Source organism: Alteromonas salexigens (assembly GCF_025628895.1).
GTDB classification, from domain to species: Bacteria; Pseudomonadota; Gammaproteobacteria; order Enterobacterales; family Alteromonadaceae; genus Alteromonas; species Alteromonas salexigens.
In genome coordinates this window covers 57672-115342 of the sequence record NZ_JAOTJC010000005.1, presented here as the reverse complement: position 1 = coordinate 115342, position 57671 = coordinate 57672, and the positions used below count along the sequence as shown (strand labels likewise).

At 51.8% G+C, this 57671-nt stretch carries 53 protein-coding genes (2 of these 53 cut by a window edge); 22 read left to right on the top strand and 31 right to left on the bottom strand.

Annotated elements, in window-relative coordinates:
- Together yihG and OCL06_RS03935 are read left to right on the top strand one after the other, a co-directional pair.
- Positions 1 to 390 carry the 3' end of a 1-acylglycerol-3-phosphate O-acyltransferase, YihG family gene (gene yihG, locus OCL06_RS03940; RefSeq protein WP_262992470.1) on the top strand. 504 nt of this gene lie to the left of the window's left edge, so only the last 390 of its 894 coding nucleotides appear in the window; its start codon lies off the left edge, out of view; its stop codon occupies positions 388 to 390.
- A 4-nt stretch (positions 391 to 394) separates the two neighbouring features.
- Positions 395 to 1711, top strand: coding sequence for a mechanosensitive ion channel family protein (locus OCL06_RS03935; RefSeq protein ID WP_262992447.1), 1317 nt, complete (start codon positions 395 to 397; stop codon positions 1709 to 1711).
- A 55-nt stretch (positions 1712 to 1766) separates the two neighbouring features.
- Here the strand turns inward: OCL06_RS03935 and OCL06_RS03930 are convergent, their stop codons facing one another.
- Positions 1767 to 1958, bottom strand: a complete 192-nt coding sequence (locus tag OCL06_RS03930; RefSeq protein WP_262992446.1) for a hypothetical protein — start codon at positions 1956 to 1958, stop codon at positions 1767 to 1769.
- 268 nt (positions 1959 to 2226) lie between these two features.
- Between OCL06_RS03930 and OCL06_RS03925 the strand changes: the two genes are divergently transcribed.
- Both OCL06_RS03925 and OCL06_RS03920 read left to right on the top strand, forming a co-directional pair.
- Positions 2227 to 3030 carry a DUF2884 family protein gene (locus tag OCL06_RS03925; RefSeq protein ID WP_262992445.1) on the top strand — a complete coding sequence of 268 codons (804 nt, stop codon included), beginning with the start codon at positions 2227 to 2229 and terminating at the stop codon, positions 3028 to 3030.
- A gap of 57 nt (positions 3031 to 3087) precedes the next feature.
- The gene (locus tag OCL06_RS03920) at positions 3088 to 3894 is read left to right on the top strand and encodes an NAD-dependent epimerase/dehydratase family protein (RefSeq protein ID WP_262992444.1); all 807 of its coding nucleotides are present in this window, start codon (positions 3088 to 3090) and stop codon (positions 3892 to 3894) included.
- Positions 3895 to 3994: 100 nt separating this feature from the next.
- Here OCL06_RS03920 and OCL06_RS03915 read toward each other — a convergent pair whose 3' ends face one another.
- The 3 genes from OCL06_RS03915 to OCL06_RS03905 all read right to left on the bottom strand — a co-directional run bounded on the left by OCL06_RS03915 (position 3995) and on the right by OCL06_RS03905 (position 6737).
- Positions 3995 to 5428 carry a sodium-dependent transporter gene (locus OCL06_RS03915; RefSeq protein WP_262992443.1) on the bottom strand — a complete coding sequence of 478 codons (1434 nt, stop codon included), beginning with the start codon at positions 5426 to 5428 and terminating at the stop codon, positions 3995 to 3997.
- Between the two features lie 192 nt (positions 5429 to 5620).
- On the bottom strand, positions 5621 to 6349 hold the full coding sequence (locus tag OCL06_RS03910) for an SDR family NAD(P)-dependent oxidoreductase (protein ID WP_262992442.1): 729 nt from the start codon (positions 6347 to 6349) through the stop codon (positions 5621 to 5623).
- Entirely contained in the window at positions 6342 to 6737 is a 396-nt protein-coding gene (locus OCL06_RS03905; RefSeq protein ID WP_262992441.1) for a thiol-disulfide oxidoreductase DCC family protein, read from the bottom strand. Before OCL06_RS03905 ends, OCL06_RS03910 begins: the two co-directional genes overlap by 8 nt.
- A 161-nt stretch (positions 6738 to 6898) precedes the next feature.
- On the opposite strand from OCL06_RS03905, the gene msrA reads away from it, so the two are divergent.
- The gene (gene msrA / locus OCL06_RS03900) at positions 6899 to 7435 is read left to right on the top strand and encodes a peptide-methionine (S)-S-oxide reductase MsrA (protein WP_262992440.1); all 537 of its coding nucleotides are present in this window, start codon (positions 6899 to 6901) and stop codon (positions 7433 to 7435) included.
- Here the strand turns inward: msrA and OCL06_RS03895 are convergent.
- Positions 7432 to 8571 (bottom strand): esterase-like activity of phytase family protein, encoded by a 1140-nt coding sequence (locus OCL06_RS03895; RefSeq protein WP_262992439.1) that lies wholly within the window; start codon positions 8569 to 8571, stop codon positions 7432 to 7434. The two genes, msrA and OCL06_RS03895, sit on opposite strands and share 4 nt — an antisense overlap.
- Positions 8572 to 8809: 238 nt before the next feature.
- On the opposite strand from OCL06_RS03895, the gene OCL06_RS03890 reads away from it, so the two are divergent.
- The 5 genes from OCL06_RS03890 to OCL06_RS03870 all read left to right on the top strand — a co-directional run bounded on the left by OCL06_RS03890 (position 8810) and on the right by OCL06_RS03870 (position 13108).
- Positions 8810 to 10693, top strand: a complete 1884-nt coding sequence (locus OCL06_RS03890) for a metallophosphoesterase family protein (RefSeq protein ID WP_262992469.1) — start codon at positions 8810 to 8812, stop codon at positions 10691 to 10693.
- On the top strand, positions 10686 to 11225 hold the full coding sequence (gene fldB, locus OCL06_RS03885; RefSeq protein ID WP_262992438.1) for a flavodoxin FldB: 540 nt from the start codon (positions 10686 to 10688) through the stop codon (positions 11223 to 11225). Before OCL06_RS03890 ends, fldB begins: the two co-directional genes overlap by 8 nt.
- A complete protein-coding gene (locus OCL06_RS03880) occupies positions 11218 to 12006 on the top strand; it encodes a CLCA_X family protein (protein ID WP_262992437.1) in 789 nt (262 codons plus the stop codon). Before fldB ends, OCL06_RS03880 begins: the two co-directional genes overlap by 8 nt.
- Before the next feature lie 140 nt (positions 12007 to 12146).
- Entirely contained in the window at positions 12147 to 12554 is a 408-nt protein-coding gene (locus OCL06_RS03875; RefSeq protein WP_262992436.1) for an ExbD/TolR family protein, read from the top strand.
- A 263-nt stretch (positions 12555 to 12817) separates the two neighbouring features.
- Positions 12818 to 13108: a hypothetical protein gene (locus tag OCL06_RS03870; protein WP_262992435.1), complete on the top strand. Its 291-nt coding sequence runs from the start codon at positions 12818 to 12820 to the stop codon at positions 13106 to 13108.
- A 20-nt stretch (positions 13109 to 13128) separates the two neighbouring features.
- Here OCL06_RS03870 and OCL06_RS03865 read toward each other — a convergent pair whose 3' ends face one another.
- Genes OCL06_RS03865 through OCL06_RS03850 form a run of 4 tightly spaced genes read right to left on the bottom strand, consistent with a single transcriptional unit; the run spans position 13129 to position 15422 of the window.
- The gene (locus OCL06_RS03865) at positions 13129 to 13665 is read right to left on the bottom strand and encodes a YgjV family protein (RefSeq protein WP_262992468.1); all 537 of its coding nucleotides are present in this window, start codon (positions 13663 to 13665) and stop codon (positions 13129 to 13131) included.
- A 15-nt stretch (positions 13666 to 13680) separates the two neighbouring features.
- Positions 13681 to 14037, bottom strand: a complete 357-nt coding sequence (locus OCL06_RS03860) for a hypothetical protein (RefSeq protein ID WP_262992434.1) — start codon at positions 14035 to 14037, stop codon at positions 13681 to 13683.
- 19 nt (positions 14038 to 14056) lie between these two features.
- Positions 14057 to 14728 (bottom strand): tRNA1(Val) (adenine(37)-N6)-methyltransferase, encoded by a 672-nt coding sequence (locus OCL06_RS03855; protein WP_262992433.1) that lies wholly within the window; start codon positions 14726 to 14728, stop codon positions 14057 to 14059.
- Between the two features lie 31 nt (positions 14729 to 14759).
- A complete protein-coding gene (locus OCL06_RS03850; RefSeq protein ID WP_262992432.1) occupies positions 14760 to 15422 on the bottom strand; it encodes an NAD(P)H-binding protein in 663 nt (220 codons plus the stop codon).
- 61 nt (positions 15423 to 15483) lie between these two features.
- Between OCL06_RS03850 and OCL06_RS03845 the strand changes: the two genes are divergently transcribed.
- Both OCL06_RS03845 and OCL06_RS03840 read left to right on the top strand, forming a co-directional pair.
- Positions 15484 to 17694, top strand: coding sequence for a S9 family peptidase (locus OCL06_RS03845; RefSeq protein WP_262992431.1), 2211 nt, complete (start codon positions 15484 to 15486; stop codon positions 17692 to 17694).
- 334 nt (positions 17695 to 18028) lie between these two features.
- Positions 18029 to 19870 carry a S8 family serine peptidase gene (locus tag OCL06_RS03840; RefSeq protein WP_262992430.1) on the top strand — a complete coding sequence of 614 codons (1842 nt, stop codon included), beginning with the start codon at positions 18029 to 18031 and terminating at the stop codon, positions 19868 to 19870.
- 85 nt (positions 19871 to 19955) lie between these two features.
- Here the strand turns inward: OCL06_RS03840 and OCL06_RS03835 are convergent, their stop codons facing one another.
- A complete protein-coding gene (locus tag OCL06_RS03835) occupies positions 19956 to 20330 on the bottom strand; it encodes a PH domain-containing protein (protein ID WP_262992429.1) in 375 nt (124 codons plus the stop codon).
- 346 nt (positions 20331 to 20676) lie between these two features.
- Between OCL06_RS03835 and OCL06_RS03830 the strand changes: the two genes are divergently transcribed.
- Genes OCL06_RS03830 through OCL06_RS03820 form a run of 3 tightly spaced genes read left to right on the top strand, consistent with a single transcriptional unit; the run spans position 20677 to position 24626 of the window.
- Positions 20677 to 21690: a serine/threonine dehydratase gene (locus OCL06_RS03830; RefSeq protein WP_262992428.1), complete on the top strand. Its 1014-nt coding sequence runs from the start codon at positions 20677 to 20679 to the stop codon at positions 21688 to 21690.
- Positions 21687 to 23339, top strand: coding sequence for an amidohydrolase (locus tag OCL06_RS03825; RefSeq protein WP_262992427.1), 1653 nt, complete (start codon positions 21687 to 21689; stop codon positions 23337 to 23339). Before OCL06_RS03830 ends, OCL06_RS03825 begins: the two co-directional genes overlap by 4 nt.
- An 18-nt stretch (positions 23340 to 23357) precedes the next feature.
- On the top strand, positions 23358 to 24626 hold the full coding sequence (locus OCL06_RS03820) for an APC family permease (protein WP_262992426.1): 1269 nt from the start codon (positions 23358 to 23360) through the stop codon (positions 24624 to 24626).
- 58 nt (positions 24627 to 24684) lie between these two features.
- Here OCL06_RS03820 and OCL06_RS03815 read toward each other — a convergent pair whose 3' ends face one another.
- From OCL06_RS03815 to bamJ, 16 genes are all read right to left on the bottom strand, one after another.
- Positions 24685 to 25542 (bottom strand): MBL fold metallo-hydrolase, encoded by an 858-nt coding sequence (locus OCL06_RS03815; RefSeq protein WP_373318437.1) that lies wholly within the window; start codon positions 25540 to 25542, stop codon positions 24685 to 24687.
- 74 nt (positions 25543 to 25616) lie between these two features.
- Complete coding sequence (locus OCL06_RS03810; protein WP_262992425.1) at positions 25617 to 25850, bottom strand: DUF1653 domain-containing protein; 234 nt, start codon at positions 25848 to 25850, stop codon at positions 25617 to 25619.
- 2 nt (positions 25851 to 25852) lie between these two features.
- Positions 25853 to 26923, bottom strand: a complete 1071-nt coding sequence (dinB, locus tag OCL06_RS03805) for a DNA polymerase IV (RefSeq protein ID WP_262992424.1) — start codon at positions 26921 to 26923, stop codon at positions 25853 to 25855.
- Positions 26924 to 27187: 264 nt separating this feature from the next.
- Positions 27188 to 27421 carry a (Na+)-NQR maturation NqrM gene (gene nqrM, locus OCL06_RS03800; protein ID WP_262992423.1) on the bottom strand — a complete coding sequence of 78 codons (234 nt, stop codon included), beginning with the start codon at positions 27419 to 27421 and terminating at the stop codon, positions 27188 to 27190.
- A gap of 25 nt (positions 27422 to 27446) precedes the next feature.
- A complete protein-coding gene (locus tag OCL06_RS03795; RefSeq protein ID WP_262992422.1) occupies positions 27447 to 28379 on the bottom strand; it encodes an FAD:protein FMN transferase in 933 nt (310 codons plus the stop codon).
- 265 nt (positions 28380 to 28644) lie between these two features.
- Positions 28645 to 29877 carry an NADH:ubiquinone reductase (Na(+)-transporting) subunit F gene (nqrF, locus tag OCL06_RS03790; protein WP_262992421.1) on the bottom strand — a complete coding sequence of 411 codons (1233 nt, stop codon included), beginning with the start codon at positions 29875 to 29877 and terminating at the stop codon, positions 28645 to 28647.
- Between the two features lie 20 nt (positions 29878 to 29897).
- Entirely contained in the window at positions 29898 to 30506 is a 609-nt protein-coding gene (nqrE, locus tag OCL06_RS03785; RefSeq protein WP_262992420.1) for an NADH:ubiquinone reductase (Na(+)-transporting) subunit E, read from the bottom strand.
- A gap of 3 nt (positions 30507 to 30509) precedes the next feature.
- Positions 30510 to 31142: an NADH:ubiquinone reductase (Na(+)-transporting) subunit D gene (locus tag OCL06_RS03780; RefSeq protein ID WP_262992419.1), complete on the bottom strand. Its 633-nt coding sequence runs from the start codon at positions 31140 to 31142 to the stop codon at positions 30510 to 30512.
- 10 nt (positions 31143 to 31152) lie between these two features.
- Positions 31153 to 31917 carry a Na(+)-translocating NADH-quinone reductase subunit C gene (locus OCL06_RS03775; protein WP_262992418.1) on the bottom strand — a complete coding sequence of 255 codons (765 nt, stop codon included), beginning with the start codon at positions 31915 to 31917 and terminating at the stop codon, positions 31153 to 31155.
- Entirely contained in the window at positions 31907 to 33109 is a 1203-nt protein-coding gene (locus OCL06_RS03770; RefSeq protein ID WP_262992417.1) for an NADH:ubiquinone reductase (Na(+)-transporting) subunit B, read from the bottom strand. Before OCL06_RS03770 ends, OCL06_RS03775 begins: the two co-directional genes overlap by 11 nt.
- A gap of 3 nt (positions 33110 to 33112) precedes the next feature.
- Positions 33113 to 34453: a Na(+)-translocating NADH-quinone reductase subunit A gene (locus OCL06_RS03765; protein ID WP_262992416.1), complete on the bottom strand. Its 1341-nt coding sequence runs from the start codon at positions 34451 to 34453 to the stop codon at positions 33113 to 33115.
- A 442-nt stretch (positions 34454 to 34895) separates the two neighbouring features.
- On the bottom strand, positions 34896 to 36074 hold the full coding sequence (fabV, locus tag OCL06_RS03760) for an enoyl-ACP reductase FabV (protein ID WP_262992415.1): 1179 nt from the start codon (positions 36072 to 36074) through the stop codon (positions 34896 to 34898).
- 95 nt (positions 36075 to 36169) lie between these two features.
- Complete coding sequence (locus OCL06_RS03755) at positions 36170 to 37267, bottom strand: TRAP transporter substrate-binding protein (RefSeq protein ID WP_262992414.1); 1098 nt, start codon at positions 37265 to 37267, stop codon at positions 36170 to 36172.
- A 12-nt stretch (positions 37268 to 37279) separates the two neighbouring features.
- Positions 37280 to 38647, bottom strand: coding sequence for a TRAP transporter large permease (locus tag OCL06_RS03750; RefSeq protein WP_262992413.1), 1368 nt, complete (start codon positions 38645 to 38647; stop codon positions 37280 to 37282).
- A 3-nt stretch (positions 38648 to 38650) separates the two neighbouring features.
- Entirely contained in the window at positions 38651 to 39175 is a 525-nt protein-coding gene (locus tag OCL06_RS03745; RefSeq protein ID WP_262992412.1) for a TRAP transporter small permease subunit, read from the bottom strand.
- A 218-nt stretch (positions 39176 to 39393) separates the two neighbouring features.
- Positions 39394 to 40014 (bottom strand): BamJ family beta-barrel-assembly machinery protein, encoded by a 621-nt coding sequence (gene bamJ / locus OCL06_RS03740; protein ID WP_308445990.1) that lies wholly within the window; start codon positions 40012 to 40014, stop codon positions 39394 to 39396.
- A 232-nt stretch (positions 40015 to 40246) separates the two neighbouring features.
- Here bamJ and ppc point away from each other — a divergent pair, with 232 nt between their 5' ends.
- Positions 40247 to 42871, top strand: a complete 2625-nt coding sequence (ppc, locus tag OCL06_RS03735; RefSeq protein ID WP_262992411.1) for a phosphoenolpyruvate carboxylase — start codon at positions 40247 to 40249, stop codon at positions 42869 to 42871.
- 60 nt (positions 42872 to 42931) lie between these two features.
- Here the strand turns inward: ppc and OCL06_RS03730 are convergent, their stop codons facing one another.
- Positions 42932 to 43945, bottom strand: coding sequence for an alpha/beta hydrolase family protein (locus OCL06_RS03730; RefSeq protein WP_262992410.1), 1014 nt, complete (start codon positions 43943 to 43945; stop codon positions 42932 to 42934).
- Between the two features lie 137 nt (positions 43946 to 44082).
- Positions 44083 to 45021, bottom strand: a complete 939-nt coding sequence (gene mdh / locus OCL06_RS03725; RefSeq protein ID WP_262992409.1) for a malate dehydrogenase — start codon at positions 45019 to 45021, stop codon at positions 44083 to 44085.
- A gap of 221 nt (positions 45022 to 45242) precedes the next feature.
- On the opposite strand from mdh, the gene argR reads away from it, so the two are divergent.
- Positions 45243 to 45707, top strand: a complete 465-nt coding sequence (gene argR / locus OCL06_RS03720) for a transcriptional regulator ArgR (RefSeq protein ID WP_262992408.1) — start codon at positions 45243 to 45245, stop codon at positions 45705 to 45707.
- A 51-nt stretch (positions 45708 to 45758) separates the two neighbouring features.
- Here argR and OCL06_RS03715 read toward each other — a convergent pair whose 3' ends face one another.
- From OCL06_RS03715 to OCL06_RS03705, 3 genes are all read right to left on the bottom strand, one after another.
- Complete coding sequence (locus OCL06_RS03715) at positions 45759 to 46445, bottom strand: type 1 glutamine amidotransferase domain-containing protein (protein WP_262992407.1); 687 nt, start codon at positions 46443 to 46445, stop codon at positions 45759 to 45761.
- Positions 46446 to 46628: 183 nt separating this feature from the next.
- Entirely contained in the window at positions 46629 to 49637 is a 3009-nt protein-coding gene (locus OCL06_RS03710; RefSeq protein WP_262992406.1) for a TonB-dependent receptor, read from the bottom strand.
- Between the two features lie 302 nt (positions 49638 to 49939).
- A complete protein-coding gene (locus OCL06_RS03705; RefSeq protein ID WP_262992405.1) occupies positions 49940 to 53062 on the bottom strand; it encodes a TonB-dependent receptor in 3123 nt (1040 codons plus the stop codon).
- A gap of 503 nt (positions 53063 to 53565) precedes the next feature.
- On the opposite strand from OCL06_RS03705, the gene OCL06_RS03700 reads away from it, so the two are divergent.
- The 5 genes from OCL06_RS03700 to OCL06_RS03680 form a co-directional block, all read left to right on the top strand.
- Positions 53566 to 54354 (top strand): PhnD/SsuA/transferrin family substrate-binding protein, encoded by a 789-nt coding sequence (locus tag OCL06_RS03700; RefSeq protein ID WP_262992404.1) that lies wholly within the window; start codon positions 53566 to 53568, stop codon positions 54352 to 54354.
- The gene (locus OCL06_RS03695) at positions 54341 to 55297 is read left to right on the top strand and encodes a hypothetical protein (RefSeq protein WP_262992403.1); all 957 of its coding nucleotides are present in this window, start codon (positions 54341 to 54343) and stop codon (positions 55295 to 55297) included. Before OCL06_RS03700 ends, OCL06_RS03695 begins: the two co-directional genes overlap by 14 nt.
- A 123-nt stretch (positions 55298 to 55420) precedes the next feature.
- Positions 55421 to 56044 (top strand): uridine kinase, encoded by a 624-nt coding sequence (gene udk, locus OCL06_RS03690; protein WP_262992402.1) that lies wholly within the window; start codon positions 55421 to 55423, stop codon positions 56042 to 56044.
- Positions 56045 to 56057: 13 nt separating this feature from the next.
- Entirely contained in the window at positions 56058 to 57269 is a 1212-nt protein-coding gene (locus OCL06_RS03685; protein WP_262992401.1) for a NupC/NupG family nucleoside CNT transporter, read from the top strand.
- 140 nt (positions 57270 to 57409) lie between these two features.
- Positions 57410 to 57671 carry the 5' end (the start) of an isopenicillin N synthase family dioxygenase gene (locus OCL06_RS03680; RefSeq protein WP_262992400.1) on the top strand. It continues 578 nt past the right edge of the window, so only the first 262 of its 840 coding nucleotides appear in the window; the start codon lies at positions 57410 to 57412; its stop codon lies beyond the right edge, outside the window.

Sequence of the window (57671 nt, the reverse complement as noted above, 5' to 3'; positions counted from 1 at the left end):
AAGTTCAGAACCACACCCACCACTGTCATTAACTTTGTGGAAGGCACTCGCTTTACCACTAAGAAACACGCCAGTAAGGTAAGCCCTTACCGGTACTTGCTGCCACCGAGAGCGGGCGGCGTCGCCTTTACGTTAAGCACCATGGGAGAGTTGTTTACCAACGTACTGGATGTGTCGCTGTTGTATCCCGGCAGTAACCGCCACCCCATGATGGCCATGCTCAGCGGTCGAATGACCCGTATAGTAATAGATGTTACGGTAATGGACGTGCCCGACCCTGCACCCCAGGTGGCTGCAGATGTACAAGACTTCCGGGTACGTTTCCAGGGCTGGTTAAATCGCCTGTGGACCGAGAAAGATAACCGAATATCACAAATACTGGGGCAATAATACTGTGCAAATCGCCACATCCATTCGAGATACCTTTATTCATACTGTAAAGGATGTATTTCCCGGCCTGACTACCGAAGATCCACTTTACAACGCGCTGGCACTGGGTTTCATTGTTATTGCGGCGCTCATATTCTGGTTATTAGCCAGAGTATTTCTGCGTGCGCAAATTGCGTTATGGATAAAGCGCACCAAAACGAAATGGGATAATGCCCTGCTGGATCATGGCTTTTTTAAGCGGCTGATGCATTTGGTGCCCGCCATATGGATTTTCATGGTGACCCCGGTACTGATCAACGACGACACCGTGTTACATGGGCTGCTACTGAAAGGCTCGCAACTCTATATGTTGTTCTCGGCGCTACTGGCCCTCTACGCCTTACTTAACACGCTGGAAGATATTTACAACGAGTCGCATTTATCCCGCAAAGCGTCGATAACCGGGTTTGTTCAGGTGGCGAAACTGGGCTTCTCAATACTGGTACTGTTGTTGAGTATTTCCCTGATTATCGAGCGCAGCCCCCTGATCATTGTGTCAGGTCTGACGGCACTGGCCGCCGTACTGCTGCTGATTTTTCGCGACACCATTATGGGGTTTGTCGCAGGGATCCAAATTGCTGCCAACCGCATGTTTACTACCGGTGACTGGATCCAGATGCCGAAATACGAAGTGGACGGCGAAATTATGGAAATAGGCCTGACCAACGTCAAAGTGCAGAACTGGGATAAAACCATTTCCACGCTACCGTCTTACAGCCTGACTAATGAAGCGGTGAAAAACTGGCGTGGCATGCAGGAGTCGGGCGGACGCCGGATCAAGCGGGCTATTTACATCGACATCAACTCTATCCATTTATGCAGTCAGGACATGCTGGACAGGTTTTCAAAAATCCGCTACATCTCCGATTACATAGATAAGAAGCTCAATGAGTTGCGTGCCTACCATCGCGATTATTCCATTGACGAAACCGACCTGCTGAACAACCGCAAGCTGACCAACATAGGTACATTTCGGGCCTATCTGGAGGCGTATCTGAGCAAGCATCCCAGAGTAAACCAGTCACTTACTTTGATGGTGCGTCAGTTACCCCCTAATGAGCTGGGGCTGCCCCTGGAAGTGTATTGTTTTTGTGTGGATAAGGAATGGACGGCCTACGAGCGGGTACAGGCAGATATCTTTGACCATATTCTGGCAATGTTGCCGCAGTTTGACCTGAAAGTGTATCAACGGGACAGTCACCTGGGTTCGGCAGGCTACTTACCCGCTTCCGGTCATTCAGCCCCTGCGGTGTACAGTGATCACGCCACCCCGGATGAGTAACTTACGGACATAAAAAAACGGCGCTAAGCGCCGTTTTTTTATGTGTTACGGAATATCAGCTTAAGCCGTAGCCCAGTAGCATACACAGCACCAGACCGGACACGCCGAAGAAACCGTACTCAATTTTTTCCTGCATGGCTTTCTGCCCTGTCGATGATGACAGGAACCCCATAATTATGCAGCTCACTCCCAGTGTAAACGCCAGCAGCATCACACCAAACATAATTGCGTTAATCCAATCAGACATTTTTTAACCCTTACTTTTCGCTGGCCGTATTATGCACGAAAGCCAACAATTTGAATATCCTCACCCTTAAAATTGTTATTGAGAAAAGTGGCGAATTTGACCAAAAAATTATCAACTCACTCAATGCTCACGCTAAATGTGATTCACTCACAGGCCCAAAAAAGCCTAAAGTAATGATTTAAAAGAAAGTTTACTACTTGGCCTGGCTGTTGCTCTTAGTTGATTATCCGCATTCAGGATGACCCGTATTGAGAGTATAGGACGAATCATGAAAACACGTATCCCTTTGTTTGTTGTTGCCGCCAGCACCTTGTTCACCGCATCAGCCAGTGCCCACGGTGATGACCATGACCCTTGCGATATTGAACTGCAAGGTAATATCCGCTACGCCAGCGGTATGTTGAATATCGATATGGACAACGGCAGTCAGCTCACCATTACCCCAGACTATATGCTGGCTGTAAATGGCGAGTGGGTAAAACTGTCAGAGCAAGAGCAACACTGGGTAGAGACCTACCACCAGCAGCTTGAAACTGCCATCCCGATGACACTTAATATTGCTTCGCAGGGGCTGGATATAGCCAGCGTGGCGGTCAATGAAGCGTTTGGCGAATTGCTGGGTCCGGACGATGAACTGGTCGCCGACTTCAATGAGTTGTTCACCTCACTGGAAACCGATATGCAGGCCGCGTTTTACGATGCGCAGGGAAATATTCAGATTGACTCCTCCCGTTTCGATGAGCCCGGCTGGTTTGACGACGCCTGGGAAGCCCGTTTTGAAGAGCAGTTTGAGTCGCTGGTATCCGAATCGGTGGGACGGATCCTCATCGCCGTAGGCACGGAAATGATGATGGAGGGCGACATGGCGGCCTTCGAAACCAAAATGGAGAGCTTTGGTAAAGACCTCGAACAACGTGTTGAAATGCAGGCTGAAGCGCTTACCCGTGACGCCGATGCCTTGTGTGAGGTACTGGCCAGAGCTGACGACGCTGAGGCGCAAATGCAACAGCATATTCGTGGTTTAGACGGTTTAAACTTACTGGATATGCCCAACCGTAAGCTGAAAATGTAGCGGCTGGCGTAAATAACTCGTGCTAGCATAGCGAAATTGTCGTTAACAGGAATCGCTATGCAGCACCCGCTTGTTCTATGTGGCCACGGTTGGTTGGGCAACTACCTGGCCGAAACCCGCGAACCCGCGACGGTCATATCTACCACACGTACACCGGAAAAATGCCAACAACTCGCACAACAGGGTTACCAGGCTATCCCCTTTACTCTTGGTGATGACCCGGCCGTGCTTACCCGGCATTGCTCTCAAGCCACAGTGCTGCTTAACATTCCCCCCGGACGCCGCAATCCATCGCTGGATACCTACCTGGACAATATGCTGGCGCTGATAGACGCCCTGATTGACGTTAAGGTAGGGCACATTATTTTTATCAGCACCACCTCAGTATACGGCGAAGAAACCACTCATATTGTTACCGAAAACACGCCGGTTGACCCTCAGACAGTGTCGGCGAAGACCCATATTGCCATTGAAAAGCGTCTGCGTCGTTATCCCAATTATCGCTACAGTATAGTGCGGCTGGCCGGTCTGGTCGGCCCGGATCGTCACCCGGTTAATGTCTTGTCTGGCAAGCATTTCAGTGCCGGTAACAAGGTGGTTAATCTGGTTCATGTTGCTGATGTGGTTACGGCCCTCACACAGTTAATCCGCCGGGGCGGCGAGGGGAAAACCTATCACCTGTGCAGTCTTGCCCACCCTAAGCGCGGAGACTATTACCCACGCACGGCCCACGCCAGAGGTCTTGCGTTGCCGCGGTTTGACGATACCACAGCACTTCCTGTGGGTAAGCGCATTGATGCGCGCTGGAGCTGGGAAATGCTGGATACACGCCCTCGGTTCGCGACCCCGGACGACATGATGTAGTCCCGCGTGAATAACCACTGTAGACACACAAAAAAGGGCAGCCAAACGGCTGCCCTTTTTGCAGGCAGTAAACGCTGTTTACTGCCACACACGGTCTGGGTTAGCTGAAGAAAATATCAATCAGACTAAAGCCAAAGTACTTCAGCGCCACTGTATTAATAAAGATCACCAGCAGAATCACCGGAATAAAGGTACCTACTGAAATGTCCACATAGCGCTCAAAGAAGCTGCCTTTATAGTTTGGCGCCCCTTCATCCAGCGCCGCATTGAAATTGGCCTTCTTCCAGCGGTAAATCACAAAGATACAAATCAGGAAGCCATTCAGCGGCAAGATAGTGTCGTAAAACACATCATACACAATGTCGAAGAAGGACTTGGGCGTATCGGCATAGTTGGTAAAGGTAGTCAGAAACTCGACGTAACCAAACGACAGTGCGCACAGGCAAGCCAGTATGATCATGCCAACGCCCAGAATAAGCAGCGCAGGCTTACGGTTCATGTCCTTTTCATCCATCAGCGCAGCCACTGGCACTTCGAAGATAGACACCAGAGAGGTGATGGCCGCAAAGAAAACCAGCAGGAAGAACAGGCTTGCCACCAGCGACGCGCCCAGATACCCAATCGATGATTGCAGTGCCAGGAAGATTTGCGGCAGATAGGTGAAAATCATGCCGATGGACGACTCACTGAGCTCCGCCGGGTTAGTCTCCGGATTAAACGAGAAAATCGCCGGCAGGATCATCAGACCGGCAGTGAATGCCACCGCCGTATCGGTCAGTGCAACCAGCTTTGCCGAGCCGGGCACGTCAGCGCGTTTATCAATATAGCTGCCATAGGTGATCATGATCCCCATCCCTAACGACAGCGAGAAGAAGGCCTGGGATAAGGCCCCGTTTACTACCGACGCGGTGATTTTGGAAAAGTCCGGGATTAGATAAAACTCTACACCCGCCATGGCGTTATCCTGCATTAGCACGAATACCACCAGTCCGAGTAACATCACGAACAGCGCAGGCATCAACAGTTTAGCGGCTTTCTCAATGCCTTCTTTTACCCCGCCTTGCAAGATCAGATAGACCACCGCGACCACCACGACCATATAAGCGAAAATGCGTGGCGAGTTAATGAAGGTGGCAAAGGTGTCCGGATTCGCCAATAACTCAAGGTCGCCGGTCACGGCGGCAAACAAGTAGCCGAAAATCCACACCGTAATAACCATGTAGAACACCGCAATCATGAACGGCGTGATAACTGAGAGCCAACCCGCCAGTTTCCAGTGCGTCTGATTGCCACTCAAATCACGGTATGCGCCCAGTGGATCTTTACGGGCATGTCGACCCACTGACATTTCAGCCAGCATAACCGGCAGACAGATGGCGAAGACGAAAATGGCGTACATGAGCAGAAAGGCGCCACCGCCATTTTTCGCTGCTCCTACCGGAAACCCGACCAGGTTACCGATCCCTACAGCAGACCCGGCTGCTGCCAAAATAAAACCGATGCGCGATCCGAACTGTTCTCTGGCGCCGCTCATACCCAGCTTCCTCTTGTTGTTTTCTTGTTATCGTTGTTACGGGGGATGCGTTTTTTTAATTGTTAATGCACTTGTGAAGGCGTTATAGCAGGGCTCTGAGAGCCCACTATGCATCCAGCCCGGTTCGGCATGGTAACAGCAGATTTTTTAAAAGTCTTGATGTTAAACGCGATTCACACCCGCTCTGGCGTATTACCAGCTGATGTTTTTATCGTCCCAGTCACGATAATACGGACTGCCTTGCGGGTCGAGTGTTTCAAGAATGTTAATCAGCCGGGTGACTGTAAACTCTGGTGTAAACAGCTTCTCCGGTTTGACGTTCCCCTGAAAAGGTTCAGACAATACCGTGTCTACTGTGCCGGGGTGATAGCAAAGCAGGCTGGTGTTTTTGGCTCTGCGTTTGTATTCGACGCTGGCGGTTTTTATAAGCATGTTAAGGGCGGCTTTGGAGGCGCGATATCCGTACCAGCCCCCCAGCCGATTATCACTGATACTACCGACCCGGGCACTCAGGCACGCCAGTGTGGCGTGATCGGGGTGCATAACCGACACCAGGTGCTTTATCCACAGCGCCGGGATAATGGTATTGATACTGAAATAAGCGTTAAGCTGGGCCTCATTTAATGCTTCCAACTGTTTTTCCGGGCTTACCTTTACGCCATTTTGCTCGCCGTGTAAAAAACCGATGGTACATACGGCGCTACGTACCTGCATAGCCTTTTCGCGAATATGGGCAACCACCTGCGCAATGTCCCCATCGCTGCTGTCGCAGGCCATCACGTTCACCGATTCAGGCCAGCTCTCATCCCGGGCGCCCGTGCGTGAGACTGCCAGCACCTGTTTGCCCTGCCCGGCCCATGCCGATACCAGTGTACGGCCGATGCCGCCTGCTGCGCCAATGACCAGGTATATATCACTCATTTGGTTTCTCCACCCTACAGGCTGTACCACAGCCGCGACGTTTACCGGTTAACAAGTAGGAAATCCGATAGCGATGGCGGGCGAAAAAGTTATAGGCCAAATCGGCCAGAGGCCGTATCACTGGCCAGCGTAGTGGCGCATACAACCAGCCTTTGCCCACCGCGTGCCACGCCTGGTAAGTGGCATCCAATCCGGTGACCAGTGAGCCATCCGGCATCTGCACGTGAATACGGGCGTTCAGGGCCTGCCAATCAAGGGCGGGGAACCGGTCACTGAAAGCCGGCGACTGAATATCTTCAAACCGGATTACACCCTGGGTATCGTACTTTTGCAGATGGCGCATTTCACTCTGGCATAACGGACAGTAGCCATCGTAGAAAATGATCATAATTACCTCTGTTTTCAGTGCGAGGCAGACCTTGCGCCTTATTCACACTTTTTTGCTTTTTGTTATGCCGTTTTACGATAAGAAAACTGTTATGGATGACTTGTGTTTGCCCTGGGGCGGACCCACACTCTGAGCCATAAGCAATCACAAGGATATTCACTATGGCTAACCATGAAACCGCGACACTGGCAGGCGGCTGCTTTTGGTGCATTGAATCGGCGTTTAATAGCGTTGAAGGCGTAGAAAGTGCCATTTCCGGTTACGCCGGTGGCGACGACCCTACCCCTTCCTATGAGTCGGTATGCCGGGGAGAGACCGGGCATGCAGAAGTGGTGCAGGTGACCTACAATCCGGAACTGCTCTCCTACCGTGAAGTACTGGAAATCTTTTTTGCACTGCACGACCCGACACAGCTGAACCGTCAGGGTAACGACGTCGGCACCCAGTACCGCAGCGTGGTGTTTTACCACAACGACAGTCAGCGCAAGGAGGCTGAGGCCATCATTCAGGAAATGACTGACGATGAAGTATGGCCAGACCCCATTGTGACGGAGGTTGAGCCGATATCAAACTATGTACCGGCGGAAGACTATCACCAGAACTATTTCAAAAATAACCCTGAAAATCAGTACTGTGCAATGGTGGTGGCCCCCAAGCTCGCAAAGTTTAAGAAAACGTTTGCGTCAAAACTGCGTTAATTAAACCACGACGCCTGCAATGGCACTGAAAACAACAGCGGTGCCATTGCCTTATACCTTTCTTCGTTCGCCCCGCACTGCACGTTTTTGAGATAATTTTTCTTCCACGGGTCATTTATCAGCCACAGTGTTTGGTCAATCACGGCCAGCCCTTCAATTGAGGCATTGTCCATGATTTCCTGAGGCGGACATCCGGCGGTGCCCTCGTCAACGGCTGCAGTAAATTGTAAAGAAATGCGCTGATACGACTGCTCGGGGTCAGTGCTGATCACCCACAATTCGTCATCGTTGCGGGCAGCGGCAAGGATATACCCCTGACCTGTGGCCGCATGATGATAATACTCAAGCCCGTTAATGGGGTGGTTGCCACTGTCAAAGTGAGGCAGGGCTAAACCCGCATCCTCAACCCTGGCAAACTCCTGTGACTCCCAGAACTTTTCGTCCAGGCTGAGTGAGAATAGTCGCGGCTGCCCGGCGGCGTCTTTTTCCAGTCCCAGATATAAGGTACCGTCTGGTGCCAGCGCCATTCCTTCAATGCCATCGTTGGGAAAGTCACCCACCGCCAGCGTACTGTCGAACGCCAGCGGACGTACATGGGTCATAGTAGCTGAACCATCATCATGCCGTTTCAGACGCACCAGTAAGGTCGGATAGTCAGTGGAGCCGGTCTCCTCATAACGCTTCTGACAGCGCACAGACAGCGCACCGGTGCGGGTAGCATCTTCTGTTACGGTATAAAACACCGTGCTGTCGGTGGGGTCGACCACCAGCGCTTCCAGATCCGGTTCGGTTTTCAGGTAATCGGCAAAGCAGCTGCGGCGTACCCGACTCGCCATGCCCATAGCGTCAGGCGTGGGCATCAAAGTGGCCGTGGCCGGATCCAGCATGTGGATACGACGTTGCTGATTTGGCAACGCGCTGCCATCAGAAATGCTGGCCAGCAGCCCGTTAACATGGGTCAGGCCAGATGTTTGCGGATCTGCCATTACGCCACCGCCGGCTTCCTTAACCCATACGCCAGTCACCGTAAGCGCAGTACTTTGGGCCTCATCACTTTGAACTTCAGGGGCCGGCGCATCGGAGCAGCCCAGCAACATAAGTAATGACAAGCCCACCGGCAGACTGGTTTTCAACATGGCGAATTTCCCGTTGGTTGTGCTCATAGCTGCGTTAGCAACCGTTCGCTGAAACATATACAGCGTAGATTCTGCGTTTGTTTATAAAAACTTGCAACGTTTGCAGGCCGCCACGGCAAGTGCTGGCGCATCTGGTTGCATTTGCTGACAAATTTCTCATTATCGAAGCACCAAAAACGCGTTATGGTTAGCATATGTTTGTTACTTCATGCGAGACAGCGTGACCGATACGCCAGAAATGCCGGCGGTACTGGCTGGCCCCATAGTCAGGCACACTACCGCAACACACTGCCACCTGTGGTTAGTAACCTCACAACCAGACTCGCTGGATATCGTGTTATCCCAGCATGATAAGCCGCTTGCCGCCACCACCCGGTGTAAGTACGTGCCGGTGGGCAAGCATGCCTATGTAGGCCTGGTTACCGTGGAGTTTAGCGCCCCAATAGCTAAAGCCACGCCGGTCTGTTATCAGCTGCAATTTGCCAGTACTCACTTTCAGGCGCGCTGGGAAAGCGCGCTGCCCGCCCTGTACTATCCCGGTCAGCAGTCATTGAGCTTTTGCTGGCAGCCTGAACTGCGGCAGGTCCTCCATGGTTCGTGCCGTAAGCCACATCACGACAGTGCCGACGCCCTGACGCGGGTAGACAGCTTGCTGGAGGAAGCGATAACTCACCAGACGCCCCGGCCTGATCTGTTACTTATGACCGGCGATCAGATTTACGCTGATGATGTCGCCGGGCCCATGTTACAGGCTGTTCAGCAGGTAGTAACTGCGCTTGGGCTGTTCGGTGAGTCTCTCAGCGGCGCAGTCATTGAGCACAGTGATGCCCTGCCTGGTCATCCTCACAACCTGTATGAGCGCGAGCAGCTGCTACCGAAAATTGCCACCAATACCGCGCTGTCAAAATTGTTTTTTGGCGCCAAGAAAAAGCCGGTCTTTACCTCGGTCAATGCACAGAACCATTTAATCAGCTTTGCCGAAGTGATGGCTATGTACCTACTGGTCTGGTCCGATACGCCCTGGCGATTTGTCCACATCAGTGAAGATCCCGTAGATGATCGCTATAAGCCGCAATTCCGGCAGGAGCAGCAGACTATTACGGGCTTTTGCGACACGTTGCCGGCCGTGCGGCGGTTACTGGCGCACCTGCCCACTTACATGATATTCGACGATCACGATGTGACCGATGACTGGAACCTGACCCGAGGCTGGGAGCAGGAGGTGTACGGGCATCCACTGTCCAAACGTATGGTGGGCAATGCCCTGATGGGCTACTTGCTGTGTCAGGGCTGGGGCAACTGCCCGACGAATTTCGACCCGCTGCAGGAACACATTGATGCCACCTTCACGCCCGGCGGGCTGGCCCAACACGATGAATTTATTGCCACGCTGTTCGACTTTGAGGAGTGGCACTACCAACTGGAGACCACCCCGCCCATCAATGTGCTGGATACCCGTACCCGGCGGTGGCGTTCGGAGTCGAGTCTAAATAAGCCCTCTGGCTTGATGGACTGGGAGGCCATGTGTGAATTTCAGCAGTCCCTGATAGGTAAAGAGGCAGTGATCGTCGTATCGGCAGCGCCTGTCTATGGCGTTAAATTCATCGAAGCGGTGCAGAAAGTATTCACACTGATGGGCAAAGCACTCACGGTAGACGCGGAAAACTGGATGGCCCACAAAGGCACCGCTAATGTCATGCTGAATATTTTCCGGCATTTTCGTACCCCGCCGGAATTCATTATCTTGTCCGGTGATGTCCATTACTCGTTTGTTTATGACGTCCGGCTGCGGTTTCGACGCAACTCTCCGCATATTACCCAGTTTACCTGTAGCGGAATTAAGAATACCTTTCCCAACACGCTCATTACCTGGCTGGACCGATTTAACCGGGCCCTCTACCGCCCCTCATCGCCGCTGAATGTGTTCACCCGTCGCCGGAATATGTCGGTGCGCGCCCGGGATCCGGGTGATCACAGCGGCGAATTACTGAATGGATCAGCCATTGGACTGCTGGAGTTACACCCGAACGACCCGACAGTGCACTGCAAAGCTTTGTGTAGCAACGGAGAAACGGTAGAATTCGTCCGGCACCAGAGTAGTAAAGAGGCGAAAGATGAGTGATACGGCACTGAAGATCGGGCTATTTTATGGCTCCACCACCTGTTACACCGAAATGGCGGCTGAAAAAATTCAGGCGCAACTGAATGCGTTGTTTGACGACCAGGTTGTCTGTTTGCACAACATTCAGGAAGAACCCCTCACCCACACCGCCAACTACGACATTCTCATTTTGGGCATTTCTACCTGGGATTTCGGCGAACTGCAGGAAGACTGGGAGTCTCACTGGGACGAGGTCTACCAGTTAGATCTCAGTGATAAAATTGTGGCGTTATTCGGGCTCGGCGACCAGATAGGCTACACCGACTGGTTCCAGGACGCCCTGGGCATGCTGCATGATGCCATTCAGCCGTCTGGCTGTAAGATTATCGGTTACTGGCCTAATCAGGGCTATGATTTTGCCCAGTCAAAAGCGCTGACCGAGGACAAGACGCAATTTGTGGGTTTATCACTGGACGATGAAAACCAGTATGATCTCACTGATGATCGCATTCACACCTGGTGCCACCAGCTCCTTGAAGAGCTAAGTGACTAACCCTGGCCGACTCCACAAAACCTATTTTCGGAACGGCGCCAGCCACAGAGATGGTGCCGATGTGTCGTTTAATGACATCCGTAAGCTGTTTAATTTTGCCAGTATTACGGTAGGTCGCTGGGTTACCCCCGAAGAGCAACAACTGGCCGCCAACCTGTTCTTCGATGCGCTGTACGATCTTATCGATATTCTGCAAGTCAACGAACAGGTTATTTCGCTGAACGGCTCGCTCTCACTGGCTTTCGGTCATGGCGGGCAAAAACACGCCAGCGCTCACTACAACCCCGCTAAACGCCAGCTGGCGCTGGCTAAAAATGCCGGCGGCGGCGCCCTCGCCCATGAGTGGTTTCACGGGTTTGACCACTACATTGCCGGCAAGGTGTTTACCGTGAAGCCCACCGGCAACTTTGCCTCACAAGCCTGGCTGGACAATGCCACTGTCCAGCCTCATCCGCTCAACGATCTGTTGTGTGAGTGCTTTTCCACCTTGTTCTTAGACACCACTAATGGCCCCAGCCCATACCTGATCCGATCGATCGAGGCTGATCGCGCGCTCAAAATGTATTATTATGCCATGCCTCAGGAGATGGCAGCGCGGGCTTTTGAGGCCTGTGTTCAGGATCACGCGATAAAAAATGCGTTCCTGGTGCAGGGTACGAAAAAGTCCACCGAAGCTAGACTTGGGATCTACCCGCATGGTAGTTTGCGCAATCAACTTAACCAACAGTTGATGCTATACTTTTACCAGTTGGGTATTGCGCTGGCTAAAAAATCACCGTAACCCGTCGTGGTTTTCGGCTTTTTTGAACAATATTCCGGCAACAAGTGTTAAGATGTAGGCTGTGTTGTACAAAACGCTATTCATTTTTGTTACAAACAGTATACTAATGTGCTCGAATGTAAGAGAAGAAAGAATACGAGATGAAAAGAAAAAAGCATACCTCGGCCGATGACGAGGCTCAGATTGACATGACGCCCATGTTGGACATTGTGTTCATCATGTTGATTTTCTTCATTGTTACTACGTCGTTCGTGAAAGAGAAAGGTTTGGATGTAAACCGTCCTGAAGATAACCAGTCGAACACCGACAAGCCTTCAAGCTCATTGTCTATTCGCATTGACGAGAATGGCACCATTACAATGGGCGGTCGTGAAGTGGATATTCGTCGCGTAGTTGCGAACACGCAGACTTACCTGGCGGAAAATAACACTGACACTGCAGCTATCCAGGCTCACGAAGACACCGAACATGGCACCGTGGTTGAAGTTATGAACCAGGTGAAAGTTGCTGGCATTGAAAAAGTATCAGTGCTGGTGAAAGGTTCCTAAACCTTACTCAATACCAAAAAACCGCCTTCTGGGCGGTTTTTTTATGCTTACAAAAGCATATACATAGGTGTGGCTCTGGCTCTCGTTTGCACGATCGCAACGATCTAGCATAAGGTTGTCTGGATAACCATGTTGAAACGGTTCCAGCCAATAATCTGGAGCAAACCTCACCATGTTGAATAACAATAATAATAAAGGCGAACGCATTCGCGTGCGTCGTCGTAGCCGTAAAGCGCAGGCCCGGACAGGATAACCCAGGTTCTGTGTTTGTACCGGTGACGCCACGGCCTCAGTCCAGCCAGCCTGACAGAACGGCGACAGCGCGACAGAATGTGACGCCGCCCCCCTTGGTCGCCATGGTGGATTTCAAGGACGTGGCGCCGAACAGCGAGCCACTTATAGGCGCCACCGACAGCGATGTTACACCCGAGCCTGCCGCCCAGAGTATCGAAGTATCTGAACCTGCCAGACTGGCACGGTTCGGCTGTGCCGGCATTTATTTATTTGTTCTCAGGCGGGCGCTCACCGCCCGTGGACGGAAAGCGTCAGCGTAAACTTTCAGTGAAGGGCGCGTTCAGACGGTGTGGTTATCAGACGTTTGTTCAGGTTTCGCCAGTCGACGTTTTTCTTGGATCAGCTTAGTAATGATGCTGAACAGATTGCTGATGTTAAAGATTGTACCGAAGATACTGCCTACCAGCAGGGCGTAGGCAAGTCCCAGCGACTCGGCCACCAGAAACCACTGACGAATTTTCATCGCATCACGCAGCACAATAGAGCCGATGGTAAAAATCAGCGATGAGCTGTAAGCAATGATAATGATCCAGCTATGCTCCAGTACAAACCACTCGAACGCAAAAAAGGCCAGATTCGCGGCTACGAATAACGCCAGAATACTGTGGGCGCGGGATTTCAGCGCCACGATGTTACGGATACTGGCGAGCATACAGCCCACCCCGGCAGCCATCGCGTCCAGCATAAAAAAGTGAATGCTTACTGACAATAACGCTCCTGCGGATATTATCAAATAGCGATCGACATGGTTCTGCCGGTAGCCAATAAAATTCAATATAACCGCAAGTGCACCAAAGCCCTCTGCCAAATATTGCATCATGGTGTATTCCTGTTACTGCGATTGCCGACGCAGGTATTGCGTACCCAGGGGTAAGAACAACGGAGCCAGCACGGTGTCTGCCGGAAACGCATATAATCCAAACCGGTTGCCTTTGCAGTGGCTTAGCACCACCGCGTGCGCGGGTAATACGTCAATACCCTGGCGACAGGGATCAAAAAGCGGCACATGATACTTTCCCAGATGCAGTATAGCCACTTTTTTTGACCGATAGGTCAGGAAATCTGCGGCAACCGGTGCTGACAACCGGGCATACACCTGATAGAAAGGCACCCGCCATTGTCGCTCCCGCCACAGGAATGGCTGAATCACCAGTCGCTGTGTATAAGGCTTTAAGCAGTCGGGCAGCATACTTTTCATTCCTGGTGGCTCAGAATTTAAGATAATATGGCCGGCATAAGTTCCGGTAGTCATCCGAATAGTCGCCTGTCTCTGTGTGAATAACCAGGGTTTCTTTCTGTACTGCGCCCTCCTGCCGCGTGAAACACATCGCAGCCACGTGCGCAGCCTTATGGGCATAGCTTTGCACCCACAGCAGGTCTGTACAATATAGTCCGCACGCTCTGCCCTGCTCTACAATATCGTGAACCTGATCAGCAGGGTACAGGCAGTAAAACGCTCCCTCAGCAGTCAGGTACGCAGCCACCCATGCAAACAACCTGGCCGGACTGAGACTGTCCTGCATTCTGGCCTGCTGGCGGGCCTCCGACTGCGTAGCGTAAGCCTGAGTGGACTGAGCTGGAGCGGCGAAATAAGGGGGGTTACAGGCAATCAGATCATATTGGCGACCAGGACACTGAGTGAGTACTGAGCCCTGACACACAGCGATATTATCGGCCCAGGGTGAGGCCAGAACATTTTCCCGCGCCTGCCTTGCTGCATCAGCATCAATTTCAATCGCGTCAATGACTGCCTCTTCACTGGCCCGCTGGGCCAGCATCAAGGCCAGGATCCCAGTGCCGGTGCCGATATCCAGTATACGATAACGCCCTGCCACCCTAACCCAACTGCCCAGAATGAGGCTGTCGGTATTAACCTTCATGGCGCATTTATCCTGCTTAACAGTAAATTGTTTACACTGAAACACCCAAATTCTCTCCATTCCCGGTAAAGCGCTGTAACGTTATCATTTTATCGGCCACTTCACTGGCACTCACCGGCCGGTATTTCTTCAGACGCCCCTGTAACAATGGCCCGAACAAGGGCGCCAGGCTCTGACCCAGTGATTCCAGCCCGCGGCTTTCCTCTCGTTTGCCAAGCAATAATGAAGGCCGTACAGCAGAGGCATGGGGAAGCTGCGGCATACGCATAATGGCATTTTCCAGTTCGCCTTTAACCCGCAGATAGAAATTGCTACTGCTGGCATCCGCCCCCACTGAGGATATCCAGACGAAACTATCGCAACGTTGTGCGCGGGTGAGCTGGGCTGCCACGTGCACATATTCAAAATCAACCCGTCGGAAGGCCGCTTTACTGCCAGCTTGCTTTAGCGTAGTGCCAAGACAGCAGTAAACATGGTTCACCGAGAAATAGCCCTGATATTCCTGTAACTGGTCAAAGTCGATAACCACAGGGTTGAGCTTGCCCTGCGGATCGTGAAACAGCGATGCAGGCAGAGGTCGGCGCACAAGGCAGGTCACTTCGGTGTAGCGAGGGTCGTGTAGCAGCCGGTCAACGACCTCTCGTCCCACCAGACCTGTCGCTCCCAGCACAATTGCAGAATTGTTGTCACTCACCTTGTATCATCCTGTGTATTCACTACAATCGATTCCCCGACTGCAAAGTAAGAAGATAATAATGAAGAAAGCCCTCATGTTTGGAGCCCTTATGCTAAGTACAGCAATACAGGCTCAAACGCTCACAATAGAGCGTATTTTCGAGTCTCCCTCATTAGATGGCAATGCCCCACGTAACCTGAAGGTATCGCCCAATGGCGAGCGTGTCACCTTCCTGAAAGGCAAGGCCAGCGACTACGAGCGTCTGGATTTGTGGGAATACCACATCGCCAGCGGTGAAACCCGTATGCTGTTCGATTCCGATGATCTGCACAGTGGTGAAGAAACCCTGTCGGACGAAGAAAAAGCACGCCGGGAACGTATGCGTTTATCGGGCACCGGCATTGTAAGCTACCAATGGTCTGAAGATGGTGAGTCCTTACTATTCCCACTTGGCGGCGACGTGTATTATTTCCGGCTTGGTGACAAAGAGGCCAAACAACTACTGGATACAGAAGCGTTTGAAACCGATATAAAACTGTCGCCAAAAGGCAATTATATTTCTTTCGTGCGTGACCAGAATGTCTACATAAAACATATTGCCAGTGGCAAAGAAACCGCAATTACTAAAGACGGCGGCGGAAACATCAAATACGGCATGGCAGAATTTGTTGCCCAGGAAGAAATGGGCCGCATGACCGGCTACTGGTGGGCACCGGATGAAAGCCACATTGCCTTCACCCGGGTCGACGAATCACCGGTAGAAGTAATCACCCGCTCAGAAATTTATGCCGACAAAATCGACATGATTGAGCAGAAGTATCCCAAAGCAGGCACCGATAACGTCACCGTGAAGCTCGCCATTCAGAATATTGCCAGTGGCGAACGGACCTGGGTGGATATGGGTGAAAACCAGGACATCTATTTCGCCCGTGGCGACTGGATGCCGGATAGCAGCACCTTCACTTATCAGTGGCAAACCCGCGACCAACAGACACTGGAACTGCGGGCTTACCACCTGGCCAGCCAGAAGCAGTCGGTACTGCTGACAGAGTCCAGCCCAACCTGGGTGAATCTGCATGACGATCTGACGTTTTTAAGCGATCGCGATCAGTTTATCTGGGCGTCAGAGCGCGATGGTTTTAAACACCTCTACCTGTACAACAACGACGGCACATTAGTTACGCAGATTACCTCTGGTGACTGGGTGGTCGACTCACTGAAGGCTGTCGACACTGAACAGAACAAGGTGTACTTCACAGGCCGCAAAGACACCCCCCTTGAAAGCCATTTATACAGCGCGCCGCTGAAAGGCGGCACTGTTACCCGTATCACCGAACGTGATGGTTTCCACCAAATCACTTTCAGTGGCGACGCGTCGATTTATATCGACCGTTTCTCTACCGTCAACTCCCCCTACCAGGTCAGCCTGCATAAAGCGAATGGCAAGCAAATTACCTGGCTGGAGCGTAACGAAGTAGACAATGACCACCCACTTCATCCGTATATGGATAGCTGGACTAAGCCTGAGTTTGGCACCCTGACCACCGACGATGGCGCCGAGCTGCAATACCGGCTGTACAAGCCCGAGAATCTGGAAAAACAGCACCCGGTTATTGTGTATCTTTACGGTGGTCCACACGCGCAGGTGGTGAACAACAGCTGGGGCGGCAATCGTGGCCTGCTCATGCAATACTGGATAGATCAGGGCTATGTGGTATTTTCACTGGATAACCGAGGCTCTAACTACCGCGGTAAAGCGTTCGAAGATCCCATCTATAAGCAAATGGGCAGTATCGAAGTGGAAGATCAGGTTGCCGGTGTTAAGTTTCTGCGCACCCTGCCTTACGTCGACCCGGAGCGCATTGGCGTGCACGGGCACAGTTACGGTGGCTATATGACTCTGATGACCATGTTCAAAGCCGGCGACTATTTCAAGGCAGGTGTCTCCGGTGCCCCGGTGACCGACTGGCGCTTATACGATACTCATTATACCGAACGTTACATGGGTAATCCCAAAACTGACGATGCCGCCTACACCAAAGCCTCGGTCTTCCCCTATGCGAAAGACCTGAAAGGTTCTTTGCTGATTTACCATGGAATGGCCGATGACAACGTTCTGTTTACGCACAGCACCATGTTGTATAAACATCTGCAGGACTTGGCGATTCCGTTTGAAACCATGGACTACCCAGGCAAGAAGCACAGCATTCGTGGTAAGCAAACAGGCATCCATCTGTACAAAACCATCACTAACTTCTTCAACCGAAACCTGCATCCCAACGCAGAGTAGTTGAAGTCATCAAAGCCACCTGCCGAGGTGGCTTTTTTTTTCCCTTCTACTTATTCCACAAAATTTCACTGCGCGGCAGCGCAACCCCTTAATTTCTGTAGCCTAGACGCTAATCACTCATCGTACCATTTATGATTTTAATAACTCTCAAGTAACGACACTTATACATTTATAACTAAACATTATATTAATAAATTGTTAATAGTCTTTTCATGCTGTAAGTTGAAGCTCGGGGTTTGCCCCATTAGCGCCTGAATAACATGCAAAAAAAGATCGGCAGAAGCCGGCATTTAGGCAAATAGGCAAAATGATAACAAGTGAAGAAGACGTATTTATGTTCAAAACAACTATAAAACCTACTCTGGCTGCCACTCTACTGGCTCTGGGTTCTGCTTCAGTCGCCGCACAAACCGGTGACAGATATATCATTCAGGTCGATAACAACAGCAAAGGCATCGTCAAGGCTCTGGCTAAACAGTCAGGTGCAGATATTCATATTGACGCGAATGGATTCATTGCCGCAACATTCTCAGGAAAGTCGTTATCTGACGTAAAAGGATTGATGAACAATCCTCATGTAAAACTGGTTGAGCAAGACCACGAACGCCGTCCCATGGCACTTTATAATGATGACGCCGGCGATCCGGATGCCATGCAAATCACGCCCTATGCGGTTTACCAGGCCCAGGCCAACCAGGTCACTTTCGACGCCAATGCCGGTATGAAGGTATGTGTGATCGACTCTGGTCTTGATAGCTCTAACCCGGATTTCGTGTGGAGCCGCATTACCGGCGACAACGATCCCGGCACCGGCAACTGGTTTGATAACGGTGGCCCGCATGGTACCCATGTGGCCGGCACTATTGGCGCTGCGGATAACAGCTATGGCGTGATCGGCATGGCGCCTGGCGTGGATATGCACATCATCAAAGTATTTAACGCTGAGGGCTGGGGTTATTCTTCTGACCTCGCTTATGCTGCACAAAAATGTGCTGATGCGGGTGCAAACATCATTAACATGAGTCTGGGCGGCGGCGGTGCCAACAGCACCGAAGAGAATGCCTTTATTGACTTCGTAAACAACGGTGGCTTCGTAGTGGCTGCTGCCGGTAACGACGGCAACAACGTCCGTTCTTATCCTGCCGGCTACCCAGCTGTTATGATGATTGGTGCCAACGACGCCGATGACAATATTGCTAGCTTCTCACAATATCCGTCATGCACTTCAGGACGGGGCAAAAATGCCACCTCTGATGAAACCATTTGTGTAGAAGTCACTGCCGGTGGTGTTGATACCCTGTCCACCTACCCAGCGGGCGGCGCCACTATGGCGTCAATGACCGCGGACGGTGCGGGTGTCGCTGCGTCGGCCATGGAAAATGCCGGCACAGCCAGCGCCACTACGTACTTTATGGGCATCGGCGATAGCGTTGATACCAATGCCTCGGGCAAAGTTTGTTTAATTGACCGTGGCAGCATTTCATTCTACGACAAGGTAAATAACTGTGAGCAGTCCGGTGGTGTTGGCGCGGTCGTGATCAACAACGAACCCGGTATGCTGTATGGTACCTTAGGTGAAACGAATGACACCACCATCCCTGCTGTAGGTGCTGCGCAGGAAGACCGTGCACAACTGCTGGCGGCGACTACGGTGGATATCAGTATTGGTGCCAGCGATTACGGCTATATGAGCGGTACGTCTATGGCGACACCTGCGGTAGCAGGCGTGGCTGCGCTGGTGTGGTCAAATCACCCCACCTGTACGGGTGAGGAAATCCGCTCTGCACTGAAAGCCACCGCTCGTGATGCGGGAGCCGCGGGTAAAGACGTGTACTTCGGCCATGGTATTGTACAGGCGGCTGACGCCAATGATTACCTGACCGCAAACGGCTGCGCCGGCGGTGGTAGCGGCGGTGGCGGCACAGGTGGCGGTAGCGACCTGTCGCTGACAGCGAACGGCTATAAAGTCAAAGGCATGCAGACCGTCGATCTGAGCTGGTCAAATGCCACGGGTAACGACGTTGACATCTATCGTGACGGCAGCGTAATTACTACTACGGCCAACGATGGCGCCTACACCGATTCACTGAATAAAAAAGGTGGCGGTGTCTACGACTACCAGGTGTGTGAAGCAGGCACGACTACCTGTTCTGCTACTGTGACCGTAGTGTTCTAAATACCACGGGCCAGAAACAAAAACGCATAAGCGGGCGGTTGCCCGCTTTTTTATATCTGAAGATAGCTTTGCGTATCTTTTACGGTTAACCGAATAACTGATCGGCCAGCGTTTTCTGCACCTGCTGCGCCGAAGATTTACTCAGCTCCACTTCCACCGGCGCCCCCTGCCCAGATACCCAGATTTTTAGCTCAGAGTCGGCATCAAAACGCCCTGCCGTTTCCACCATAAATTGGGTGATGGCGCGGTAAGGAATGGAATGATAATTGACTTTGCGGCCAGTCAGCCCCTGCTTGTCAATTAGAATCAAACGGGCGGTGGTAAATACGGTTAAATCCCGCACCAGCCGATAAGCCGCTACCACCTGTTCGCCGTTCCCCAGCACCGGCGCCAGTTCCTCCTGTACCGCCGCCACATCGGTTTCGCTGGCGTTACCCAACAATGTATCAAAAAGTCCCATGGTATTATTCCCTATCTGGTTATTAAGTACCCGTCACTCGCTGCAATTCTCGAAGCAGTTTCATGGCTGACCCACTGGCTATTATTAAGCAAGCTTCGTCATGAAGCTGCATAATGTTGCTTTACGGTGTTACCAGTAAAGCAAATTTAGCCACTAAATGGCAGATGAAAAAATAGCCAAGCCACATTTTATGCATAATTCACATGTCCTGTTGCAGACCCGACGCAAACGGGTCATCGGCGAAATTGGTAATTTTACCGTGTTCTTCCTACAGTGGCAGTCGCGCGCTCGCCCGCCAGGTGGTAGGGTAGCAAGAGATAACTTATTCAAACAAAAAGGAAAGGCAGTGACAGCGTTAACGACCTTTGCCGATGTGGAAGCGGCCGCTCAGCGCATTGCCGGTATGGTTCAGCACACCCCGCTGCTGGAATCCCGCCTATTAAATGACTGGCTGGGACAACGGGTGTTATTCAAGGCGGAGTGCCTGCAAACCACCGGGGCTTTCAAATTGCGCGGCGCCAGTAATTTTCTGGCGCACCTGGCAGAGCAGGATGCACTCCCCGAACGGGTAGTGGCCAACAGCTCAGGCAATCATGCGCAGGCTGTCGCCAAAGCGGCCAGTCTGTATGGCCTGCCGGCGACCATTTATTCCGCGGACAATATTTCTGCTGTGAAAGCTGCGGCCACCCGCAGTTACGGCGCAGAGCTGCGAGTATATCCTACCCGCCCGGAGGCCGATGCCGCCGTCGCCAAAGCCGCGGAAACCCCGGGCACGGTATGGATCCCTCCCTACAACCACCCGGATATTATTGCTGGCCAGGGCACAGCCACACTGGAAGCACTGCATGACGCAGGTAAGGTCGATGCCGTCTTTGCGCCCTGTGGCGGGGGCGGTCTGCTAAGTGGCGCCTTGCTGGCCACCCGTGCACTCATGCCCGATGCCCGGGTCATCGGGGCAGAACCTATGGCGGCCAATGATGCCGCGCGGTCGCTGCAGTCCGGCCAGATTGAAACGCTGGAGGGCTCACCGGACACTTTGGCCGATGGTGCCGCTACACCCAGTGTCGGTACCCATACGTTTCCGCTTCTGCAACAGCTGGATGACTTCTATGAAGTCGACGAAGTACAGATTGCCTACTGGACACAGTGGCTGCATCACCTGCTAAAGCTACATATTGAGCCCACCTGTGCCATGACAATGGCGGCCGTTGCCGCCTGGGCAGTGAATACGCCGCCGGGGCACACGGCCGTAGTGATGCTGTCAGGTGGTAATATCAGTCAGACCAGCATGCAAAAGATCTGGGCGACCGATTACCTGCAACAACCCCCTATAATTTCGCAACAGGAACCACAAGAATGACCATTCGATTTCGCACCCTGCTTACCGCTTTGCTACTCAGCCCGGTCAGTCTGCTGGCAGATACCCTGCTGGTCAAAGACGTCAACGGCTATACCCTCAATGCAGAGGGTGACCTGATCACCTTCAGCAATATGCTGGTAGAAGACGGCAAAGTGGCCGGATTAAATGTCAGTGGCTCACAGCAGACCGATCGGGTATTGGATGGCGGCGGTAAAACCCTGCTCCCGGGTCTGATTGATGCCCATGGTCACCTCCTCGGCCTAGGCGCTAATTTGTTAGAAGTGGATTTGCGCGACAGTACCTCTGCCGCCGAAGCAGCCGAAACGGTGGCCGCTTACGCCTTCGCTAACCCCGAGCAGCGCTGGATAACCGGTCGCGGCTGGAATCAGGAGCTGTGGTCTGATCGAGCGTTCCCTACCGCGTCCGTGCTGGATGAGAAAATTAGTGACCGACCCGTCTGGTTGACTCGTGTTGATGGCCACGCCGGCTGGGCCAATAGCCAGACCCTGGCACTGGCAGGTATCAATAAGGACACGCCGGATCCCGCGGGCGGAAAAATTGTTCGCGATATGGACGGCAAAGCAACCGGCGTATTAATCGATAACGCCATGGCTCTGGTTGAAAGCCGTATGCCGGCAGCCAGTGCAAAGCAGTATGCTGCGCAGCTTGACGCCGCGGGCCAGCACCTCTTGTCACAGGGTGTCACGGCCATGCACGACGCCGGAATCAGTCATGCGGTATACGACTTCTACCTGCAACAGGCGGTAGAAGAGGCCCTGCCAGTGCGGATTTACGCCATGATTGCCGCCACGGATCCGGACTTAAATCAACTGCTGGCCAATGGCCCGGTGATCGGTAAACAGGACTTCCTGCACATTCGCTCGGTAAAAGCGTACGGTGATGGCGCCTTAGGCAGCCGCGGCGCGGCACTGCTGGCACCTTACTCTGATGCGCCCCATCAGGAAGGTCTGATGGTTACCCAGCCTGAGGAATTTGCGTCGCTATTTAATACGGTGCTGGATGCCGGCTTTCAGCTGAACTTCCATGCCATTGGCGATCGTGCTAACCACCTTGCGTTAAACCAGTTTGAAAAATCGTTCAAACAAACCGACGGCAAGGCTCTGCGCAACCGCATTGAACACGCTCAGGTTATTGACGTAGCTGATTTGCCCCGCTTTGCAGAGCTTGGTGTTTTACCTTCCATGCAACCTACCCACGCCACCAGTGACATGAATATGGCAGAAGATCGTATTGGCGAAGATCGTATGGCCGGTGCCTATGCCTGGAAAACCCTGCTGGAGTCAGGGATCCCCCTTCCTCTGGGGTCTGACTTCCCGGTCGAACTAGCCAATCCCTTCTACGGCCTGCATGCCGCTGTGACCCGTCAGGACCGCAACAATCAGCCAGTAAAAGGTTGGTATGCCCATGAAGCCATGACGCTCAAGCAGGCTTTTAAAGGCTTTACCCTTGATGCTGCCTATGCAGGTCATATGGAAAAGCGCATTGGCACCCTGGAAGAAGGAAAATGGGCAGACTTTATTCTGGTTGATCAGGACATCTTTGCGATCCCGGCGACCGAGTTGTGGAAAACAACAGTACTGCAGACCTACCTTGCCGGTGACAAAGTTTTTGAGGCCAGCGGCCAATAACACAACGAGGCGTTCCGGGTGGATCTAAAACGTAATATCGGTTTTATGGGTGCCAGCTTTCTGGTGCTCAATGGTCTGATTGGCGCAGGGATCTTTGCCTTGCCAGCCAAAATGGCCGCCACGTTGGGGGCCGCCAGCCCGTGGATCTTTTTACTGTTTGGCGCCCTCATGTTGTCCATTGTATGGTGCTTTGGGCAGCTGGCTACCCACCTGCACAGAACCGGGGGCCCGACAGTATACAGTGAGGCAGCCTTTGGACGCTTCGCGGCTTTTCAGACCGGCTGGTTGTATTATCTGGCGCGGTCTACAGCCATTGCGGCCAACATGCATGTGCTACTGTTGTATGCTGGCTATGTGTGGCCGCAACTGCAACTGCCCATGGGCGAAGTCACTGCCATTTTAGTGCTTAGCCTGTTGTTGTTCGTGGTGAATGTAACCGGCGTGCGCCGCGCTATTCGTACACTCGATGCCATTACAGTACTAAAACTACTGCCGTTTTTATTATTGATTGGGGTGGGATGGTACCAAATGCCCTCACGGCCTCTTGCCATTGAGTTACCGGAACTGGGCACCCTGGGCACCGGTGCGTTATTAACCTTATATGCTTTCATCGGCTTTGAAACCGTGGTGGTCACCTCCGGGGAAACCCAACGCCCTGCACGCACTATTCCTCGCGCACTCATGCTGACAGTCATTGCCATTGCGGTCTTCTACTGTCTGGTGCAATACGTGTACTGGCAGGTCATGGGCCCGCTCCCCCCTGATGATGCACCACTGATTGCACTGGCAAACGCGCTGTTCGGCCCGGTCGGGGCCATGATCATGACACTCACCGCCGTCGTGTCTGTGGCGGGTAACTTACTGGCCAACAGTATCAGCACCTCGCGGCTCACCTTTGCAATGGCTCAGGAAGGCACGCTGCCGGCAATCCTGGCCCGCATTCATCCCAGGTTCGCCACCCCGGATGTGTCCATTGGTTTATTGTGTGTATTTGCGGCGGTCATGGCGGTAAGTGGTAGCTTTGTGTGGCTGGCTATAGCCAGCGTACTGGCGCGGCTGCTGGTGTACGCGATTTGCATTCTGGCATTGCTGAAGTTACAGCGTCAGTGGCCGGGTTCCCGTTCTGTCACCAGCCGCGTGACCCGTTACCTTATACCAGTGCTGGCCCTTGTCACCTGCGGGTGGTCGGTAGCCCAGTCTGATCAACAGGCCTGGTGGTTCCTGGTGGGGGAGTGTGTCGTTGGCGCAGTGTTATATGGGGTTTTCACCCGCAAGCGTCACCAATAAAAAAGCGCGCGGCAACTTTGCTGCGCGCTTGCTGGTTGATAATCAAATAAGTTAACGCTTACTGATACAACGTGCGGATCCACTTTTCCTCAGTGATAAATTTCCAGCTCCAGCTCTGCCACTTGTCACCTAACCCGGCAGCCACCACTTCCTCTACCGTTTTGCCCTCACGTTTGTGGGTCAGCACAATCTCCCGGGTGGCTTCAATCATATCCAGAAACTGTTGATAATCAGCCTTATCCGCCAGCGGTCCGTGACCGGGTATGACCACGGTGTCATCATCAATCTTCGCCAACAAGGTTTTTACCGACTCAATATAGCCTGTCACGCTACCGCCGCCTTTAAGGTCTATATAGGGAAAACGCTCATTAAAAAACAGGTCGCCGGTGTGTAACACATCCGGCTCTTCAAACCAGACCGCGCTGTCGCCGTCGGTATGACCGTCAGGTAAATGCATCACATGCACGGTTTCACCGTTGAAATGTAACGTGAGCCCCTGTGCATAGGTTACCACCGGCAGCGCTGCTGCCGAGACCTTGTCATCGTTTGCCAGCCTGACACGCACATTTTTATGGGCGAATATGGTTGAGTCTTTGTGTTCATGAAAAAACGCATTGGCGCCGGTGTGATCGCCGTGATAATGCGTATTGACAATATAGCGCGGAGAGTCACTGCCCAGCTCGCCCAACGCAGCAGCGATTTTTTCTGCCAGCGGCGCATATTGATCGTCAATGATCAGGATACCGTCTTCCCCGGCGGACACCCCAATGTTTCCGCCGGCGCCTTGCAACATATGAACTGCACCTTTTAGCGCCGTTGCCTTTATTTTTACATCTGCGAAGCGGTCATTCGCCTGGCTGCTGACAGCCATTAGCATCGCTGCACTGGCTGCCAGTGCGGTAAACTTTTTAATCATGGTAGTGTCCGTTACTCGTTAGGGCCTGAGGGTTTTATGTTCCCGGGCTGAGTATAGATCATCCTGCACTACTCTCACGCTTCTTCACTCTCTCCTACGTAAGCAAAGCGCGGCTGGGTGCGGCCATCCACTTCAACGGACTCCGTAAACATGGCGAGCGGCCTGACCCACAGGCCGCGCTCGCCGTAGCAGGGACGGTATACCACTAACGGCTCTTCGGTTTCTGAATGCAGGGCCACGCCCTGCACGTCATAAAAAGGTCCCTTATAATGCTGATAGCGGCCTGGTTTGATAGTGCTTTGCGACATGATTACTCCTCAAAAGGTAATGGTAACTGCTGAATGTCCATAGGATCGGCGAGCCCAAGGTGAAGCCCCACCAGGCGGATCCCCCGCCCTGTAGCCCGGGCGTAGGCCTCTTGCATCAGGGTATGAAAATAGTCCTGATTTAATTCCCCCTGACGGTGCTCTACCGTTGTCAGCTGAAAATCGCTGAATTTCAGCTTCACGCCCTGGGTGCGAATTCTCACTTCCCGCCCGGTGCGCTTGCGGTGATTCTCAATGCGCTCCTGTAGCTTTTCCCACAACGTCGGAAGAAAAGCCAGGCATTCTTCCAGGGTGTGAATGTCTTCATTCAAGGTTCGCTCTACCCCTATCGATTTGCGCTCCCGCGACACCGTCAGCGCTCTGTCGTCAATGCCGTGAGCCCGGTTCCATAATACGCTGCCAAACTTGCCCAACTCCCGCTGTAAGCGCTCAAACGGATATTGGCGTACATCACTACAGGTTTTCAGCCCCATTCGATGCAGCTTCTGCAAGGTGACTTTCCCTACCCCGGGTATTTTCTCTAATGGCAGGGTGCGGACAAAGCGGTCAAGCTTATCAGGGGTTACCACGCAGATGCCATCAGGTTTGTTTTCATCGCTGGCAACCTTGGCCACGAACTTACACGGCGCCACGCCAGCTGAGGCGGTGAGATCCAGCTCTTCACTGATGCGACGGCGAATATCTTCGGCTATGAGCGTGGCACTGCCGCCGAACAAGCGTGTATTGGTAACATCAAGGTAGGCTTCATCCAGTGATAACGGCTCGATGAGATCGGTGTAGTCGGCAAAGATAGCGCGAATTTTCTGAGACTCCCGCGCATACACATCCATGCGCCCTTTAACCAGCACCAAATCAGGGCATAGCCGCATGGCATAGGCAGTGGCCATGGCGCTACGTATGCCGTATTTACGGGCGGGATAGTTACAGGTAGAGATGACCCCGCGCTGCGCGGAACTGCCGCCAATGGCAATAGGCACCGACTTTAACGACGGATTATCGCGCATCTCCACAGCTGCGTAGAAGCAGTCCATGTCAATATGGATAATTTTTCGCACGGGGAAGCTCACCTGTATACATAGCCAGTATTCTAGCGCAAACGCTGGACGTCCTGCCAGCGCCAATTTACGTCAGCGTATGACTGCCTACGCGTGGGATATACGGAAAGACCAGCCAGATACACACCCACTGGCTGGAGACTTAATAGTCGTGCTAAAAATGGAGGCCGGGTATGGCCGGAAGTGCTTTAGGCCTGGGGTTGAAAGAGGCCGGTGAATAGGGCTTATACAGGCAAAAAAAAGGCGGGAAACCCCGCCTGATTTTTATAAAATCTGATTTTCTTTCCACTCTTTGAGCTTTCGCTGGCGCGCTTCTTCTTTTTCCATACGCGATTTTTTCCTGTCACACGGCTCCGGACAATCACAGGCTTTTTCGATACCTAATGCTCCCAGGCCGCCACAGCTTCCGGAAATAGATTTTCGTTGCACCAGATATCCTACTGCCATAGCCAGGACCATAGCCAGGAAGAATACAAATGCAAGAATAAACGTGGACATGCTTTAACCCCTAAACGTGTTCGTACTAATTGTGTACATCGACAATTCTATCAAATTCTGGCGATGCAAACTCCTTAAATCCGTCTTCGGTTTTCTTTATCAAAAAGACCGCCAGCGACTCCTGCTCCGCTATGCGTTTTGCGCCTTCCCACCCCATCACATTAAAGGCAGTAGCCAGCCCATCAGCAGTCATCGATGATGGATGGACAACAGTCACAGATACCAAATTGTGGGTTACCGGTTTGCCGGTCTGAGGATCGATAAGGTGCGAATAGCGGACGCCATCTTCCTCGTAGTAATTACGGTAGTCACCCGAGGTCGCAATAGCGTTGTTACCGATTGAGACCACTTTTTGCACTGCGCGTTCATTTACAACCGGTTTTTCTATGGCAATTAACCACTCATCGCCATTACCGCGATGTCCGCGCACCCGCATTTCACCGCCAATTTCTATCAGATAATTGGTGTGCCCGTGACGCTCTATCAGTTCAGCAAGCTGATCCACTCCGTAGCCTTTCGCAATAGTCGACAAGTCCACGTAAACCATGGGATGGGCTTTATTGAGCCCGTCTGGCGTCACCGTCAGCTTATCCAGACCCACATATTCACGTACTGACGCGATTTCCTCGTCACTGGGCACTGAGCTTGGACGCTTGTTGGGGCCGAACCCCCACAAATTAACCAGTGGCCCTACTGTAATATCCAGCCGGCCCTCGCTTAACTCCCCTAACCGTAACGCTTCATTGACCACGACCAGGGTTTCGTCCGACACCGGAAAATCGTTGGTATAGCGATACTGATTGAACCGTGATAATTCAGAAGTAGTGTCATAGGTCGACATCAGCTGGTTTATTTCTGCTAACCGGCGATCAACCTTCTGCTGTAATTCGCGGGTAGCCTCACTCTCCTCGGCTACGAACTTGATATTATAAGTGGTGCCCATCGTTTGTCCGCTCATATGCACCACCGGAACAGTCTCACTACTACAGGCGCTTAATACCACCAGCACAGCTATGACTATCCAACTTTTCCAGGCTGTATTTCTCACGGTTTTCCCTCGGTATTTCATTCCAGTTCATGTCACTGCGGTGCGTTGGCAAATTACTCCGCCCGAGTTTACCCAGTCTGTAAGTACCCCCGTAGTGAGTGTATACACTGGCCAGCAATCCGCTATAAAAAAAGGGGGCTCGCGCCCCCTTTTTCATTCATCACGCAATGTCAGCTTAACCGCCGAAGTCATCCAGCATGATGTTTTCATCTTCAACACCCAGATCTTTCAACATGTTGATAACCGCCGCGTTCATCATAGGCGGACCACACATGTAGAATTCACAATCTTCAGGTGCCGGGTGGTCTTTCAGGTAGTTTTCCAACAAGACCTGGTGAATGAAGCCAGTATCGCCTTCCCAGTTATCTTCAGGCTGGGGATCAGACAGGGCCACATGCCACTCAAAATTCTCGTTCTCTTCTGCCAGTTCGTCGAAATCTTCTACATAGAACATTTCACGTAGTGAACGAGCGCCGTACCAGAAAGAGATCTTGCGATCGGTTTTCAGACGACGAAGCTGATCGAAGATGTGTGAACGCATGGGTGCCATACCTGCACCACCGCCCACGAATACCATCTCGGCGTCGGTGTCTTTCGCGTAGAACTCACCAAACGGACCAGAGATTGTAGCTTTATCACCTTCTTTCAGGCTCCAGATGTACGACGACATCTTACCGGCCGGCAGACTCAGGTTATTAGGCGGCGGCGTAGCAATACGCACGTTCAGCATAATAATCCCTTCTTCTTCCGGGTAGTTCGCCATCGAGTAAGCACGAATAACTTCTTCGTCTACTTTTGATTCAATATCAAAGAAGCCAAAGCGTTCCCAGTCACCGCGGTACTCGTCCGGAATATCGAAGTCTTTGTACTTCACGTGGTGTGCTGGTGCTTCAATCTGAATGTAACCACCGGCACGGAACGGCACGCTTTCACCGTTAGGGATTTTCAGCTTAAGTTCTTTAATGAAAGTGGCTTTGCTGTCGTTAGAAATAACTTCACAATCCCACTTCTTAATGCCGAATACTTCTTCAGGCAGTTCGATGTCCATGTCCTGCTTAACTGCAACCTGACATGACAAACGGCAACCTTCACGGGCTTCACGCTTAGTAATGTGATCCAGCTCAGTTGGCAGGATTTCACCGCCACCAGATTTCACATCTACACGACACTGGCCACATGAGCCACCGCCACCGCATGCAGACGATACAAAGATACCGGCTTCCGCTAACGCGCCCAGCAGTTTGCCGCCTGGCTGTGTCTGGATTGCTTTTTCCGGATCATCGTTAATGGTGATCTTTACGTCGCCGCTGGGAACCAGCCGTGACTTGGCAAACATGATGATAAATACCAGCGCCAAAACGATGGCAATGAACATGCCGACGCCAAGATATATTTCAATTTGATTCATTTATATGCTCCCGAGCTCGATTACAGCTGAATACCGGTGAAAGACTGGAACCCAAGTGCCATCAGACCCGCGATCATGAACACAGAGCCCAGACCACGAATACCGTCAGGCATATCGGCATATTTCAGTTTTTCACGAACTGCAGCCAGCAAGACAATCGCAATTGCCCAACCGATGCCACTACCTACGCCGTAAACCACACTTTCGGTCAGGTTGTATTCGCGTTGTACCGCGAAGGCAACACCACCGAAGATGGCACAGTTCACCGTAATCAACGGCAGGAAGATACCCAGCGCGTTGTACAGTGCAGGGAAAAACTTATCCAGACTCATTTCCAGGATCTGTACCAGTGCAGCAATTACACCGATAAAGGTCAGAAAGTTCAGGAAGCTCAAATCCGCATCCGGGAAGCCTGCCCAGGCCAGCGCGCCTGGCGCGAGAATGTTTACATAGATAATCTGGTTTACCGGTACAGAGATACCCAGTACCACAATTACCGCAACACCCAGACCCATGGCTGTTTTAACTTTCTTTGATACGGCCAAAAATGTACACATACCCAAGAACAGTGACAGCGCCATATTCTCAACAAAAATTGAGCGAACAAATAATGAAATATAATGTTCCATGCCTTACTCCTTTGGCTCAACTTGTTCTGGGCGAATGGTCCGGATGAACCAAATCATACCGCCAATCAGGAAGAATGAGCTGAACGGCAAAATCAATAACCCGTTACCCTGATACCAGCCACCGTTTTGAACCAATGGCAGGATTTCGTACCCCAGAATGGTGCCGAAACCAAATAGCTCTTTAATGGTACCGATAACAATCAGAATGAAGGAATAACCCAGACCATTACCAATACCGTCCATCAGGCTCATCAGAGGTGGACTCTTCATGGCGTATGCCTCGGCACGACCCATTACAATACAGTTCGTGATGATAAGGCCGACGAACACCGAAAGCTGTTTGGATATCTCATAGGAGTACGCTTTCAGAATTTGGTCTACCACGATTACCAGTGAGGCAATGATGGTCATCTGAATAATAATCCGCACACTTGACGGAATCTGATTACGAATTAACGAGATAAACAGGTTTGAGAAGGCCACAACGCTGGTCAGCGCGAGTGACATTACCAAGGCTGTTTCCAGTTTGGTCGTAATTGCCAGAGCTGAACAAATACCCAGTACCTGCAAGGCGATTGGGTTGTTGTCCAGGATAGGCCCCAGTAGGGCCTTTTTCATTTCTTTAGTATCTGCCATGAAAATCCCCTTATGAACGCCATGCCTGTTGCTTCAGGAACTCGCCAAAGCCCTGTTCACCAGTCCAGTAACGAATGGTGTTCTCGACACCGTTACTGGTAAGCGTTGCACCTGACAGTGCATCGATTGAATGTGGGTTATTAGGGTTAGCGTTTTTCTTCACACGAATAGCCACTTCGCCATTCTCATAAAGTTTCTTACCGTCCCATTTATCCTGCCACGCCGGGTTTTGAACTTCACCGCCCAGTCCGGGGGTTTCTTTCTGCTGGTAGTAGATCAATTCACGAATTGTCTGACCGTCGTTGTCGATAGCCAGAAAGCCGTACATCAGATCCCACAGACCGCTACCGTGTACCGGCAGGATAATGCGCGATACATCGCCCGCATCGTCACGTACCATCCACACGCTCGCAACGTCTGGACGACGCTGGAAACCGACATTACTGTCGGTTACCGGCGAGCTGTAGTCAGGCTGCTTCGCCGCTTTGTACATGTCGTAATTTGCCTCAGGCATGTCAGTAAACTGGCCTGATTCCAAATCTACGTAACGCTGTTCAACGCGGTTAGCATAGGTAGATTCAATCTGCTTGTTGCTCATGCCGGTTTCATACAAACCGGCCGCAGTCAGAATGTTGGTTTTCTTATCCAGCGCGGCATTGGTTTGCTGCAGCGAGCGTAAGCCTACTGCTGCACCAGATACCACGATAGAACATACTAGGCAGACGGCGACAACGATGCCGACTGTTTTTCCAAGAGACTCTTTCTTAGCCGACACGAGCTATCCTCCGCTTAATATTGCTTTGCGCGACAAAGTAGTCGAACAGTGGCGCCCACAGATTAGCAAACAGAATTGCCAGCATGATGCCTTCCGGGAAGGCCGGGTTCAGGACGCGAATCAATACAGTCATAAATCCGATAAAGATACCGTAGGCCCACTTACCCTGATCGGTAAACGATGCCGACACCGGATCCGTAGCCATGAAGAACATCCCGAATGCCAGACCACCAATCACGAAGTGCCAGTAAGCCGGCATCGCGAACATGGGATTAGTATCGCTGCCGATGATATTCAACAGGGTCGATAAGAAGGCCACGCCTAATGCCACCCCGGCGACAATTCGCCAGCTGGCAATGCGCATGTACATGATGAACAGGCCACCAATGATAATAGCCAGTGTAGAAACCTCACCCGCAGAACCGGCAATGGTTCCGAAGAAGCTGTTCATCCACTGATCCATGTTGGTGTAGTCCAGTGTGCCTGACGCAGCCTGGCTCAATGAAGTTGCACCCGAGTAACCGTCAGCTGCTACCCATACCTGATCCCCTGAGATTTGTGCAGGGTAAGCAAAGTACAGGAAGGCACGGCCAGACAGGGCCGGGTTAAGGAAGTTACGGCCCGTTCCGCCGAATACTTCTTTGGCAATAACCACACCGAAGGTAATACCCAGCGCAACCTGCCACAGCGGGATGGTAGCCGGTAGCGTTAACGCAAATAACACCGATGTAACGAAGAAACCTTCGTTGACTTCGTGTTTACGCACCGAGGCAAACAGTACTTCCCAGAAGCCACCGACAATGAAGGTGACGGCGTAAATAGGCAGCCAGAAACAGGCGCCGTAGGCCATCATACCCAGCCAACTGGCATCGGTCAGATCACCACCCAGGGCGGTAAACAGTCCTGCCTGCCAGGTATCAGGCAGTGTGCCTGCCCCTGCGGCAAACGCTTCTGATGCCTGCAGACCAATGTTGTACATGCCCATGAACATGGCTGGGAATGTTGCCATCCATACCAGAATCATGATGCGCTTAAGGTCGATGCTGTCACGCACGTGCGTGTTGGCTTTGTTTACTTTACCTGGCGTGTAGAAGATGGTCGCCGCCGCTTCGTAAAGCGCATACCATTTCTCGTGTTTCCCACCTGGCTCAAAGTTTGGTTCAATTTTCTCTAAATACGCTTTTAAACCCATGACTTAACCCTCTTTCTCGATCGTGGTCAAACAGTCGCGCAGGATAGGACCATAGTTGTATTTGCCAGGGCATACATAGGTACACAGCGCCAAATCTTCCTCGTCCAACTCCAGGCAACCCAACGCCTGAGCACTGTCTGTGTCTCCGGAAATCAGGTCACGCAACAGTAGCGTGGGGATGATGTCCAGGGGCATTACGCGTTCATAATTACCAATTGGCACCATCGAACGTTCAGAGCCATTGGTTGTTGTTGTCATACTGAATTTCTTATTGCCACCCAGGTGTCCCAGGTAGGCACGTGTCACGGAGTGTTTGTCAGAGCCTGGCGTGATCCAGCCAAAGAATTTCTTCTCGCGACCTTCTTTTAACAGCGAAATTTGCAGGTGGAAACGTCCTAAAAAGCCGTGTACACCCTGCGCGGTGGTGCCGTTTAGCACTGAACCAGAAATCACGCGGATTTCTTCATCACCCAGTTCGCTGTCGGTCAGCTCAGCCACATCAGCACCGATTTTGGTACGGATGAGACGTGGACTCTTAGCCGCCGGGCCGCCTATAGCGACTACGCGACGGTTATCCAGTTCACCGGTGGTCAGCAATGCGCCGATAGCCATGACGTCCTGGTAGTTGATATGCCATACCGCTTTACCCGGACCAACGGCATCCAGGTAATGGATGTGCGTACCTGGCAAACCTGCCGGGTGCGGGCCACCAAACTCTTCCACGTCTACCGCTGCATCACCGGTAGGTACTGTCGCACCTGCGGCTTTACATACGTAGACCTTGCCACCGCTCAGTTGCGTGAGGGCCTTCAGACCATTCACGAAATCGTCCTGGCGCTCGGCCAGAATAACAGTGGGATCGGCGGCCAGTGGATTGGTATCCATTGCTGTGACGAAGATAGAATGTGGTACTGAATCCAGCGCTGGCGACTTGCTGTATGGGCGCGTTCTGAACGCAGTCCACATACCTGAGTCGACCAGTGTGGTTTGCAGCTGCTCCCGTGGCGTAGCCGCGATTTTATCAGCAGCAATTTTATCAAACGTGATGGCATCATCACCTTCAATTTTAACTACTACAGACTGCAAAACACGCTTTGCACCACGGTTTACCTCTACCACTTCACCTGCAGCTGGCGCTGTGAATTTAACACCAGGATTCTTTTTATCTTCAAAAAGAATCTGGCCTTTCTTCACTTTATCGCCAGGCTGAACGTGCATGGTAGGACGCATACCAACATATTCTTCTCCCAGAATGGCAACGCGCGTCACAGCAGGTCCGTCAGAGATCTGCTGCTTCGGCGCTCCCTCAATTGGGAGGTCGAGACCTTTCTTGATTTTAATCATACGTAATTGCACTACTCTAATAAAAATACCCTTTTGCATGACCGCAGAAAAGCAGCCTGTCATCATGCAAAAATGCACTGCTAACAGGTGATGTTCACCTTATTATTGAATTTTCAGTACTGTCTTCCCGCACTGACCCACACTGTGGCCGGACGGGAAATGTCACCTGACGCTTAACTTGTCTCTTGACAGACGAGTGGCTATTCGCTGGCTTGTTGTTGTTTTTACCAGTAACGACCACTTTTACGAAGCAGGGCAGAATTAGACCCTACTTAATTTCGGGATTTTAGCATTAACCAGTGGGGTTGTGCCACGCAAATCACGGAGAAAGCGAAATTTTTGTACCAATTGGTGTAAAAAAGCCGGTACTCCTCTGCAATCCCTTGTAATACGGCACAAAAAAGCCGTCACTAGGACGGCTTTTTGACGCTCTCTGCACCGCTTACCAGCTTACCTGAGGGTCCACATCGGCGTCATAATCGACGCTGTCTATGTCGAAACCAAACAGTTTCAGAAACTCATGGTGGTAACCGGCGTAGTCGCTCAGTTCGTGGAAATTTTCCTGCGTTACCTGATCCCACAGCGCTTTAATTTTCGCCTGGGTGGCATCGTTGGTTTCTTTTCCATCCATACGGTAGCGGTTCGCTTCGTCGAGGGTGGGGTTGTCACCGTATAAACAGGTGTTGAACAGCCCGTATATCTGTTCAATGCAACCCTCATGCGTGCCCTCTTCTTTCATAACCTGATAAATTAATGAAATATACAGGGGCATTACCGGGATCGCCGAACTGGCCTGTGTCACCAGCGCTTTTAGTGAGCTCACATGGGCTTCCACCAACAGGTCGCTGTGTTTGCCAATAATTGCGGCGGCGGCACGGTCCAGATCTTCTTTCGCTTTACCGATAGTCGCCTGACCGTAAATGGGCCAGGTCAGCTCTTTGCCAATGTAGGTATACGCTGTGGTTTTACAGTTTTCTGCCAATACTCCGGCATCGGCCAGTGCATCCATCCACAACTCCCAGTCTTCACCGCCCATCACTTTGATGGTGTTGTGAATTTCTTCGTCGTTGGCGGGCTCCAGCGTCACCTCATGCACTTTATCTTTGTCGGTGTCATAGGTCTTGGTAGTGTACTCCTGACCCACTGGCTTCAGGGTCGACTTGTACGTGACGCCTGTGGCCGGGTCAGTGCGGCGGGGTGACGCCAGGCTGTAAACCACCAGATCCACGTTACCCATATTTTCTTTGAGCTTAGCAATCACGTCTTCTTTCATTTCATTAGAAAACGCATCGCCATTAAGGGTGTCGGCATACAGACCCGCCTGCTCTGCCTGCTTATGAAATGCCGCGGTGTTATACCAGCCAGCCGTACCGGTTTTACGTTCAGTAGGCGCTTTTTCGAAACACACGCCCAGCGTATTGGCACCGTAACCAAACGCCGCGGTGATCCGCGATGCCAGCCCGTAGCCGGTTGAACTGCCGATTACCAGAACATTCTTCGGACCTTCGCCTAAGTCGCCTTGTTCTTTTACGTAGGCAATTTGCTGTGCCACAGATTCAGCACACCCTACCGGATGGGCGTTGGTGCAGATAAAGCCTCTCACTTTAGGCTTGATAACCATAATTTACGTCCTTTGCTAGTTGTGCGGGTATTGTAATGATGACTATAGCGATAACAACTCGGAGCAGCTACCACCAGCCCGCCGTTCTTGTCTGGCTAACGATTATTGTAGTAAGCCTGCTCAGACAATTTGTGATATTCGGCCACCCCTTCGTAGAATTGCCGGTAAGAGTCGTACACCTTCTTAAACATGGGGTCCTGGGCAGACTTTTCTGCCAGCACTTTTTGGGTAGCGTCTTTCAGCGCCCGCAGCACATCATCAGGCAGTGGCTTCACTTTAACACCGTGCTCGTTAATAAGCTTTTGCATAGCCTGATTATTACGCGCCGTATATTCATCCAGCATGTCCTGATTGACCGCCCGGGTGGCGACTTCAACAATTTTCTGGAGATCGGCGGGCAAGGCATTATAGGCCTCTTCATTTACAATGAACTCCAGCGCCGTGCCCGGCTCATGCCAGCCAGAATGGTAGTAATTATCAGCCGCACGGAATAAACCAAAGGCCAGGTCATTGTATGGCCCTACCCATTCAGTAGCGTCGATAGCGCCGGTTTGCAGGGCGACGAAGATTTCGCCCCCGGTCATGGTCACAGGCACGCCACCCACCTCTTTGAATACTTCACCGCCCAAACCGGGGATGCGCATATTCAGGCCAGCTAAATCTTCCAGGCTGTTTATCTCCTGCTTAAACCAGCCCGCCATCTGGACGCCAGTGTTACCGCCTGCGAATGGTATCACGCCAAATGGCGCGTAAAGTTCACGCCATAGCTCCAGCCCGCCACCGTAATGTAGCCAGGCATTCATCTCGGTCACATTCATGCCAAACGGGATGGCAGAAAATATCGGCGCCGCGGGCATTTTACCTTTCCAGTAGTAGGCGCCGGCATGTCCCATTTGTGCAGTCCCTGATGCTACCGCATCGAATACCTCGAACCCCGGCACCAGCTCGCCGGCTCCAAACACCTGCACTTGCAGGCGTCCGCCGGACATGGTGTTCACGTACTCGGCAAAGGTCTCCGGCCCCCGGCCTAAGCCCGGAAAGTTTTTTGGCCAGGAGGTGACCAGCTTCCACTTAAAAGTTTGCTGGGTTGCTGCGTGCCCCGACTCGCCCCCCGTTGCGGGCGTCTCTTTTGAGCAGCCCGTTAGCATAATCAAAGCACCGGCGAATAACGCGGCTATACCGAATATTTTCATAAAGGATCCGTCTTAGTTGTACAAGGTATCAGGTAAACAGGTAGCCAGTTCCGGCCACACGGCTAACGCAATTAACAGCAATAACTGTATGCCAATAAATGGCACCACGCCGCGATAAATATCACTGGTCAACACGCTTGGCGGCGCCACACCCCGCAGATAAAACAGGGCAAACCCAAACGGGGGCGTCAGAAATGACGTTTGCAGGTTGACCGCCAGCATAATTCCCAGCCAGACGGGATCTATGCCCATAGCCAGCAGTACCGGCGCCACCAGCGGCACCACCACAAAAGTAATCTCTATAAAATCCAGAATAAAACCAAGAATAAATACCACCAGCATAACCACGAGCATGGCGCCGATGACTCCCCCTGGCAGGTTGGTCAGAAAGTCGTGGATAAGCCGCTCGCCACCAAAGCCGCGAAATACCAGCGAAAACACCGATGCGCCAATTAATATCAAAAACACCATCGAGGTGACTTGGGTGGTATTGAGCATCACCGCCTTTAACCGCGACCAGGTCATGCGGTTTTGCAGCAGTGCCAGAAGCAATGCCCCGGTGGCCCCCACTCCGGCCGCTTCCGTGGGTGTGGCGTAGCCTGCCAAAATAGAACCCAGCACAATGACAATAAGAAACAACGGCGGAAACAGCGCATTGAAAATGGCCCACCCTCGCATGGCGGGTAGCTCAGACTCGTCGGTATCCGTGGCAGGCAGGCTGCGCGCGCTGGCGAACATCACATACAGCAAATACAACGCCACCAGCAACAACCCGGGTATGAGCGCGCCTACAAACAGGTCGCCTACCGACACCGTGTCAGGTGAAAATATGCCCATGGACAACTGTGCTTGCTGATAGGCACTGGATAACACGTCCCCCAGTAAGACCAGGGCAATAGAAGGCGGTACAATTTGTCCCAGGGTGCCGGTGGCGCAAATCGCGCCGGACGCAAAAGCGGGGGAGTAGCCACGCTTGAGCATAGACGGTAACGACAGCAGCCCCATGGTCACCACTGTGGCCCCCACAATGCCGGTACTGGCGGCAAGCAGCATGCCCACCAGCACTACCGATACCGCCATACCTGAGCGGTACTTTCCCATCAGCGCCGCCATAGCGGTCAGCAGGTTTTCAGCGACCCGGGATTTTTCCAGTACGATGCCCATAAAAATAAACAACGGTACTGCAATGAGGGTGGAATTGGTGGTTATCCCGTAGAGCCGGTTAGGTAACGCGCCCAAATAGCTGACGTCAAACGTCCCTGTTAAAAGACCCAGTCCGGCGAAAATTAACGATGTGCCGGCCAGTGTAAATGCCACCGGAAAACCACACAGCAAGGCCAGGCAGACACAGGCAAACAGCGCAATTGCCATCCATTCCATAGCTTATCCCCGCCTCCATAAATACCAGTAGCGCCAGAGATCGCTGCCACCCTGCAACAAGGTTTGGACGGCAAATAACGGCACCAACGATTTGAGCAGGAACACCAGTGGCAGTCCGCCTGCTTCCTGAGACGACTCAAGCAACCGCCATGACTCGGCAGCATAAGGTAGGCTGACGACCAGGATCAGTACGCATACCGGGATCAGAAAGAAAGCCGTCCCAAGCAGATTAACCAACGCTTGTTTACCGGGAGCCATTTTGCGGTAAAGCACGTCCACGCGGACATGCCCGTCTGCACGCAAGGTGTAGGCGATACCTACCAGAAACACCAGGGCATGCAGGTACATCACCGACTCCTGCAACGCTATCCAGCCGAGCTGGAAGCCATAACGCAGCACCACCACCAGAAAAGTGACCACGACCATCAGAAGCGTGGCAATACTCACCCAGCGGCACAATGCAGCGTTCATTTTATCAATACGGGTATAGGGAAGTGTCTCGTCATCCCCTTGCGATGGCTTGGACATGGCTACTCATCAGTCCGTTTAACAGGTTGTTTACGTGAACCGCTAGAGTAATAAGAAATGGCTGATTTGCCAACGTTTTCCGGGGATAAAAGGGGTGGTAGGAACAGTCACAGGCAGAATGGAGCCGGTGAGTTCAGGCGTGGGTGAGGCAGGCTCAGGAAAGCCGGATGAAGAAATTAACCGAAGCAGCCAGGATGGCAGGCTGCTCCGGCACGCCGTTAGCTCAGTACGTCAAGCAACTCAACGTCGAATACCAACGTGCTGTAAGGGGCGATGGCTGCGCCTGCACCTTGCTCGCCGTAGGCCAGCTCATTAGGCACATACAAGCGCCACTTGGCACCCTCTTTCATCATCTGCAGCGCTTCTGTCCAGCCCTTGATCACGCCGTTTACCGGGAATTCCGCCGGCTGACCGCGCTCATAAGAGCTATCGAAAACCTGGTCGTTCAGCAGGGTACCGTGATAGTGCACGCGTACTGTGCTGTCAGCCTCAGGTGAATTACCTTCCCCTTCCGCCAGCACTTCATACTGAAGGCCGGACTCAGTCACATTGACTTCTTCGCGCTCAGCGTTCTTGCTCAGAAAAGCATTACCTTCTTCAATCACAGCTTTGCTGGCTTCAGCTTTGGCTGCCTGCAGACGCTGGTGAATTTCACCAAAGGCTTCACGCAGGGTGTCGTTGTCTACCTGCTGCGCTTCGCCAGCAAAGGCATCGCGCAATCCGGCTACCACAGCGTCAACTGCCATGCCGTCGAAAGGGTTGGTGCGCAGTTGCTCACCCATCTGATAACCAATGCCATAGCTGGCCTGTTTTTCAACTGTATCGAAAGTATCAGTCACAATAACTCCTGAAATAAAATTACATATACTGGTTAAGTTTTATCCAATCAGTACAATGAATAACGCGCCAGTATTTTTCGGGACGGGAGTGTATCACACCACGTATTTTCTTGCCTGACACAAAATTCGAAGCAAACTGAACTAAACTAAACGGTTTAATTTATAACCCTATGGCGTTAGACATCGTCGTCGGGAAACAGTAAGGTGAAAAGCACGCAAGCAGGAGGATACAATGCAATCACACTATGATGCGGAACTAAAAGACACGGTTCGTTACCTGGGCAAAACCCTGGGAGAAACTATCCAGGCACAACTGGGGCAGGAGTGGCTCGATAAGATTGAAACCATCCGTAAAGACGGGCGTGCTTCATATCAGGGCGATGACAAACGCAGTGAAAATCTGAAAGAAATTTTCAAAACCATGTCAGATTCGGACCTGTTAACGGTAGGCCGGGCCTTTGCTCAGTTTCTGAACCTGGGCAACATTGCCGAGCAGGAATACAACAGCGCCATGAATGTGGACGCCTCCATCGATGCCTTGTTCGAACATCTCGACAAAGCCGAATTGTCCGCCGAAGACGTGCAAAAAGCCGTCGCCAAACTGAATATCGATTTAGTGCTTACCGCGCATCCCACCGAAGTTACCCGGCGCACTCTTATCCATAAGCATAAGGAGCTGGCCCGCTGTCTGAAAGAACTGCATCAGGACAGCATCACCGACGCCGAGCGTGAAAAAATTGAAACCCGCATTGCCGATCTGATTGCCCAGGCCTGGCACACCGAAGAAATCCGCTCTGAGCGCCCTACCCCTGTAGATGAAGCGCGCTGGGGCTTTTCAGTGATTGAAAACTCACTGTGGGAAGCCGTGCCTGATTTCCTGCGCGAGCTTAATGATCGTCTGCAGAAAGATTACCAGGTGGCCCTGCCTCTTGATGCAGCGCCTGTGCAGCTGAGTTCCTGGATGGGCGGCGACCGTGACGGTAACCCTTTTGTAACGTCCAAGGTCACCGAACAGGTCTTATTACTGGCCCGTAAGCGCGCCGCCAAGCTGTTCGCCATGGATCTTGACCAGTTACAGGTCGAGCTCTCAATGTTCGACTGTAATGACGAATTACGCGCGATTGTGGGTGATGATGCTAATGAACCATATCGGGCCCTGCTACGCCCGCTCGTTCGCCGGTTCATTGCTACCCGCGACGGTATTTCAGACTACCTGGCCGGTAAAAATCCGGATGAATCCGACTGGATCACCAGCAATGAAGAGCTGATGGAGCCGCTGCTGCTGTGTTATCGCTCATTGTGCGACTGCGGCATGAAAGTGGTGGCAGACGGTATTCTGCTGGACACCATTCGCCGTGCGCGCTGCTTCGGCGTTCACCTGTTAAAACTGGATATTCGTCAGGACTCCGAACGGCACGCTGATGTACTCAGCGAGTTGACCCGTTATCTGGGTCTGGGTGACTACGGGCAGTGGAGTGAAGAGGACAAGCAGGCTTTCCTGCTGCGTGAGCTTAGCTCGAAGCGGCCCTTATTCCCGGCGAAATGGAATGCGTCTGATGATGTGAAAGAAGTACTGGATACCTGTCGGGTTATTGCCAAGCACAGCCAGACTGGCTTTGGTATTTATATTATTTCTATGGCCAGCGAAGCGTCTGACGTGCTGGCCGTTCAGCTCCTGCTGCAGGAAGCCGGCGTAACCTGGCCAATGCCGGTGGCGCCGTTATTCGAAACGCTAGACGATCTGAATAATTCGCCGATCGTGATGCGCAAGCTGTTGTCTATCGACTGGTATCGCGGCTATGTGAAAGGCCAGCAGTACGTCATGATTGGTTACTCTGACTCAGCGAAAGATGCCGGCGCACTGGCTGCAGGCTGGGCGCAGTATGAGTCGCAGGAAGCGCTGGTTGCACTGGCCGAGGAATTCGACTGCACCCTGACGCTGTTCCACGGCCGTGGTGGTACTATTGGCCGGGGCGGTCTGCCTGCCCATGCGGCTATTCACTCACAGCCTCCCGGCTCGCTGGATGGCGGCTTCCGGGTAACTGAGCAGGGTGAAACCATTCGCTATAAGTTTGGGATGCCACAACTGGCAAAACGCAGCCTGGGTATTTATACCAGCGCGATAATCGAAGCCATGCTGTTCCCGCCCCCGGCACCGAAGCAGGAGTGGCGTGAGCTTATCACCAAGATGGCCGGGCTGGGCCGCGATAATTACCGCGCCACCGTCCGTCAGGACAAAGACTTTGTCCCTTACTTCCGGGTAGCCACTCCGGAACAGGAGCTGGGTAAACTGCCGTTGGGCAGCCGTCCTTCTAAGCGTAAACCGCAGGGCGGGATCGAGAGCCTGCGCGCTATTCCATGGATATTCGCCTGGGCGCAAACGCGACTGGTGTTGCCCTCATGGTTAGGCGTGATGCGCGCTATCGACAAAGTGAAATCTGAAAGCGACGAGAAAATCGTCAACGAAATGTTCACCGAATGGCCTTTCTATCGTTCACGGCTGTCGATGCTGGATATGGTGTTTCATAAAGCCGACCCCCGCATCAGCGCAGAATACGATGCCCGGCTGGTACCGGACGAACTGAAACACTTTGGGAAGGCGTTACGCACTGAACTGGAAGAAAGCATCGAGTCGCTGCTTGCGCTGACCGGTCAGGACAGCATTATGGCAAACGATCCCTCCGGCAAAGAGTCAATGGAGGTTCGCGCGGCGTATCTGCAGCCCCTGCATTATCTGCAAATTGAGTTGCTCGAACGTATCCGGGAAGCCGGTGAAGATGCCAAGAACAGTGAGCTGGAACGTGCCATGATGGTGACCATTGCGGGTATCGCCATCGGTATGCGCAATACCGGCTAAGTAATCATTCATCTATCAATACAAAGCCCGCTTCACGCGGGCTTTTTTATTGGTGCAGTTTTATGTGTCCTGCAAATAGCGATCAAGCCACGCGATCACTTCGGTCAGCATTTGTGTGCGGTAAAACGAAAGACTGTGATCGCCATGGGAAAATGTGACCAGTTTATGCGGATGAGATAACGCAGAGAGGCGTTCTGCGGCCAGTGTGGCGTTATCGTAGCTGACGCGTAAGTCGTCAGTACCGTGAAGCAATAAAATGGGTACGTTGCGGTCCAGTTCGTCCATCCAGTAAATTGAAGATCGACGTTCAAGCTCTGCTTTTTGATTATCAGCAAAACCCGGAATCATACTGGCCATGAGTTTTTTCATTTCAGGACGGCGCTGAGTGCTGTTAAAGGCATTAACGCTGCCTGCTATCATTATCGCGGCAGAAATGTTCTCAGGGCGCTTACGCAATGTCAGCCAGTTCATCATGCTCCCCCTGCTAACCCCCATCAGCGCTATCTTACTACCGTCGGCCCCGGGCAAAGTTTTGGCAATATCAATCAGCCGCAGCACGTCATTCACATCGTTACCGCCGAATTCATCGGTGCCTTCGCTGTACTTTGAACCACGGTAATTACTGGCCAGTACAATATACCCCTGTTCCGCAATTGGAAGCAGCATATTGTAAAGGCGTGTGCGTGTGACGTTGTGACGACTATTGCCCCCACGGTTATAAATAACTACCGGAAGCTTCTCTGATACGGGGGCTGTGGGATAGGCAATTACCCCGGCAATAGTCAGGCCATCTGACTGATAGGTTAACCAGTGTGCATCGGTGGCTGCCTTCAGGCGATCAAAGTCACGGGGATCAATGCTGCGCTGCCATCGTTCGGCGCGAAGTAAAGGTTTGGACTGTTGTTTGACTGCCGTCAGCCATTCGGCATAACTGGAAAATGGGATGGCGGCCCCGGTGTAGGTAAGTTCTGGCGAGCGAAATGCCGCAGGGGGCGGTTCGTAAGTTTCGCTGTCAGCAATAACCGGAAAATTTATGAGTACCAGCAGTACAGCTGTTAACAATCCTTGTTTCATGGGTGATTCCTTCTCTTAATCATGATGCTTTAGCATACACCAGCTCTTCCGCGCCACACACGCAATAACAAAAAAAAGCGCCTTCCCCGTTAAGGAAAGGCGCTCTGTATAGCTGAATGCGAAAGTGTCAGCAGGGATTAGCCGTTAACGAAGTCAACGCCCATTTTGATGTCGCCACGCAGACCTTCCAGCATGTCTTCTTTGGCTTTCTGCTCAAAGTCGCTCAGTTCACCGTACGGCAGGATTTCTTCTACCCCATTCGCGCCCAGGCGTACCGGGTGTGCAAAGAATGCTGCGTCATCGCTGTCATCAGTTTGTACGTAGGCATACTCAACTACGTTCTCGCCCTGCATTGCCGCTACCAGCGACAGACAGAAACGGGCAGCGGCCTGACCCATAGACAGTGTGGCTGAACCACCACCGGCTTTCGCTTCTACCACTTCGGTACCGGCATTCTGGATACGTTTTGTCAGGCTGGCAACTTCGTCATCAGAGAAGGATACGCCCTCTACCTGAGACAGCAACGGCAGAATAGTGGTACCCGAGTGGCCACCAATTACCGGTACGTGAGTAACCGCTGGGTCTACGTCTTTCAGTTCGGCTACGAAGGTTTCTGCACGGATCACGTCCAGCGTAGTGACACCGAACAATTTGTTCTTGTCGTAGCAACCCTTCGCTTTCAGGGTTTCTGCTGCAATCGCCACTGTGGTATTGACCGGGTTAGTGATAATACCCAGGCACGCAGACGGACAATGCTCAGCAACACCTTCAACCAGGTTTTGCACAATGCCAGCATTGATATTAAACAGGTCGGAGCGGTCCATACCAGGCTTACGGGGTACGCCGGCAGGGATCAGCACAACATCAGATCCGGTAAGCGCATCTGCCAGGTCTTCTTTACCGTGACCGGTTACTTTTACCGCAGTGGGGATATGGCTCAAATCAACAGCAACACCAGGTACAACTGGCGCAACATCATACAGCGCTAATTCAGAACCTGCTGGCAGTTGTGTTTTTAACAACAAAGACAGCGCTTGACCAATACCACCGGCAGCACCTAACACGGCTACTTTCATACCATTTCTCCTATGGAATACTCACGTATAAAAAAGGGAACGTCACACTAATGCAACGAAGGGGAAAACTCAATCACCTTATAGCCCATTGGCTGGCAATGGGCACAACTTTTTGAGCAATATTCAAAATCGTGAATGATTATGCAATTAAATTGCACAAAGTTCACCTCTCCGGCACAATATATCCCCTTTCTTCACCCTCGAATTGTTTACAGGGCACTATGGCAAATCAAAAACAAGAACAATTAATTAAGGCTTTCAAAGAGATACTGAAAGCTGAAAGCTATGGCTCGCAGGGCGAAATTGTTGAAGCACTTAAAGAACAGGGTTTCGACAATATCAGCCAGTCTAAAATTTCGCGCATGCTGAGTAAATTTGGCGCCGTGCGCACCCGCAACGCCCGTGGTGACATGGTGTACTGCCTGCCGCCTGAGCTGGGCATGCCTACCGCCAAAAGCCCGTTAAAACAATTAGTGCTGGATATTGTGCATAACAACGTGATGGTGATTATCCGCACCAGTCCCGGCGCGGCACAACTGATTGCCCGGCTGCTCGACTCGCTGAGCAAAAAAGACGGCGTGCTGGGGACCATTGCCGGGGACGATACCATTTTTATAGCCCCTGCCGATGTGGAAAAAATTGAAGACTTACGACAACGGGTGGAAGACCTGTTCGACAACGTCTAGCAATAAAAAAAGGGGAGCAAAACGCTCCCCTTTCTACTCACAATATAAGGCTTATTTACCCAGCCGTGCAATAAGCGCCTCGGCCGCAGGCTTTGAGGAGGCCGGGTTCTGTCCGGTCACCAACAGATCACTTTCGCACACATGGGGTTCGAAATTGTCTGCCTTTGAAAACTTACCGCCCTGTTTTACCAGCTCGTCTTCAACCAGATAAGGCACCACCTGAGTCAGCTCCATCGCCTCTTCTTCCGCATTGGTAAACCCGGTCACGTCCTTATCTTTGATGAATGCGTTACCGTCAGGCCCTTTCACCTCTTTCAGTACAATGGGCGCGTGACATACTGCCCCAATCGGCTTATCGGCTTTCGCCATCGCTTCAATCAGTGCAATGGAGTGGGCATTGTCAGACAGATCCCACAACGGGCCGTGCCCGCCGGGATAAAACACGGCATCGAACTCATCCGCGATCACGTCTTCCAACGGGATCGTGGAAGCTAACGCGGACCTTGCCTGCTCGTCATCGGCATAACGACGGGTAGCATCGGTCATCGCGTCATCACCCAGGCTATTTGGATCAAGAGGCACCTGTCCGCCCATCGTAGACGCCAGCGTTACCGTGTACCCGGCGTCGACAAAGGCATAGTACGGTGCAGCAAACTCCTCCAGCCACGCGCCGGTTTTGTTGCCCGTATCACCCAGCACTTCGTGTGACGTCATTACCATTAAAATTCGCTTGCTCATGTACCCTCCTTTCAAAAGTGTCATCTAAGATGGGTACTGGTATTGCGCCAAAGCAGATTATTAATTTTATAAAAGAAATCAGTAATAGTGGGTCCTTGCTCACTCTTCGGGGCTCTGGGTACGTCAGGCATAAAAAAAGCCGGTCACAGAGTGGCCGGCTTTCTATATGTTTCGCTGTGCGAATTAGAAGCGGTATTCAACGCCTACACGAATTTCGTACAGTGACGCATCACCAACACGGGATTCTGCACGGTCACCCGGCCCAACCAGGTTAGGGAAATCAACCTGTTCCAGAATACCCCAGTCATCGTTTAGCAGGTTCGTCAGGTTATCAACCACGAAGAATGCCTGTGCACTGTGACCTTCAGAGAAGCCTGGCAGCTGCTGGGTAACCCGCAGATCCAGCTTGCCCCACCATGAACCGTACTCACTGTTACGCTCAGCACCTGGCTCCAGGACGTTTTCCGCGAAGTCCAGGAACGGCGTGAAGCCATAAGGGTCAACCGTACCGTTATACGCAAAGCTGTACGGCTGGCCTTCGTTCAGTGAACCAAACAGCGAGAAGCGTGTGGCGTAATCGTCAAACCACAGCGTCTCGTAGTTCAGTGTCGCGGTGAAACGATGACGAATGTTGTAGTTCGACGTAGAAGACACCTGCTCCTGCGGGTCGAAGAACGCGCGGTTGGTGTAGTTCGAGAACGCCACCGCACTGGTCATAGGCTGCACATCTTCAGCGTCGTTGTACGAGTAACCGGCCGTGAAGTCGATGCCGTTGTCGTATTGCTTGGCTACGCCAATTGATGCAGTCAACGAGGTACTGTCGGTTTCGGAGTTAGCCAGCTTGAAGCTGGGTTCGCGGACACTGTCATACTGAGGATAACCGTCCTCGGTAGTACCCACCTGCTCCAGGTCACCACGTAAAATGATGGCCTGATCCTGGCGACGGCTCACTAACAAGTCTGCAGTAACCACATATTGCTGTGGGAATATATGAGTAACACCCAGAGACAGTTTCCACTCCGAGGGCACCTTGAAGCCCGGCTCAAGATAGTTAATTTCGAAGTTGTCACCTACGCCACCTGACACAGCATCATACAGCTCTTGCGGAATACCGTAGCCTGGGCCATTTGGTACACCGTCTTCCAGACCCGCATACACTACGTCGTCATCAAACAGTGAGCGTGAACCATCGGTATAACCGAACGAACGGCCACGTTGCCCGAATTGCAGCACGTTATTTGCTGAGAAGCTGTTTGAGATCCATACATTGGGGTTACCACCCGAGTACAGGCCTAAACCACCACGCAATGTGGTGTCTTCGGTCCACTCATAGGTTACGCCAATACGTGGTTGCCAAAGACCTTCTCCATCCAGAGTTTCCGTGTTGGAGAAACCATAGTCAGCCACAAAGTCTGTGTTTTCTTCAGGTCGGTCGCTGGACGTATACCAGTCATAACGCATGCCCAGCATGAAAGTGAAATCACCGTAGTAGAACTCATCCTGAACATAGGCAGTATTTAACGCGTAGCCCCAGTCAGCCGCGGCATCTTCCGGGTTATGTGAGGGCGCATTGTTGTAATAAATCGCATCGGCAAACCCGTTACGGAAGTTTTCAATGCCGTCGAAACGAATTTCAGTTTCGGTGTGCTGAACAAACAGATTGAAAATATCCAGCGACTCACGCTCTAATCCGAACGTCAGCTCATGGCCATTATCGAAGTAGTAGAAACCGCGGAATGACAGGTTCAGCAGGTCGTAGCCCAGAACGTTTGACTGACGGCTGTCATCGCCACCCAGATAAACATCAACGTCATCGGTTTCAACACGAATTTCACCGAAGTCAGTACCGCCTACTGAGTTCTGGCGGTTTTGCAGGTCAAGGTAGCCTACCCGGACTTCAGTGGTGAATTGATCGGTCCAGTCTGAATACAATACACCTACCCACGATTCCAGCTCAGCGCCGCGCTCGTACAGGTGGTTAGCAAATTCAAACTCATCGTTGTCACCGTCGGACTCGGTGAAGTTGTTGCCATCGTTATAGTTGTACGTTAACGACATGCGGTGCTGGGTATTGATGTTCCAGTCCAGTTTCAGCAACACTTTTTCATCTTCATTATCGAAGCTTGAAGGAATTGGACCCGGATCGTACTGATAGACATCCCGCGCGATGCTGGCAATTTCATCAAGCTCAGCCTGGGTAATATCCACCTGATCTGCCGCACCCGAACCTGTTGGTCCGCGGAAGAACAGGTTTGCCCCTTCCAGTTTTTCATACGCTGCAAAGAAGAACAGTTTGTCTTCAATCAGCGGGCCACCTACGGTAAAGCCGTAGCGACGCTCGGAGTAATTACCGACGTCAACTTTGTCGCCTTCTATTGAGTCACCGCGGAAGCTGTCGCTGGTGTAATCAGCAAACACGTTGCCGTGAATTTCGTTGGTACCTGACTTGGTCACTGCGTTGATGTTACAGGCAGTAAAGCCTCCGTACATCACATCAAAGGGTGCCAGCTCAACGGCAACCTGCTCAATAGCGTCGTAAGGGAAAGGCATACGCTCGGTGGGATAACCGTTCTGGTTCAGACCGAAAGAGTCGTTCACTCGCACACCGTCCAGGGTAAAGCTGTTAAAGCGGGGGCTTTTACCGGCACAGCGAATTGAGTTTTCATCGCCACGAGACTCATCTACATAAATTCGCGGGTCGATACGCACGATATCGGTGATATTGCGGTTGATAGACGGTGCTTGCTCAAGCTCTTCTAAACCAAAGGTAGCAGAAGGACCACGTTCGTTAAACGCAGTGGCACTGATAGCGGACCCGGTCACCACGATGTTTTCGATATCGCGCTCGGCTTCCAGTGCCATGCTCAGGTTGTAGTCTTCACCCAGAGTTAGATACACATCTTCTACCACAGTATCTTCGAAGCGGTCGGAGTCCACGATAATCTGATAAGGACCACCTACCCGTAAGCCTTTTAACGAGAATTGACCACTCTCGCCAACCACGGCCTCACGCACTGTTCCCGATGGAATATGCAAAATTGTTATTGTGGCGCCAGCATCAGCATTGCCCTGAGGCCCAGTGATGTTTCCGCGAATACCGGATGATGTCTGTTGAGCCACAGCGGCTGTAGACAACCCGACAGACAGCGCAACTGCGACCGCAATGCGGCTCAGTTTGGATGATGTGTGCATGATGTGTTTCCCTTGTTTTAACTCTATTTTTTTGAACCATGTGAAAGCAACATAAGCGGCCCACAGGTAACAGCGGCTCGATTCTCGCTGGTTAATATGACACTTTTGTGACACGAGTTACATAGCGAATGAAATTTAACCAACAATGAGGAGGGTAGCAGACATTTATTTCTGTGCCATGACAGCGGCAGGGAACGGCCTGACAGGCAAATGACATCCGGCGAGGACGATAAATAAAATAATTAAAAAAGCCGGTTACCCTGAGGTAACCGGCTTGAGGTGTTTGACGTTATTTATCGTTATTAGAATGTGTATTTAACGCCAACTTTCAGTCGCCAGGTAGACTCTGAAACATCGAAGGTATCGAAGTTAGCAGTCTCGGTTCCACCGAAGCGCTCGCTGTAGATATACTGGCCTTGTTCATTTACGTCATAGTCGAACAGGATCTGTTGCGGGAAGCGCATGCGGTACACTTTGCCCCAGTCATCATTCAGCATGTTCGCAAAGTTAGACACAGTCAGGTAAACCTTACCTTTATGACCTTCCACAAAACCCGGTACTTCCTGAGAAATGTACAGGTCAGCAGTCGCAAACCATGGCTGCGTCGCTGAGTATTTCTCAACATAGCCACCGGCAGCGCCAGCAACCCCAGCTTCTTCGGCGATGGCCATAATTTCTTCGTAGCTCAGGCCCGCGGCGAAGTCCATGTTTGGATCGTCCGCACCAGTCGGGATGTAAGGAATGTAGATATCCGAATCATCCAGTGCCGGCTGGTCACCCAGGTCGCCGTCACGGAACGCACCCAGGGTCCATGAGAATGGACGGCCAGAGCGGCGCTCGAAGAACAGGTTAAAGTTGGTTTCGTAACCTTCGAAGAACTCAGTTTTGTAGCCTAAGTTCAGTACAAAACGATGCTCAACTTCGTAGTATGCTGTGCCCACCAGTGGGTTGTTACGGTTCAGTGTTACTTCATACTGGTAGTTAGAAACCGCACGTGAACTGGTGCCAGGGTTAGCTTCGGTAATGTCCTGGTTGGTGTACGAGGCATTAAAGGAGAAGCCGTTATCCCAGGCTTTATTCAGTGCTGTGGTCAACAGAATGCTGCGGCCACCGTCATCAGAATTAGTCAGCTGAATATCGAAATTGTCTTCAAATTCGGTACCGTCGTAAACATTGTCCCAGATAATGCGCTGACCATCTGCGGTGCGATTGCCATTATCAACCCGAGACAAGTCTACCCAGTATACGCTGTCTTCACGGTCAACGTAGGTCAGCTCTGTGGTCCACGCGAAGTCTTCACCCAGGTGAGGAACATCAAAGACCACGTCAGCGGCTAACTGATAACGCCAGTCTGAAGGCAGTTTGAAATCAGGGTCGATTTGGTTAGTGCTGCCGGAACCCTGTGACAACGCATCGCGGGCCGCCTGAGGTACAGACGTAAAGTCAACCTGTGACGGGTCCAACGAATCCAATGTTACTGAATCAAGAGTCACACCATCGTTAGTGTAAGCATTGGAAATCCACACCAGTGGCGTACCACCGGTATAGCGTCCAAGCCCACCGCGTACTGTTACCGCATCACTGACAGTCCAGTTGAAGCTGGCACGTGGCAGGAAGATATCAAACCCATCCAGGTTTTCAGTATTTTCAAAGTTGTAAGTGTCCAGGAAGTTCTGGTTCAGCATAGGCGCCTGATCAACTGACAGGTACTCATACCGCAGACCGGCAGTAACAATAATGTCATCAGTCAGGTCAAAGGTGGCATCGCCGTACAGCGCGTAAGTGGTGCTGTCTACGTCGTAAGCCACATCCTGTTCATTGTTCGTGAATGCGTTGCTGTAGTAAAACTCAGCGATTTCACCAGCTTCGAAATCTTCAATGCTGTCGAATTCCCACACACCATCTGAACCTTCGGCAAACAGGTTGTAGTTGGTGGTATCTTCCATCTCAGCACCAAACTTGTATTCAACGTCACCGGCAAGGTAAGTCGCGTGGAAGCCGAGGTTAAATACTTCGTTGGCCAGTACGTTGGCGTGACGGAACTGATCTTGTCCCGCTACAACATCAACCGCTTCGCCACGAACATTAATTTCGCCCAGTGAATTCTTGGTAACCGACGCTTGCTCGAACTCTTTATATGACATGCTGATTTCAGTGAAGAAGTCTGCTGTCCAGTCAGAGTAAATGTGCGCAGTGATAAATTCGTTGGTTTGTTCTGAAGTCCAACCGTTAGAGGTCAGCAGGATATCCCGAGGCGAGTCATTAAAGTTACGCGCCTGTGCACTTTCCTGCTTGCTGTAGGTTATATCTGCACGATGATCACTGTTAATGTTCCAGTCCAGTTTGATGAGTACTTTTTCATCTTCGTTAGGAGCAGGAGCACCACCGATTGAGTCAGTAATGCCATACTTGCTTTGCAGAATATTGACTACAGAATTGGCGTCAGCTAATGCTTCAGCTGAATACGTTGATGGGTCAAAATCCAGAACAACATCTTCTTCCCACTTCTCATAAGAGCCGAAGAAGAACAGTTTGTCTTCAATTAACGGCGCACCTAACGTAAAGCCGTAAGACTCTTCTTCGTTAGTGGTAGGGAACTCAACATCGCCGTCTGGGTCGCGGTTATCGATCGCATCACCAGTGGTAGGAACCGTTTCAAAGAACACGGAACCTGATACTTCATTGGTACCAGACTTGGTAACCACGTTGATGTTACCGCCGCCAAACTTACCGGCACGGGTATTAAATGGTGCGTATTCAATCGATACCTGCTCAACAGCGTCCAGTGAAATAGGCGGACGTGAAGTGGGGTAACCATTGCTTTGCAGACCAAAAGTATCGTTAATGCCCACGCCATCGATGGTCACGGCATTGTATTTCGGGTTGGTGCCGGCAACACTCAGTTCGTCACCGTCAGGGCTTACCGCTGCCAGTGGGTTATTACGTACCACATCTTTCAGGTCACGGTTGAACGTGGCCACATTGTTGATGAACTCTTCACCAAATACCGAGTCAGAACCACTGTTAGAGAAGAAGTCACGGGTACCGGTTACCACGATACGCTCAACGTCAGACACAGACTCAAGCTGTGCATTCAGTTGGAAGGTATCGTTCAGGTCAAGATAAACACCTTCGATAACCCGGCTCTGAAATTTGTCTGACTCAACAATGATGGTGTAGGGACCACCAACACGCAGACCACGCGCAGAGAACAAACCTTCTGCGTTTACAGTGGCTTCTTTCACTGTGCCAGAAGGCTGGTGAAGAATGGTAATTGCACTACCTGCAGCAGGATTACCCTGCGGCCCGACAATCGTACCACGCATAGCTGACGACTGACCTGTGTTAGCCACGGCAGTGGTAGCGACACCAACTGACAGAGCAACAGCCATCGCAACGCGAGTGAACTGAGTTTTACTAATCATGTGTGTTTCCCTTATTTTAGGCGGAATTGCACTTGTATTGTGGCTCTTACGGCCCATATATAAGTGCATGCTGCTTTCGTTTTCGGCATCAGGATTGTTGTCGCGTTGTGTTGCATTATGATGACAGCCTGGTGCAAAAATGCGTGTTAACATACTGTTTACACACCAACTTCAGCGCCAAACCTGACCATCCGGTCAACAAAACTTATTTATTAGTATTATATCGACAACCCATCCTGTAATGCGGTCTATTCTTTAGTCATTTCGCATTAATAAACAGCGTTTGTTGCCATTCAAATTTATTTATAAAATGCTGAATAAAAACAAGCACTAAACATGTTAAAGTAAACTTACTGGTTGCATTAAATAAACTTAACTGGTGAAATCACCTTATTAAATAAGGCAACGTTTTGAGCAGTAATTTGTCCGCGGTGCGCATTCCCAAACCTATCCAGTATATTTTGCTCGTACTCCTGCTACTTGGCAGCGGGTGGGTGAATTTTGTGACAAGTTTTTCCTCATTGCCGGAAATATCTCCGCAAACAGGCCAAAGTTTCCACTGTGAAAAGGCGTTTTCAGTCAATCAGGACAGCTTTGATATTTACGTCACTGACAAAACAGTGGCCGTCAAAGCTATCGACAGCTTCTGTAAGAACAAGGTTATCCAGCGCCAGTTTGGCAATGTCAATGTGGTGCTGGGTCAGAGCGATTACGACACTTTCCGGTACATTAATCACGGCGTGGTTGACTTAGCGCTGGTAAAAAGCAATGTGGTAGAGGCATTTGGCGCCGACCAAATCTATGGCTACGAGACCATTGCTTCACACCCCGATTACAGCGCCTACTTCATCGCGCTGAAAGAAAAGCCGGAACTCTCAAAAGAATATCTGCTGGGTAAGCGTATTGGCATTCTCGATTACCCCAGTAGCCGGTCCGGTCATATTGTGCCTAAAACCGTCCTCAAGTCGCTGGGTATCAACGACGACAACATTTCGCTGCTGCACTTTAACTCCCACAAAGACTTACGCCGCGCTTTGCTTGCCGGCGACGTAGACATTATTGCGTCTTATTGGGGCAAGGGCGATGAAACGCTGCTCTCGAAAAACTATATAACCGCGCTGCATGAAGGTGTCTCAGGTATGCGGTGGTACTTGAAAATGCAAACCCGTAACACCGATCTGCGCTGCGCCGCGCAACAGGTTATCAAGGCATTATCTGCCAGCCACAGCCGCGCGTATTATCAGAGCGTTGAGCTGATACAGCCATGTGAGGATAGTCATGACGGTAACTAACAATCTTCGGCGTCGCTACCGGTTCACCCTCCTGCTGGCTGGCCTGGTAGTCGTCTTCCAGCTCGTCGCCATAGGTGCCCAGCTTGCCGGTCATGCCGCCACTGAGCACCTCGCCATTGATCACCTTACCGACCGGGTGAGTCTGGATTCTGCGTATCTGGATGTAGGCAATGAACTGCTGAACATGCCGATTAACCAGTCAGCGGTGCAGCGGTATCTGTCGCGCCTGAATTCTGCGCTCTACAATAATGATTATCCGCTGATGGTCGTCAGTATTCAGTCGGTCAACTTTAACGGTGAAATTCCCACACAGTTTACCCGCCGGTCCACCCTGTCACTCAATACTGCGGAACAGCAGATTGCCATGCAGGTGGCTACCACCTCCCGGCTTTCAGTTATGGAATTCAGCCCGCTGGCCCTGTTGGCTGCGCTGCTTGCCCTGCCCATTTACACCCGGGTGTGGCTGCGACAGAAAAAGCGCGATCAGACAGACAGCCCGGACATTGCGCCACCGCAACCCAAGCTGGTTATTAATCTGTTAACCAAGTCGCTGGGCAACAATGTGACCGACACTGCCGTGGTGCTGCAAAATAAGCCGTTATGTTTCTATACCGCGCTGGTCAGATACTGCATCGAGCATCCGGAGCAACCACTCCAGCATCACAAAGATATTCCCGATGAACTGGTGGCCGGTGCCAACCGCATATTCAGCCGCCTGATTGAGTTAGGTCACACTAAGCGCAAACGCCCCGACTTTAACGCCAACCTGGATAAAACCCTGAGTGAGGTACGCGCGGCCCTGGATGAAGTATTCAGTGAGTTTGCCAGCGACAAAACCCGCTATTATCCGCCACGGGCGCAGGGCGAGGGCTCACGCTCTAAACAGCACTCTTTCGCACTGACCACCCTGACCGATGAGGATGTGGAAATTATCGGCAACTGAACAAATTCGCAACACCTGTCCACAAGCAACCATCACACCATTGGCAAGGAATCACGAACTTTACATTGATTCGTGAGGACCAAACGCGTATCTTTGCACCAAGAAAAATAGCTATTATGTATTATGCAATCGCCGTTAATTATTGCCATTTCCGGAGCGTCCGGCTCGGGGAAGTCGTTATTTACTGAAAATTTGTACAACGGTTTCTCTGCTCAGGGGCGTCCGGTCCAGATCTTACGAGAAGATCACTACTATCGTGCGCAAGACCATCTGCCGATGGAAGCGCGTGAGAAAAACAATTATGACCACCCCAATGCATTTGAGCATGAACTGCTCAAGGCCCACTTGCAGGCCTTGCGTCAGGGTGAGCCCATTGATTATCCCCATTATTGTTTCAAAACGCATACCCGTCTGCCTGACACTGAACGCCTGAACCCGGCGCCGGTGATTATTCTGGAAGGGATCATGTTGCTGGCAAGGCCAGAGCTGACACCTTTGTATGACGTTAAGATATTCATCGACACGCCTCTCGACATCTGCCTGATGCGCCGCATGATGCGCGATGTCAAAGAGCGTGGCAGAACCATTGAATCGGTGGCAAAACAATACGAACAAACAGTCAAACCTATGTACCACCAATTCATAGAGCCAAGCCGGTTTACTGCTGATGTTGTAGTAACTCAGGGCGGCAAAAACCAAATCGCTCTGGACGTTATAAAATCGCACATCCAGCAGGCCTTATTGTAAGGGATTATTCATCATGGTTAGTTTAGTGGGCATTGCACTATTGCTTGGCATTGCCTTTTTGCTGTCATCGGCCAAACGCTCTATAAACTGGCGCACCGTAGGCGGTGCGTTTGCAATTCAGGCGCTGGTTGGCGCCTTTATTTTGTATTTTGAGCCAGGCAAACAGCTCCTGCTTAAGATGACCCGTTTTGTGGGTAACATCATTGATTACAGCCAACAGGGCATAAACTTCGTGTTTGGGCCTATTGGTGATAAGTCGCTGGGCTTTATCTTTGCGTTCAACGTGTTGCCCGTCATTATCTTCTTCTCGTCGCTGATTGCGGTGTTGTATCACCTTGGGCTGATGGGTTGGATCATTCGCTTAATCGGTGGCTTCCTGCAAAAAGTACTGGGCACCAGCCGACCCGAGTCGATGTCGGCGGCGGCGAATATTTTTGTGGGCCAGACCGAAGCCCCGCTGGTCGTTCGCCCGTTTATCCCGCACATGACCCGATCCGAGTTGTTTGCCATTATGGTGGGCGGCCTGGCGTCTATTGCTGGCTCGGTTATGGCCGGGTACGCCGGTATGGGTGTTGAGCTTAAATATCTGCTGGCGGCCAGCTTCATGGCCGCACCAGGTGGCCTGCTGATGGCCAAGATTATTTTGCCTGAAACAGAACAAACCAATAATGAACTTGATCAAATCGACGCTGAAGATACCGGTTATGCCAATGTGTTCGACGCGGCCGCGAGTGGCGCGGCATCAGGGCTAACCCTGGCGCTGAATGTAGGTGCTATGCTGCTGGCATTTATTGCCCTTATTGCCATGCTGAATGGCCTGGTGGGCTGGTCCGGCGAACTGGTAGGCGTAGAAGATCTGACCTTCGAAAGCATCCTGGGCTTTTTACTGCAGCCGCTGGCATGGGCTATTGGCGTGCCGTGGGAAGAGGCGAAAATTGCCGGCAGTGTTATCGGTCAGAAAGTGGTCGTCAATGAGTTTGTGGCTTATCTGGGCTTCCTGGAAAACAAAGAAGCACTGTCAGCGTCGTCGCAGGCCATCATTACCTTCGCGCTGTGCGGTTTTGCAAACTTTTCGTCAATTGCCATTCTTATGGGTGGCGTGGGTGCAATGGCCCCTACTCGTCGCAAAGAAATTGCCCGCCTGGGACTGAAAGCGGTGATCGCCGCAACCCTGTCCAATCTGATGAGTGCGGCACTGGCCGGATTCTTCCTGGCGCTGGGCTAATTGCCCACGCCAGTAGACTATTCGGTCAGTTTTTTGTAAATTACCCCCCGCGCAGACCTTGCTCAATATTTATGTCTGCGCCTTTTCACCTCGCGGGTCTATGATTATAATGCCGCGGTCTAAACTTATGGGATCCTACTATGCAATTAGTTGCTGTTGACTACCAGGCTGACAACGCCGAAGAGTTATTCGTACAGTCTCTGCGCGAGACTGGGTTTGGTGTACTTAAAAACCACCCTATCCAGCAGTCTATGGTGTCTGGTATCTATGAGTCCTGGCAGGGATTCTTTGATAGCGAAGACAAACACCAGTACCTGTATAACAAGGGGACGCAGGACGGCTTCTTCCCGCAGAGCGTGTCAGAAGTCGCGAAAGGATTTACCAAGAAAGACATCAAAGAGT

Coding starts and splice junctions, on each gene's coding strand:
- OCL06_RS03855 (WP_262992433.1), bottom strand. CDS start 14,728: ATGAAGGTTAATACCGACAGCCTCATTCTGGGCAGTTGGGTTAGGGTG.
- argR (WP_262992408.1), top strand. CDS start 45,243: ATGGCAAATCAAAAACAAGAACAATTAATTAAGGCTTTCAAAGAGATA.
- ppc (WP_262992411.1), top strand. CDS start 40,247: ATGCAATCACACTATGATGCGGAACTAAAAGACACGGTTCGTTACCTG.
- OCL06_RS03705 (WP_262992405.1), bottom strand. CDS start 53,062: ATGATTAGTAAAACTCAGTTCACTCGCGTTGCGATGGCTGTTGCTCTG.
- OCL06_RS03835 (WP_262992429.1), bottom strand. CDS start 20,330: ATGGGACTTTTTGATACATTGTTGGGTAACGCCAGCGAAACCGATGTG.
- OCL06_RS03845 (WP_262992431.1), top strand. CDS start 15,484: ATGAAGAAAGCCCTCATGTTTGGAGCCCTTATGCTAAGTACAGCAATA.
- OCL06_RS03770 (WP_262992417.1), bottom strand. CDS start 33,109: ATGGGTTTAAAAGCGTATTTAGAGAAAATTGAACCAAACTTTGAGCCA.
- OCL06_RS03910 (WP_262992442.1), bottom strand. CDS start 6,349: ATGAGTGATATATACCTGGTCATTGGCGCAGCAGGCGGCATCGGCCGT.
- OCL06_RS03930 (WP_262992446.1), bottom strand. CDS start 1,958: ATGTCTGATTGGATTAACGCAATTATGTTTGGTGTGATGCTGCTGGCG.
- fabV (WP_262992415.1), bottom strand. CDS start 36,074: ATGGTTATCAAGCCTAAAGTGAGAGGCTTTATCTGCACCAACGCCCAT.
- OCL06_RS03695 (WP_262992403.1), top strand. CDS start 54,341: ATGACGGTAACTAACAATCTTCGGCGTCGCTACCGGTTCACCCTCCTG.
- OCL06_RS03795 (WP_262992422.1), bottom strand. CDS start 28,379: ATGAGCGGACAAACGATGGGCACCACTTATAATATCAAGTTCGTAGCC.
- OCL06_RS03840 (WP_262992430.1), top strand. CDS start 18,029: ATGTTCAAAACAACTATAAAACCTACTCTGGCTGCCACTCTACTGGCT.
- OCL06_RS03915 (WP_262992443.1), bottom strand. CDS start 5,428: ATGAGCGGCGCCAGAGAACAGTTCGGATCGCGCATCGGTTTTATTTTG.
- OCL06_RS03765 (WP_262992416.1), bottom strand. CDS start 34,453: ATGATTAAAATCAAGAAAGGTCTCGACCTCCCAATTGAGGGAGCGCCG.
- OCL06_RS03715 (WP_262992407.1), bottom strand. CDS start 46,445: ATGAGCAAGCGAATTTTAATGGTAATGACGTCACACGAAGTGCTGGGT.
- mdh (WP_262992409.1), bottom strand. CDS start 45,021: ATGAAAGTAGCCGTGTTAGGTGCTGCCGGTGGTATTGGTCAAGCGCTG.
- OCL06_RS03685 (WP_262992401.1), top strand. CDS start 56,058: ATGGTTAGTTTAGTGGGCATTGCACTATTGCTTGGCATTGCCTTTTTG.
- OCL06_RS03730 (WP_262992410.1), bottom strand. CDS start 43,945: ATGAAACAAGGATTGTTAACAGCTGTACTGCTGGTACTCATAAATTTT.
- OCL06_RS03755 (WP_262992414.1), bottom strand. CDS start 37,267: ATGAAAATATTCGGTATAGCCGCGTTATTCGCCGGTGCTTTGATTATG.
- OCL06_RS03865 (WP_262992468.1), bottom strand. CDS start 13,665: ATGCAATATTTGGCAGAGGGCTTTGGTGCACTTGCGGTTATATTGAAT.
- msrA (WP_262992440.1), top strand. CDS start 6,899: ATGGCTAACCATGAAACCGCGACACTGGCAGGCGGCTGCTTTTGGTGC.
- fldB (WP_262992438.1), top strand. CDS start 10,686: ATGAGTGATACGGCACTGAAGATCGGGCTATTTTATGGCTCCACCACC.
- OCL06_RS03905 (WP_262992441.1), bottom strand. CDS start 6,737: ATGATCATTTTCTACGATGGCTACTGTCCGTTATGCCAGAGTGAAATG.
- OCL06_RS03920 (WP_262992444.1), top strand. CDS start 3,088: ATGCAGCACCCGCTTGTTCTATGTGGCCACGGTTGGTTGGGCAACTAC.
- OCL06_RS03895 (WP_262992439.1), bottom strand. CDS start 8,571: ATGTTGAAAACCAGTCTGCCGGTGGGCTTGTCATTACTTATGTTGCTG.
- OCL06_RS03710 (WP_262992406.1), bottom strand. CDS start 49,637: ATGCACACATCATCCAAACTGAGCCGCATTGCGGTCGCAGTTGCGCTG.
- nqrM (WP_262992423.1), bottom strand. CDS start 27,421: ATGTCCACGTTTATTCTTGCATTTGTATTCTTCCTGGCTATGGTCCTG.
- OCL06_RS03780 (WP_262992419.1), bottom strand. CDS start 31,142: ATGGCAGATACTAAAGAAATGAAAAAGGCCCTACTGGGGCCTATCCTG.
- nqrE (WP_262992420.1), bottom strand. CDS start 30,506: ATGGAACATTATATTTCATTATTTGTTCGCTCAATTTTTGTTGAGAAT.
- OCL06_RS03750 (WP_262992413.1), bottom strand. CDS start 38,647: ATGGAATGGATGGCAATTGCGCTGTTTGCCTGTGTCTGCCTGGCCTTG.
- OCL06_RS03815 (WP_373318437.1), bottom strand. CDS start 25,542: ATGATTAAAAAGTTTACCGCACTGGCAGCCAGTGCAGCGATGCTAATG.
- OCL06_RS03875 (WP_262992436.1), top strand. CDS start 12,147: ATGAAAAGAAAAAAGCATACCTCGGCCGATGACGAGGCTCAGATTGAC.
- OCL06_RS03860 (WP_262992434.1), bottom strand. CDS start 14,037: ATGCTGCCCGACTGCTTAAAGCCTTATACACAGCGACTGGTGATTCAG.
- OCL06_RS03810 (WP_262992425.1), bottom strand. CDS start 25,850: ATGTCGCAAAGCACTATCAAACCAGGCCGCTATCAGCATTATAAGGGA.
- OCL06_RS03745 (WP_262992412.1), bottom strand. CDS start 39,175: ATGTCCAAGCCATCGCAAGGGGATGACGAGACACTTCCCTATACCCGT.
- udk (WP_262992402.1), top strand. CDS start 55,421: ATGCAATCGCCGTTAATTATTGCCATTTCCGGAGCGTCCGGCTCGGGG.
- OCL06_RS03825 (WP_262992427.1), top strand. CDS start 21,687: ATGACCATTCGATTTCGCACCCTGCTTACCGCTTTGCTACTCAGCCCG.
- nqrF (WP_262992421.1), bottom strand. CDS start 29,877: ATGAATCAAATTGAAATATATCTTGGCGTCGGCATGTTCATTGCCATC.
- OCL06_RS03925 (WP_262992445.1), top strand. CDS start 2,227: ATGAAAACACGTATCCCTTTGTTTGTTGTTGCCGCCAGCACCTTGTTC.
- OCL06_RS03890 (WP_262992469.1), top strand. CDS start 8,810: ATGCCGGCGGTACTGGCTGGCCCCATAGTCAGGCACACTACCGCAACA.